Origin of the sequence: Deinococcus rubellus (genome assembly GCF_025244745.1) — a bacterium.
GTDB lineage: Bacteria > Deinococcota > Deinococci > Deinococcales > Deinococcaceae > Deinococcus > Deinococcus rubellus.
This window is the reverse complement of the sequence record NZ_CP104213.1, coordinates 57672-112042: the sequence shown is the minus strand read 5'-3', so window position 1 is coordinate 112042 and position 54371 is coordinate 57672. Positions and strand designations below refer to the sequence as shown.

Sequence of the window (54371 nt, the reverse complement as noted above, 5' to 3'; positions counted from 1 at the left end):
CACGCCGTCCAGCAGGCTGTGTTGTTCCATGTTGAGTCCTCACGGGTGGCTCCAGGGTGGTTGCAGGCCGCGCACCTTGACGTGGTAGGGTTTGCCGCTCAATGCCTGCCAACTCGCCAGCCACCACCAGGGCACGCCGGGATAGGTGACTGGCTCGCCAGGGAAGATCTCGCGCCAGGGGTAGACGCGGCCCGACTCGACCCGCACGAAGGCGCGGCCATCCGGCGGGCAGGGCAGATCGGGGCGAATGATGATGGTCACGTCGTAAATACCGGGCAAATACGTGGGCGCGGCCTCGGCCTGCACCCGGCAAAGGAACGGCGGACTGGGTGACGGCTGACTCAGCAATAGGGTGCCGAGCAGCAGCGGAGGTAACTTCATGATTCTCCTGGCAAGCAACAGCCCCCGCGTGTGCGGGGGCCTGGGTGGGCATGGATTAGGTCAGGTGGCGGGCGCTGAAGCACTGCACCGAGCCGACGCGGTGTTCTGATTGGATCGGATTAAGTGACTTTTCGGACGCTGAGGCTTGACGACAAAATCGACATAGTGACGGTCCCGCCTCCGGTGTTCTGGGCGGTGATCTCGAAGTAATCGCCAGCGGCGACCAATAGCTCGGCATACGGGAGATTCAAAGATTGACTTAGAGTCTATTCGGAAAGTATGTAGACTAAGGGCATGACGACGACACAGCCTCACCAAGCGCAGATTGATGAGCAAGAAACCATCTGGGAAGTGCCAGATGCCCTCTGGACACGTCTTGAACCGCTCCTGATCATTGACAAACCGCGCAAGAAGTCTGGGCGTCCCTCACGGGACGCCCGTTCCATTTTCAATGGTTTAATTTGGCTCGCCCGCACCGGCAGTCAATGGAGTCAACTCCCACGGCGCTACTCTCCGGTCTCTACGGCTCACGAGCGCTTCAGCGCTTGGGTGGAACATGGCTGTCTCAGACGGGCGTGGGCGGTGATCCTCGAGGAATATGGCGAGGAACTCGGCATCGATTGGGAGTGGCAAGCCGCAGACGGGAGCATTGTCAAAGCGCCGTTGGGAAAAAGGGGGCCTCCGGTGCCGAGGAAGCCACGGGGAGCAATCCAACTGACCGAGGCAAAGCTGGTTGTAAACGCACTCTCCTGACGGATGCCAAAGGTATTCCGTTAGCGGTCGTGCTGTGTGGGGCCAACCGCCATGACAGTCAGAAACTCAAAGACGTGCTGGAGGCCGTTGTCACCGTTGTTCCTCAACCGCAGATTGAGGAACAACGCCATCTCCTTCTTGACCGTGGATACGACACGCCGACGTGTCGCACCTTAGCCTGCGATGCGGGCTTCGTCGTGCATATTCCGAAAAAAGCGTCAAAGGAAACACCGCTTCCTGCGCCAACAGACCCAGATCGCCATCCGCCAAGACGTTGGGTGGTGGAAGTTGGGCACGCTTGGTTCAATCGGTTCAGACGGCTCCAGACCCGCTGGGAAAAGCGTCAAGCGCTGTATCTGGGATTTGTCGAGTTGGCTGCCTGCCTCATCATCTGGCGAAAACTGGCCCCGCTCGTCACCTGAATAGACTTTCCGAACAGGCTCTTAGCGCCCCCGTATAGAGGTCAGTCGAGCCGTTCTTTCTCAGTCTCCACGTCACGTTCGTGAGGGCAGGACTGCTTAAGCTGAAAACGTAGAGGCCACCCAGCCCAGCCGGGATCGTGATGCGTGAGTTGCTGGTGTTGTGGAAGTCGTCAGTGTCCCATAGTTCCATTGAGTTAGGGATGAGCAGCGCGACAATCGAGCCACTCGTAACGCTCTGGCTTGACGAGTTGTTCGCCATGTACTTGAAACGGTGATCACCTGCGCTCGCGCCGTCTGCGCCTGCCGAGCCGGTTGCGCCAGTTGGACCTGCCGGACCCGTCGCCCCTTGTGGTCCGGCGGGACCGGCGGGTCCGACTACGCCAGTCGTTCCTTGTGGTCCCTGTGGCCCGGCCACGCCAGCGCCCGTTGGCCCGGTGGCTCCTGGTGGACCTGCTGGTCCTTGTGGTCCGACTGGCCCAGCCACGCCAGCGCCAGTCGGACCCGCCTGTCCCTGTGGGCCTGCTGGACCTGTTGTCATTGCCGCAGCGGCAGACAACGCACTGGCGAGCTGGCCCTGTCCCGCTGCAAGCGTCGGCAACAGGGCAGCGGCCGCCAGAGCATCCGGTTTTGCCGCCGTAGCGGCCAAGGCATTCGGTTTTGCTGCTGCCGCCGCCAGCGCGTCCGGTTTGGCGGCCGCAGCAGCCAGGGCGTCAGTCTTTGCCGCCGCCGCGATCAAAGCGTCCGGCTTGGCATTCGCAGCGGCCAGGGCATCCGGCTTGGCCGCTGCGGCAGTGAGCGCGCCGGAAACGTCAAGGGTCTGGAACTGAGTGAGCAATTGCCCACTCAAGACGTGGTCGGCGTCCGCCTGGGCGAGCTTGGCGGTCAAGCTGCCCAGGGCATCGTCGATATTCTGCCGGGTCTGCTGGGTGGTGATCACATCGCCGTCCCCGTTGTCCCCGACGGCGCTCAGATCCCAGTTCCCCGACCCCGCCGCGCCGACTTCATGCGGATGCCCCTTGTAGATCAGCGGCAGGGCGCTCAAAGTCGGGCCACCCGTGAAATTGACTTTCACTGTCACCAGTGGCGGCAGGAGGTCGCCCGGCACGCCGCCGAACGCCTTGAGTGGCCCGCCAGCATTGCTCAGCAGGGGCGAGAAGCCCGTTGTTGCGTCAGCAGCGCCGACCTTGCCGGTGAACATGCCGCCCGCGAGCTGCGCGGCCACCCTGTAGGCGGTGGGATAGATGATCTCCACCGTGCCGCCCGTCGCGCCTTCCGGCATCAGCACCGTCGCGCTGACCGTCAGTAATTTTGCCATGTGGCTCCTAGAAGAAATCCGGCGAGAGGGAAGCCGGGTCGGGGACTTTCGCCGGGGTCAGCGTCAGGGTCACCAGCGCAAACCGGGTGTTGCTCTTGTAGGCGCTGGCCACCAGCGAGCCGCCGATCAGCGCTGTGGGGTTGCGGTGCTCCCGGTCCAGCAGTGTGGCGCTCCGGGCGTCCGCTGCCATCTGGTCCAGCCGCCTGCTCAACTCGGCCTCACTGGCAGCATGGACCAATCCCTTGAGAATGATCGGTACCGGGTCCGGCAGGCCATCCGAGAGGTCGAGCACATCCAGGTAGCCGTAGGCCCGCACCAGCGTGCGCGTGCGGGCTGTGGGGGCAAGGCTGTCAGGCGCCAACGTCCGGGGCAGCGGGCGGCGGCCTGTTGGTGTCGTCAGCCAGTAGCGTTCATCGCTCATCCGGTCCACCGTCCATTGGCGTCCACTGGCGAGCTGCTGTACGGCAGTGGGCCGCACTGAACGTCTGTCCAGATACCCGCCTGAGAAGCATTGATGACCGTGCTGGCGTACTGGTTGACCCCGCCCGGCAGTCCTGTGGCCAGCAGTGGCCCGGCATGAATCCCCGGCAAGCTGAAGTTCCACGCCTCGGCAGTGACCGGCGGCACGTCCAGTCCCACCGGGTTCTGTCCGTAGCTGACGCTGTAGCTGTCCACGTCATACCGGATTGAGCCACCACCGGGAGCAGATGAGCCGCTGGCCGACGAGCTGCTGTTCAACGCTTTCAAGTTCGTAATGAAATAAATCGAAGACATGAGGCCAACATCTGCCGCATTCAATTTCACCTGGATTTTGAAATTGCCAGGCACGGCAAGGTACTGGTTCTCGTAGAGTTCGACGAACCCGCCTACCCGTGCGATGCCCTGGGCGTGCAAGTAAACCTTCACATCGCCCGTCACGCTCCCAATGCTGATGTTGGCAATCACACTCGTGTCCTGGACGCGCCCAGGCGTCACGTCAGGCACAGAGAAGATGAGCGTCACGCCGCCCTCTCCGCCCAGGGGGGCGCTAATATCGCCGCCACCACCACCGCTCAGGGCAGCAGAGAGCGTGGTCACGCTACTGCTCACGCTGCCGCTCACGGCAGCCGTGCGCGTAGGGGCGAACAGGGGTATGGCAGCTGTGCGGTTGCTGTCCACTGCCGCTGGGTTATAGCTCCCCACCCCCTGCGCCCAGCGCCGGATCTTGGTCAGATAGGGCGTCACGTTGCGCCCGGCACTCTGAAGGCTATACGCCCGGCTGTCCACGGTGTAAACGGTGGGCGTCGTGTAGGTGGGCGATCCGGCCGCGAACACCAGATCCGGCCCGACGCAGTATTCGGCCATCGGATCGTTCTGAAGCGCCGATTTCCACCATGTTTCGAAGGTCGTGAGCGGCGTTGAACTGGCCGCTGACCAGCTTCCATAGATCCGGCTTGTCGCTGACAGCGGCGCAATGCCTGCTGGCGTCGGAACGCCGCTGCCACTGACGAACTCCTGCATCCGAAGAGAGTCCGGCGCGATCAGCGGAATCTGCCACTGGCGCGGCCCTGAGGCCTTTGGTACGCCAAGTGCCCCGGTGTAGATGATGATCTCATCGCCGCTGGGCAAGACCGCGATCACCCTCACCAGCCTGTCCATGCCGCCGAAGGTGCAGCGAACAGGTTGGCCGGGCAGGGCGCTGGATGCGAACCCGGCGGGCAACCTGCTGGGCATGGTGACGACCTGCAATTCGCCTTCCAGGCAGCCGCCCAGGCGAGATCTGGGCAGGCGGTAGCTGATGACCTCGGACGTCCAGACCTCGGACGGCGCGGCGCTCGGCCAGGTGGAGTAAAGCTCGACGTAAAGCCTGCTGATCTTCCAGAGTTGTAAGCCTGTTCCTGTTGCGTTCACTGTTCGTGCCATACGTTCACCTCCTCATGACTGCCGGTTGCTGTTGGCCCAGTTCGGCCCACTGGCCTGGCTGAGCAGCCGCCCGATCTGGTTGGCCGCCGCGACATTCATCGCCGCCGCCTGCAAGTTGGCCGCGCCGCCGCTGCGGATGTCGCTGCCGCCGCCCGCGATCTGCGGTCCCACCGTCAGCAGGGTGCTGTTGAGCTGATCGAGGCTGGCGGTGGTTACGCTCACCCCGGCTGCTGTGGCCGGGTTGATCCCCAGTTGCGACTGGGCGCTGGGCAGCGCCGCAACGGCTGTGCTGCTGATCGGCTGGAGATTGGAACCGGGAGCGGGTGCAGGTGTGGCCACAGGTGCCGTTCCGCTGGTACCGAACACGCCCAGACTTGTCGCTGTGGGCACCAGGACGTTCTGGTAAAAGGCCTGAAGCTGTGCGTTGGCCTTCACGGCAGCGTTCTGAATCCCCTCGGCAGCGGCGGCCAGCCCCTTGGCGTCCCCGGCCTTCATGGCCGTGATGTAGGCGTCGAGGAACGGTTGGAGCGCGGCCTGCATCACGGCACCCTTCAGAAAGCCGTCGATCAGCCCTTGCAGGATCTGAGTCCCGAGGGTCTTCTTCAGGTCGATGCCGAGATCGGCGAAACTCATCTTTCCAGCCTTGATCCCGTCGAGCATCCCGGTGCTGATGCCCTGATAGATGGCGTCACCGAGTGATTTGGCAATGTCGATGGCCGTCTGGTCAATGATGCTGCGGCTGAGCTTCTGGAGGCCCAGGAAGCCGCCTCTGTACGTCTCGGTGACGGCGTACTTGCCGAGGTCGAAGAACTTGATGTCCTTGGTGGCGTTTTCAATGTCCTGCTTGGATTTGGCAAGAGACCTCGCCGCGCCCTGGATAATGTTCAGAATGGTGCTGACCACGGTGGCCACAGCGGCGATGGCCGCGCCGACCCAGTCACCTTTCGCGAGTGCCCCGATCACGCCCTGGACGCCCTGTACGAACGCTGTCGTGACCCTATCGACGTTCTCGTCGCCGGTCTTAAACACGTCGCCCAGAGCGCCCACGAAGGCCGAGGCCCCCGCCAGAATGCCTTTGCTGCCGCCTCCGGCCTTGAAGTAGGCACTCAGGCTATCCAAGCTGCCAAGGATGACCGTCCCGACCTGATCCGTGGTCTTTGAAGACAGCAAGGTGCTTACCAGGCTCTCGTGCGCTTGGATGGCCGACAGAGAGGCGTCGCCGAGCTGCTTATCGACCTGTATCTGGGCCTGAACCGCCGCAATGCTGGGGCCGAGGTTGCTCAGGTCAGCCACCAGATTCAGACTGCCCAGGAGCTTAGAGGCCTCATCAAGCGCCCGCGTCAAGGGTGAGTCGTGAACCAGGCCCTCGATCTCTTGCCCGAGCTGGTCGATGGTGCTTTGGATGGCCGCTTTTTCGGCCTGGGTCTGCTCGTCCGTGCCGGTCAGGGCCTTGAGCCGCCCCTGCCAGTAGGCCAGTCCCACCTTGAGTCCCGCCTCGTAGACGGAGGTGCCGTCGCCGCCATTTTTGGTGATGCTGGCCGCGAGTTGTTTGGCTTTCGCCAGCGCCGCCGTCGCCTGCGCGTCGAGCTTGCTCTGGTTGTTTTGAATGGCCGCCTGATCGGCCTTGAACGCCTCGATCTGGGCCTGTGAGTATTCCTTCGTACCCACCTGGAAGCGGGTCAGACGCGAGTGCATGTAGGTCGCGTAGCTCTGGAGGGCCTGCTGGTAGCCCGCGTCGGTGATCAGCCCAGCGGCCTTCTGGCTCTTGGAGAGTTCGAGATTGGCACTTTGCTCGGCGTCCGAGGCGGCGTCGGTAAAGGCCGCAGCGGCCTTGTTCCCAGCGGCCGTCGCCTTGCCGTCGATCTGGGCCAGAAAGCCGGTGAAAAGCGTCACCGTGGCCTCCAGGCCCGCTTTCGTCTTCACCTCGTCGAGCGTGAGCGGGTGGCCCTCGAATTCCTTGAGCTTCAGCGTGATCTCGTCGATGCCGTCCGAGTAGGTCTTCCGCAGCGTGGCAAACGTCGCCACGGCCTGGTCACGGGCTTCCCCGGCTCCATCCGGCGTCCCGATCTTGGCCAGGCCGGTATGCAACTCACCCGTCACCTTCGCTGGATCGGCGATCAGCTTCGCGGCCGCAGCCCGCACCTTGTCGCCGAGCTGATCGACTTGCGTAATGGCCTTGTCGAGCTGCTGAACGGCTGCTTCTCCGGCAGGGCCGATCAGGGCGTAGGTGTCACGCAGGCCCATGAAGGTCTGGCGCAGGGTCTGGCGCTGCTGGCCATCCAGGGTCGAGAGTCCGGCCAGGGCGTCCTGGATGATGGTTTCAACGGCCTGCTTGTTATCGGCGCTCTGCTGCTTGAGGTCGGCAGCGGTCTGTTTGACCGCCTGGGTCTGGGCTGCCAACTCATCCTTGCGGAGCTGGGCGAGGTAATCGGAGAGGGCCTTGCCCTGGAGCTTTTGCCCGTCGCCGTACTCGCGGGAGATGGCCGAGAGGCGCGCCGCGTGGTCTTTTTCGACGATTTCCAGACTCAGGCCCTGTTCGGTAGCGGCCTGTTTTTCATCGGCGTAGGTGGCCTTTTCGGCGTCCAGCTCGGCGGCGCGGGAGGCGTTGATTTCGCTGACCTTGGCGGCGGCCAGCAGGGGCTTGTATTTCTCGATGATGGCCAGCTTGCCCTGAGCGGTCAGATCATCGGCGGTGAGTTCGTCGCGCTGGGCGTTTTCTTGGACCGCTGTGGCGTCCTGGGCGCTCTTGAGGGCTTCCTGTAACTGGAGTCTGCGGCTGGCCCGGTCCTGGGTCGCCAGGGCCTTAACGAGCGTGTCGGCTGCCTGGGCCGCCTGCTTTTTACCAGCAGCCACCGCCTCGTCATCAATTTTTTGCTGGGCGGCGGCGGCCTTCGTGACCGCCGTCTGGGCCGAGGCCAGGTCTTTTTGTTGGGTCAGCAGGTAGGTCGCCAGCACCGCGCCGTCTTTTTTCAGGCCGTCGCCGTACTGATGGTCAATATCGGTCAGGCGGGTCAGATGGTCGGCCTTGACCTTCTCCAGGCTCAGGCCCTGATCGGTGGCCGCCATTGTGGCGTCGGCAAAACTGGCGTTTTCGCTGTCGATCTCAGCCTGACGCTGGGCCAGCACCTGGTCGCGCTTGGCCTGGGCCAGCTTGGGGCCGGAGGCGGTCAGGATGTCGAGTTTTTGCTGGACCGTGAGGTCGGCAACGGCGAGTTGATCTTTCTGGTCGTTTTCGGCCTGGGCAAAGCTGTCTGCCGCCCCTTGCACGGCGTCCTGAAGCAGGAGTTTGCGGTGTGCCCAGTCCTGGGTCAGCACGGCGCTGTCGAAGCTGCGCTGGGCCGATTGGAGGGCCTGATTCTGGGCGGTGGTGTTGGCCTGCTGGGTGTTGCTGTAGCCGGTCTCGATGGCCGCCAGGGCAAACACTTTCTGGGCGCGGAGCTGGGTTTGAAGTTCGGTGTCTCGACTGGCCGCCAGGATGGCCTTATCAAATTCGGCAGCAGTTTTCAGGCTCTGGGCGTCGGCTTCCTTGCGCGCCTGGGCGTTTTTGACGGCCAGCACCTGGGAGCCGTAGTCCTTCTCGATCTGGAGGAGTTGGGCCAGGTTTTGACCGGCCTCCTGCTTTTTCTCGGCGTAGGTGTTGATGGTGCTGTCAGTGCTGGCCTGCTGGGTGGTCGCCTGGCTCTGGCCCAGCAGCGCCTCTCCGGCGTCATGGGCCTGCTGGAGTTTGGCGATCTGTTTGTCGAGCAGGTCGAGCTTGGTTTGATCCGCCCCGTTGCTGACCAATCTGGCGCGGTAGCCCACCAGCTCAGAGAGGGTCAACCCGTCCACTTCTTGTTTCAGGGCCTTGAGGCGGACGGCGTAGGCCGCCTGCTGGACAGCGGTATCGGCAGCGGCCTTGCCGGTTTTCTGGAGCGCGTCACCCTGATCGAGCAGACTCTTGAGACTGCCCTGGAGGGCGGGCGGCAAATCGTTTACCTTGTCGCGCAGCTTGCCCAGTGCCTGCTCAAAGTGCAGCGCGCTCTGTTCGGTGACCTTGTGCTGCTCGGTCTGGAGCTGGAATTTGGCGTTCAGATCAGTGATCTGGGTGTTGAGGTGCTCGGCGGTCTCACCCTGGCGCTTGGCCTCGTCAGCCTGTTTTTTGGCCTCTGCGGCCGCTTTTTTGCTCGCGGCAGCTTGATCGGCCAGGGCCTTGTTCAGCAACTGGTGGATGAGTGTGGAGCGGCCCCGGTCCATGCTGGCCTCGGCATCTGCCAATTTCAGCTTCAGGGTCTCGACGGTGGCACCCTTCAGGGCGTCGCGCAACTTGATCAGCTCTATGCCAGTGGTCTGGTGGACACTGGCGGCCTTGACCTGTCCAGCAGTGCTGTCGGAAATGGCCTTGGCCTGGTCAAAGAGGGCCTGAGTCCCGCCCTGCAACTCACTGGGCAGCTTCTGAAGCTGGGCCTGATAGCGGTCCATCTGCTGGTTAAACGCCAGTTGACTTGCCGCCGTGACCTTGCCCGCGTCCGCCTGGAGCTGAAATGCCGCGATGTGCTGGCGAATGGCCGCCACCAGGGTCGTGCGGGTGGCCGTCTCGCTGGCGAGTTGCGTGGCCAGTTTCTTGCTCTCAGCGGCCTGCTGGCGGGTCAACTCGGCCTCAGCGGTGAGCACGGCCCGCAGCTTGGCTTTGTCGCCGAGGCTGGTCTGGGTGGCCCGCTCGGACTCCAGCTGCTGCATCGTCATGCCCTTGAGGCTGGCCTTGTAATCGTTCAGGGTATTGATGTCAGCAACAGTGATGGGACTGCCGCGCTTGGAGCCGAGGGAATCCAGCGCGGAGGCTGCACCCTCACTCGACTTCCGAAAGGCGTCCAGGGCGTCCTTGGCGTGAATGTAGGCCACGGTACCGGGTTGGGCCTTGTCGAAAGCGTCCTGAAGCTTCTGGGCCTGGACAATCAGGGCCGCGAGCTGCTTATCGCTCAGCTTCTGGGCGGTGCTGCCCAGGGCTGCCAGGGCCGGATCGAGCTGGGTCGCAGCGACCTTGGTGGTCGCAGTCATTTGATCGTTGAGGAGCTTGAATGAGCCCGTGGCTTCCTTGGCCGTTTTGTTCCAGGCGTCGGTGCCGGGCAGATTATCGCCGATCCGGCTGAAGCCCGCACCGATGGTGTTGTTGGCCGTTTGGAGTAGCGGCATGGTGGTGTTGCTATAAGACATGGCGACGGTGGACGCCGCCTGGCCAGCGTGGCCCACAGAGTTGATTCCAGCCTGTCCCGCCACGGCCAGGGACGCCGCCGCGCCGCTGAGGTCGCCGTGCAGGAACTTCGTCCAGGCGTCCCCCAAATCTCCGAGCATGGTTTTGAGGTCGGCCACCATTTGGGCGACCGCCGTTTTGGTTTCCGAGACTGCCGATCTGACTGTGACCACCAGCCCGATAAACGGCGCGGCAATCGTTTCGCCAAAGCCAATGGCGACTTGCCCGATGCCCACGAGCGTCTGCCCGAACAGCACCACGCCTGCCGCGACCTGGCCGATGGCCTCGCGGTTGTTGTGCAGCCAGTTGACCGCCTGTTCCAGCATCGGCAGAAACTGCATCCCGATGGCCTGCGAAGCGGCGTGCAGCGAGTTCTTGAGTTCAGTGGTCTTGTCTTTGTAGTTGTTGGTGGACTCGGCGACCATGTCGTCGAGACGCTTTTTGTCCTCTTCGGCGGTGATGGCGATGGCCAGGGCCTGCGCGAGCGTGCGGTGCCCTGCCGCCATCTCGGTGACGGTCTGGATCAGACGCTTGCCCTTGGCGTCGATGCTTTCGAGCAGCACCGGCAGCGGCACGCCCGCCTTGATGGCCCCGTCGATGCGCTGGGAGAGCAGCAAGATGGCCTGCTCTGGGCTGTGGTGAACCATGTCGTCAAACTTGCTGACGGTGACGCCCAGCAGTTTCGACCAGTTCCCGGCTGCCTTGCCGCCCTCGTCTGCGGCTTTCTGCATGTGCAGGTCGAGATCGACGATGGCGTGGCCCGCCGCCTGCGCTTTCGCACCGGTGCCGATCAGGGCCGCTGAGATGGCCAGAATCCCCGCTTCCGTGAAGTGGGTTTCCTTGGCGAACGAGGCGAAGTAACTCGCCATGTTCAGGATCTCGGGGATCGTCGAACCCACCGAGGTCTTGAGGGCCACCAGCGTCCGCACCGTTTCGTTCAGCCGCTGATTGAACGGCTTCACGCCATCGGTGTCCGTGGCCCTCAGGAACTTGACCAGCTCCTGAGAGGTCTCGGTCAGGTTGGTCATGGCACCGGACGGCTCGCGCATGATGACGGCCATCTGCGCCATGGCCTTCGTGAACTGAACGAGGTCGGTCTGGCCGTGAACGCCAAGGCGGGCCGCGCCGAGGGCAATTTCGTTGAGCTGGTCTTTGGTGATTGGCAGGGTGCTGGACAGCGCCGTCATGGCCTGGTCGAAGCCCATCACCTGGTCATGGGTGAGGTGCGCCGTGGTGCCGACCATGGCGAGCTGCTGCTCCAGGTCAGCAGCATTGTGAATGCCGTCGGCGATTGCCTTGCCGACGCCCAGCACTGCCGCCCCTACGGCGACCAACGGCGCGGCGATCAGCAGGACCGGGCCGAGGCGGGCCATCAACCCTTCAGCCGCACCACCCGCTGCGCCCAGACTGCCCGACAGGGTGGTGAAGCCGAGCGAGATCATGCCCAGCGGACCGGGAATCAGGGAGAGCAGCGGCGCGAGGCCGCCCAGACTCTTCAGGGCGTTCTGGAGGTTGCCCGAGATGCCCAGCGTATTGACTTTCCCTTCCAAGGTGGCTTGCTCACGGGCAATCCGGGCTTGCAGGGCACTGAGCCGGGTCAGTTCCTTCTCGGTGAGTCCGGCGCGCTGGGTGACCCGGTCCAGCTCCGCCTCGACGCCCTTCATTCCGGCCTGGTACTGGATGGCCGCGTCGCGCTGCTGGGTCCAGCCGCTGGCCTGGGCAAACGCCTTGTCGGCGGCAGTGCGGACCCGCTGGTAGGCCAGTGCCACACCGTCGAGGGCTTGCCTGTTCGCCAGGGTCTGGGCATCCAGCGCGGCCTTCTCCTCAGCAGCCGCCTGAACGAAGGCGCTGGCGCTGCGCTTGGCACTCAGGGCGCTCTCCTCGCTGCTCAGTCGCACAGCGGCCTGAATGCGGACCTGCATGGCCGTGACAGTCTCGGCCTGCTCACGGGCATAGGTCTCAGCGGCGGTAGCCCCTTCACGGGCTGCCTGGACTTGTGCCGTGGCAGCCAGCTTCGCCGCAGCCGCTGCTTCCCTGCTGGCCACCTGGGCCGCCTGGGCCGCTTCACGGGCAGCAGTTCCCTGAACAGCAGCAGTCGTCTTCGCTTCAGCTGCCTGCTCTTTCAGAGCCATGCTCCACCACTGGGCGCTGGCCGCAGCGCTGGTTTTCGCCTCAGCGCTCAGGCCCGTGAACAGCCCGCCGATCTGGGCTTGTACGGCACTGACGCCTGCCGCCTGCACCGGCACCACAACGGGACGGCTCAGCGTCTTCAGCGTGGCGCTGGTCTCGGTCGCCAGGCGCTCCAGGTTGACCAGTGGCGTGCTGGCGATCTGGAGGTTGACTGGCGTGCTGAGCAGCTTCAGCTCAGCCTCAATCTTCGGCAGGCTGCCTTCCAGCTTAGCCAGAGCGGCTGAGTTGACCTTGACATCAATCGGCATGCCCAGAGGCTTGAGGATGGCCAGACCTTCAGTCGCCAGAATCTTGAGCGCTGTGAGGGCTTTGGCAGTGCTGGCGGTGATGTCTAGGAATGCTGAGCCGACTGAGCTGGGAATGAGCATCACCTCCGAGGGAGTGCAAAAAAGCCGCGTGAGGGCGGCTGAGTCTGGGAAGCCGGACTTACTCCAGCTCCCCGTTTTGTGCTTCTAAAAATGCTGCGCCCGTCTCGCGTACCCGGTCGAGGCTGTCCTCGATGTCGATGGCCTGAATGACCCACGAAGAGTTCTTCAGCCAGCCGGATTCCAGCGCGTGAACGAGGGCGGCGCAGTGGTGCGGCGAGAGCATCGGTGCAGGCGGCTCGAACCCCTCTGGACGGGCATACCAGGGCAGCAGCTCCAGCGGCTCGAACAGCTTGCGCCGGTCGACCTTCTTACCGCCCTCAGCCTTGCCCCCGTTGACGTTGCCGAACATGGCCGCCAGGTGCGCCATCGGCCAGGCGCGGCGCAGATGCTTGGTCGGCAGGTGCTGCCAGGCTGCGGCGCTCACCAGGCTCTCGGTGTCCAGGCACTGCGGCCAGGTCCAGCCCGCTTCGAGCATCAGGTCCCGGAAGATCAGGTTCCAGAGTTCCTCGTCGGTCAGGCCGGAATCGGCTCGGCGACGGGTTCGGCGTTTGGGTCTACTGCCTCCACCGGTACTTCACCCGAGGTCAGGTAGACCGCCAGTTGGTTCAGTTCGCTGAGCTGAAGCTGGGAGAGCAGCCAGTGACCGTCAATCGGCGCGGTGCCTTCGGGCACACGGGCATTCAGCAGCGCGGCGTCCATGTCGGCGATATGGCGCAGGGCCTTGTCGATGTTTTTCACGGTGCCGTCGGCGTTGAGTTCTGGGGCCGCGCCGACCAGCAGGATCTGCTCGCTGTAACTCAGGGCGCGGCTGACGAAATTGATCTCCGCGCCGTCCTCGCCCAACACGATCGGATCGCCCCACGTCGGCAGGTCAAAGGTGACGCCCTCGCCCACGTAACCCTCGGGCCGCACGCCGGTTCTGAAAAACTCCAGCAGCGGCACGGTGTTGCCGTCGCCCAGGTGCGCGAGTGCCCAGTCACGGTCGATGACGATGTCGCCAGCACCCGCGACCTGCCGGGCCTTGAGCAGATCGGCCATGCGCTGGGCCTGCTCGTCGAGCTTCTGCTCATTGGTCAGGTTGGGATCTACAGCCGTTGCCAGAAGCAGCTCTTCCTCCCCGTTCAGGCGCTTGCTCAGGAAGGTCATGGCCCCGAGGATGAACGGCAGGTTCTGATGGTGGCGGCTCGCAAAGACGAGGTTCTTCTTCATCCCTGAGCCTTGGAGACCCGCGACTTGAGTCGTGGGAGGAAAAGGCTCTGCCCCGCAGGGGCAACAAAGACCAAAGCATTACAATCTATTAAACTCATATGGGATAACCTCGTTGTGTGAAGATCATGCTGAGCGCGAAGCTAAAATTGCGGCACACCCCGGAGCAGAAACTTGCTCTGGACGCCGTGACGTTGGCGTACCGCGACGGGTTGAACTTTGCTTCGCAGATGGCCTTTGATCTGGGTAAGACCACTTCCGTTCCCAAGCTCCATAAGGAAACTTACGGAACCTTGCGGGAACGCTTCGGGTTGGGTTCTCAACTCGCCTGCACTGCCGAGCGCCAAGTTGCCGCGTCGTACAAGACGCAGTGGACGAAAGCCAAGCAGAATCAGAAGGCCCGTGAGAAAGGCTTTACCAAGCGCCGCTATAAGGGCCTTGACAACCCCATGAAGTTCGTCAGCCGCACGCTGGAGTACCAGCACGGGCGCGACTACTCGTGGAAAAAGGATGGCAAGGTCAGCGTTGGGACGCTGGACGGACGCCTTGTGCTGGAGTTCGACGGCTACCAGAAGCACCTTGACTACATCGCTCAGGGCGCGGAAACGGGGGCGGCCAAGCTCTACTACCAGAAGTCGAAGAAGCAGTATTACCTGATCGTCGCCCTGAACATCACCCTTCCCGATCCCGTTCCTGCCAATCACAAATCTGTAGTCGGCGTGGACGTGGGGCAGCGTTACCACTTCGTTGCCACCGACATGAATGGGCAGAGCCTGTTTGAGAAGGGGGCGGCGGTCCGGCAGAAAAAAGACCAGTTCGCTCGTACAAAGAAATCCCTCCAGCGTAAAGGCACCCGTTCCGCGACTCGCCGTTTGGTGAGTTTGTCGGGAAGGGAAAGACGGTTCGTCGCTGACAGAAATCACTCGCTTGCCAAGATGCTGTTGACCCGCTTCCCAGGTTCGATTTTCGGCCTGGAAGACTTGACCAACATCCGTGAGCGCACTGAAGGACGCAGTAACCCGAACGCCAGCAGAAAGGCGAGACGGGCCAAACGCCGCCGCAGTCAGTGGAGCTTTCAGGAGTTGCAATTCAATCTTGCCTATAAAGCTCCGCTGTTCGGGAGTCTGGCGGTTAAGGTTGATGCAAATTACACGTCTCAAGCGTGCCCGAAGTGCGGCCATACCTCGAAGGGGAATAGGCCGAACGCGGGGTTGATGTTTGAGTGTGAAGTCTGTGGTCATGCGGGTCACTCCGACAGGGTTGCGAGTGTGAATATTGCTTTACGAACGCTGCTTGTCCGGCAAGACTGGATGAGTACGGGTGCTTTATCAGTGCGCCCTGATGTGTCGGATGTTGAAGTCAAAGCTGCACGCCTTTCGAGGTACGCGGAATTGCGATGGAATCCAGACACAAACTCGTGACTTCAGTCATGGGTCATTGATTTGGATGGCTCCAGTTCGAGGTCCACGCCCACGACGACCAGCGGGGTCTCGACAGTCAAATAGGTTTCCGGCAGGCGCAGGGTGAAGCTCGCGCCGAAGGGATCGGTGAGCGTGACGGGCAGCCCAGGCAGCTCGCTGTTGATCATCAGGACAGCGTCCACCAGCACGCCGTCCTGAACGTCGTCGTAGGCGAACACGACGACCTGCGGCGTGTCGTCCCAGCGATCACGCCACAGGACGGTCATCAGGCCTGGGTGCCGGGCTGGGGCTTGCCGTAGACGCTGACGGTGTGATCGACGGTGATGACGCCCTTGTCGGGGATTTTCATGTCCCACTTCTCGACCCAGATGGGCAGGTCGTAGATGGGCTTGGTGGTGCCGATGCCGAGCGGGCAGACTTCCACCCACACGTCAAAACCGGTGTCGGTGCCCAGGGTGTTCTGCGCGGCGGCTTCCATGATCTGGAGCGCGAGGTCACCTTCGGTCCAGTTGGCGGTGCCGATGGTCATTTCGCCCATGCTGGTGCCGTCCGGGATGTCGATGGTGTTGCCGTTGGTGCAGAAGTTCTCCAGGCTGATCTTGCCGTTGGTCAGGCCGATGCTGACGTCCTTGACCAGGCACAGAACCTTGAAGCTAGCAGCGAGGGGCTTGGTGCCGTCGGCCATGCCGGGCGCAACGCGGACAACAGCATTCTTGCCGAAACGGTACTGGGTTCCAGCGGGTTTGGTGGGATTGGCCATGGTGGGTCTCCTTAGACGGGGTCAGCCGTCAGCTTGAGGAACAGTTGCTCGGGGTCGTCGGGGCTGGCAGGCAGAATCTTCGGGTCGTCGGCCAGCGGATGAAACACAGCAGCGATGGCGTTGGCGGCGTCTTCGAGGTCGGCGTTGTCCCAGTTGATGAACTTCACTGGCCACTCCTCGACGAAGCCCAGGAATTCGAAGCCGCTGAGAATCTTGCGGTCCGGGTTCCGGGCGATCAGCACTTCCAGGCCGCTGGCTTCGGTGCCCGCTTCCGGGTCGCCGACGCTGATGGCCGCGCTTGTCTGGCCGCCCGGATGGGTGTAGGTGCCGACGCTGACACCGCCAGCGGCCAGCGCCAGTTCGATCTGATCTCGGATGTCTGCCGCTGTGGGCAGGTTCATAGCTCGAAATACCGGATAAACACCTCCGCGAAGTTGAATTTGTCAGCCACCTGCTGCGGCAGGTTGCGCCCCGGCAGGCTGTAGGCGCGCTTGCGGTCGGTCGCGCCCAGGAACACGGCGGCGGCATACGGCGCGTCCCAGGTGATGCGGGCGGTGAGGCCGGTGATCTGCGGTTCCTGCTGGCTGTCCCTCAGCTCACCGGTGTCCACGAGGTTGCGCGGACTTCCGGCGACCTCACCGTTCTTGCGGCGGGTGGTGCCAGCCCACTGCCAGGACTCATCCTCGAAGGCGGCGTTTGCCTTGTCGGCGTACCCATGCACCGCCGCCGCGAAGCCGACTTCAGCTTTGGTCTGGAGCTGGAGCAGGTTGAGCGTCAGGGTTACCGGCATCGGTCACCTCGGGAGCGGGCGCAGGGTCAGGGGCCGGAGTCTGGGCCGGAGCGGAGTCAGAGGCGGACGGCGCAGCTTGGACGGGATCAGGCGTGACCACCGTCACAGGGTCCGCTACTGGCGCAGGCGGCGCTGGAATTTCAGGTGCCCCGTTCGACACCGGCGGCCCGGCATGCACCAGTTGCTCCAGCTCAAACTCGGCGCGGCTGATGGCCTGATCGAACTGGAGCTGCTCAGCGTCGTAGGTGCCGTACTTGCGGGTCATGGTGCGGTTGTAGCGCCGCAGCCCTTCCAGCACGCTGGCCACTGCCCCGCGTACCTGATACCCGGCCAGGGCGTCCGTGCTGACCAGGTTGGGGTTGACGGTCACGTGGGCAATGTCAGCTCCGCTGGTGGCGTCAACGAAGATGCTCGCCGCTTCGTCCTGATTGGGGTCTTCGGCGACTTTCACGCGGTCTAAAGCGTCAGATTTGGTCATGTCTTTTTCACCCTCCAGATGCCCACCCAGCGGGCACCAAATTGCTGTTCGGTCTTGAGGTCTTCGTCCGGCCAGGCCAGCATGATGGTGAGCGTGCCGGGCTGGCCGTCCACGTCGAGCGGGCACTGGCTGCCGTCATTGAGTCCGGGCGGCGTGAGGGTCGGGTGCTCCAGCGTGCCCCAGCGCCCGATGATGGCGGTGCTGGCGCTGTCGGCCCCGACGAGCTGCACGACGTGGGGATCATTGCTGTGGGTCAGGCGGGCGGTCACGGTCAGTGACCCGGCTGAGCTGCTGACCATGTTTCCAGTCCCCGGCTGACGGACCAGCGCACCCGGCAGCGTGAACGTCAGGGACTGGAGGCGCGTGCGCTCAGCAGCTGGATTGAGCCGAACCACCAGCGCGACGCCCTGCCCGCCAGGGTCTTCCGGATCACCATCAGGCGTGAACGTGCGGCCCTGGGCGTCGATCACCGTGTAGCCCGCCTCTTGGATCGGGGCATCCCGTTGGAACATCCCTCGCCAGGACGGCGTCTTGAACTCGGGATCATGAATCTTCAGACCACGCGCTGAAGGATCATGCTTCTGGAACAGAATGGCGTCCGCTTGGACGTCTGCCTGTCCTGGCCTACGGATCGTGACGGGCTTGAGGTGCCTGGTTGGAAGTTGCATCAAGCTCCCAGATAGGTCCAGGGAGCGAGGAGTGCCTGCGCTTCCTCCTGGAGAGCGCCTGTTTGCGTCTCGTAGGTTTGTGCCCAGTCAGCAAGCTTCTCGCTCACCACCCCTTCCGGTCTGGCCAGCAGGTTGCGCCCAGTCAGGAGGATGGCCTGCTGGATGCTGACCGGCAAGCTGTTGCCGTCCGGCCAGCCGGTCTTGAAGATCGCCACCACCAGACTCAGCGGCGCGAACTCCAGACTGAGAGCGTCCCGGCGGATGCTGAACGTATCGAAGGTGCAGTCACCTGTGATGTCGGTGCCGTCCTGCGTCACGCTGACCAGCGCAGTGATCGGCCAGTAGTGCAGCACTTCCGGCCCGAGCCTCCGCTTCCCGTACAGCGGCAGGCCGTAAGCGCGGCCATCGTTGCGCATCCGGTACTCGCAGACCCAGGTGCGTTCGCTCAGGTCGGGCAGACCGGGGCAGATGGCGGCGGCGATGTTGGCCTCGGCCCGGCTGAGGGCCTGCGCCGGGGTCAGCTCGCCGCTCAGGTCCGAAGCCGAGAGCAGCGCCACGGGTTACTCCGCGACGCCCAGGGCCTTCAGGCGATCAGCCTCGGCCCCGCTGAAAACCGCCGACTCGCCCGTGTTGTAGATGTGGTAGGACCGCAGGAACGTCACTGCCTCCATGTCCTCACCGTCCGGGATGCCGGGGTTGGTCAGGTCGCCCGTCGTCACGCCCTGGCGGGGGTCGGGCTCGTTGGGCCGCAGCACCGGGAGGTCTTCACCTGCCAGGGACTTATCGGCGCTGCTACCTGTACGCCGGTCAGTCTCGGTGCCGTCTTCGAGCTGGCGCACGATGCCGCCGGTGGGAACAACTCCAGCGGCGTCGTCGGTGGTCTTCTTGTTGTTGGCGGCTTCGCGCTTGGCGCGGCCCGCTTTCGCGGCAGCCTGCGCGTCCACTGCGCCGTTCCCAGCATCGGCGGCCTTGGCCACGTCCGTGCCGGCGGTGTCAGCGGGAGTGGTGGGCACCGTGCCAGTCAGCTCAGTGGTCTGGGCCTTGTTGAGCGCGTCGCCCGGCTGGGTGAGCGGACCGCTGGGCACGTTGGGGTCATTGCTGACCGGCGTTTTCGTTTCGTCTGCCATGGTGGTGGCCTCCTGAAGGCGTGAAGGTGGGGTGATTGCCCGCGCTGGGCGGTTTAGCGGGCGGTAACGGTGGTGAGGTCGACGCGGCCCACGGCCACTGCTCTGGTGTGCCGCAGAGCCAGGTCGTGGCGGGTGATGGCGCGGAAGAGCGTCTGGTCAGTGCCGAAGGCGTTCACGTTGGCCGTGCCGTTGAAGTAGCTGCCTTCGCGGCTGGTTTCCATCTGCAAGGCCAACGCCTCGCCGATCATCACTTCGCTCCAGTCGGCGAAGTAGATCTCGGTGCCCGCCGTACCGCCTGCGGTGGTGAGGTTGCTGGGGATCTGGTTGCTGATCCGGAAGGGGAAGCCGAGCAGCTTGCCGTTGTCCATCTCGTCGCGGTAGATGTACTCGCCGGTGGTGCTCAGCACGTTGTAGTACTGGGCTTCCACGTCACTGTTGAAGATCCAGCCCACCGAGCGCATCGGTAGGTTCGCGCCGCGCAACTTGGCCCGCACGCCCGCGATGGCACTGGCCAGGGTGGTGTACGTGGCGATGTTTCCCGCTGCCGCCTGGTTGAGCACACCGATTGGGCTGAGGCCGCTGTCGCCCGTACCGCGCAGAAACGCAAGGTCCTCACGCAAGGACAGGCCCTGGCCGATGTCAGCCACGATCAGCTCGTTCACGCGTCCGCTGGTGTCATGCAGGAGTTCATTGCTGACCGGCACGATGACCGACAGCTTCTTGGCCTGCATGGTCACGGTATCGGTGGTGGGCTGCTGAGCGGGGATGTTTTGCAGTTCGCCCGCGTACGCGCCGCTGACGCCGCTGGCCTGCCGGTGAATGGTGAGGTTGCCGTTCGGCAGCGGAATCACGCGCGCCCCGCTCTGCCGCACGACGGCCATGGCGTAGAGCAGCTCGATCATGTCGCCCGCGTACTGGGTTTCCACCAGGTTGCCGCCGTCACCGGCCACGCCTTCAGACAGCGCGCGGGTCAGGGCATCTGCCGTGCCTTTGTCGCCGTAGCGCTTCTCGACGAACTCAGCGGCGCTCCGGAGGTCACCGCGTGCGGCGGCCAGACCACGGGTGAAGTTGCCGATGCGCTGAATGACGTGCTGACGGCGGTCTTCTTTGGTTTCGACGCTGCGGACGGTGGCGTGGCCTTCGCTGCCGTAGAGCGCGGGGCGGCGGCTCTGGGCCTCGGCGGCGCTGCGGGCGTCCTCGGCGGTCTTGAGCTGGGCGCGCAGGTCGTCGGCTTCCTTCTTGTGGGAGGTCTTGAGCGTGTCGACTTCCTCGGTGATCGCGGCGCGCATCTGCGCCAGTTCTTCTTTGGTCAATGGCATGGGTGGCCCTCCTGTAGGGCATCAAAAAAGCCGCACTGGGCGGCGGGCGAGGTTGGGCGCTTGGAGTTGGTTGCGGAACGGCGAGGGTCAGCCCGCCGGAGCGCCCACGGTTTCGGAGATGACGCCGCGAATGACTGCGCGGACGTCGTCGAGGGTGGCTTCTTCGGGATCTGGCGTGGGTGGAGGGTCGGCGCTGATGAGGCCGCGCAGCTCGGCGAGGCCGTCTTCCAGCGGAACCTCCTCTTCGCCTTCAGGCTCAGGCTCGGGCTGCGGCTCAGGCGCAGGTGCGGCTCGGAGCTGGCAGACGATCTCCTTGAGGTCATCTGCGTGTAACCGGGCCGCGCGGGTCTGGGGCGGCTTGCTGCGCTCGGCAGTCTCTTCCTCAGCCGCGCCCACCACCGTCCAGGTCGGCAGCACTTCAGCCAGGTCGCCTGCAAGCGTGACGGCCCCAGCGGCGTCGACACTGTAGCCTTCGCGGTAGAAACTGCTTTCGCCGTACTCGGTCCAGACGAGGTAATCGTCATAGACGGCCACCACGTAAGCGCTTGACCAGTCGTCGTCGTCGCCACGCTGTTCGTTGACGGCCTCGGCCAAACGCTGCATCAGCAGCACCAGGTTCAGCGGGCCAGCAGCGCGGGTGTTGGGTGCGCGCAGGTCAGCGGGCCGTTGCTCAGCGCTCAGGAGTTCGCCTGCGCCGTGTAGATCCACGCCCTTACTCCGCATGGTGATCAGGCTGGAGCGGTTGCTGGGCAGCGAGACGAGGCTCAGCTCGTCCAGCACGTCTGCGTCGATTTGGGTGTAGTCGCCGATGTTGCGCGTCTTGTACTCGTCGAAGCGGATGGAGAAGGCATTGAGCGCCCCGCTCCGCACCAGCTGCTGGATGTCGGTTCCGTTCGGCGTTCTGGTGTCGGGCAGCACCGCCACTTCCACTTCGAGGTTGCTGCCGACGTACCCGATTTCGCGCACCTTGCCGATGGGTTCGGCGACGTCGTGGGCGTAGAGCAGGATGGGGTTGGTCTTGAAGCCGTCGAGTGCCCGCTGGGAGAGGCGAATGCGGGTGCCGAAGGAGTCGGTCTCATCAGCATTGTTGGCCACGCCGCGCAGGATCAGCTCGCCGCTCTGGGCTGTTTCGCTGATCCGGGTTCGCAGGGTCAGGTACTGGCCTGCTTTGAATCGGGTCTGGTTGGTCTGTGTCATGGGGTTCACCTTCCTTCAAGGGGGGTTTGGCGGTGGTGCGTCCGGTTCGGGGCTTGGTGGTGGCGCTGGTCTTCATCTGGCCTCCGCGAGTGCGGACGCCTCAGCCTTGAGGGCCTCATACGCTTTGGCGAGGTCGCCGCCACTGCGGTTCAGGGCTGCGAGGCGCAACTCACCGGCCAGCGTGGCCAGCGATTCACCCTCAGCGGCCCAGCGCTGGGCGAACTCGGCGGGCAGGTGGGGGCGCTCGGTTTCGCTGGCGTGCTTGAGGCGGCGGTACTCGCTCGCCCACAGCGTCCGGTACCGGGCGGCCACAGCTCCCTTGTCTTCGGGTGGGGCCTGCGCCTCGGCAGGGGCGGTTTCACCAGCGACAGGTTCAGCGATGTCTTCGGGTGCGAGGCCGTGATAGACCTGCGTGCCGCGCGGCATGGTCCAAACATCCGGCTGCCCGTCCTCCTCGTATCCGGCGGCGGCGCGGTATTCTTTGCGGCTCAGGAGTCCTGCACCGGTCTCGTCGAGGCGGCGCTTCTCCAGTCGGGCCAGGTCGTCGTCGACTGGGCTTTCGATGACCACGCGGCAGCCGGGCCAGCGGGTGGCGAGGCGGTTGAAGAAGCGCTCCAGGCGCTTGCGGTGTGGGTCCAGCGTCTGGCTCTGGTAGACGGACCTGGCAGCGCTGAAGGTGTCCGCGCCGAGTGCGCCGGTGTCGGTGTAGCCCAGCACCGGCCCCGGCACGCCGAAGTGCATCAGGATGTCCTGCCGCGTCGCTCTCGTGATCTCCGGGAAGGCCAGGTCCTTGAAAGCAGGCGCGATGCTCTTGAGCTTCAGGCCACCCCACAGCGGCGCGAGTTTGCCCGCGTTGTAAACGCCCTGATACTGCTCGTTCCAGCTGTCCTTCTGGGCCTGCGCCGCGACCGGGCCGGGGTAGGCCTGGTCGGACTCCAGCACCGCGCCTGGTACGGCGTTGTTGGCGAAGTAGAAGCGGGCGTAAGCGCGAATCTCACTGTCGAGCGTGATGGAGTTGCTGCCTGCCTGCACGGCGCTGTTGCCGCCGTAAGGGTTGGTCGGCTCGGGGATTCGCACTTCCAGCACGCTGAGGCCGGACGGGTCGGGTTTGGTCGTGAAGGCCGGGAAGTACTGCTGCATGCCGCCCAGGCCCTGGTAGCGGTACTGGCTGATGAAGTTCACCGGGTCGGGCAGGGCGTCGAGGCGCTGCGGGTAGAGCAGGTGCAGCTCGCGGGGCTGGCCGTGTGTGCCGTCGACGACCAGCACGGCGGCGCGTCCCAGCAGGCACAGGTGCTGCTGGAGCACATGCCGGAGTTCGGTACCCTCGGCCCAGGGGACAGGCTGGGTCAAGAGCTGCTGGAGCGGGTGTTGCGGGTCAGCCACCCAGCGCCCGCCGCGCTTGCTGATCTCCACCGTGACCTTGAGGCTGGAGACGTCCTCAGCGATCCGCAGAACGGCAGTGTGAACCACGCCCACGTTATTCTGAAGCCGCTCGGATTCGTTGAGTTGCACCTGGCCAGTGGCGCGGTTGCCGATGCCGCTGAAGGAAAAGAGGGTGCCCCAGCCGCCACTTCCAGCTGGGGCATAGATGCCACCCGCGTTGCCTTTGCGGCGCAGGGCGCTGCTGACGGTCTGAACGGCTCTACTAAACATGCTCAATTGATGTTCACCTCCTTCACCAGCCAAAGTGCTCACCGATGACTGCCTTGAAGATTTCTTCTGGAGCAAGCGCCAGCGCCGCGCCGTCCCCATCGTCGGGTGAACGGGTCGGCTTGACACGACTCTTGAATTCGTCCTTGCTTTCGAGCCTGCGAACGATGCGCCGGTTCCCGCCTTCATTGCGGGCCACGAACTTGGCGCGACGTTCGGTGAAGTCCGTCTGGAGGTGCTCGGGTGGGTTCGGGACGCTGGCGATCTTGAGCATCTCTGCGGCTTCGCCGTACATCTCGGTGGCCAGGTCGGCGTAGCGCTCGCCGTCATGAGGGACACGGTTGAACTGGACCTCGTGGAAGATCAGTGTGCATCCGGCGAGGGTGGCCGCTTCGAGCAGCGCCGCGTCGGCCTTGCTGATGTCGATCTTGCCGGAGCCGTAGCCGCCGGTGCCGTCAATGCGGAAGCTGATGAGTTCTGCCCCAGCGGCGATGGCCTTCAGAGCAGCGGCGCGGATGGCTTCGACATACCGGAAGTCGTCCACCTGGCGCAGCTCGGCTTCGCGGGTCAGGGTCAGCTCCTGGTAGAGCCAGACGTTCCCGGCGTCGTTGCCGTAGCGGGCGCAGTCCACGCCGATCTGTGCCACCCGGAAGTCGGCGTGTTCGGGCCGGGGCCGGTTGATGGCCGCCTCGAAGCGCCCAGTGCTGATCAGGGCGTCACCAGCATTCGAGGCGGGGGCCACGCCCAGCGCCCGGAACTGAAATTCGGCATTCGGGGCGAAGATCGTGCCGGGCGGGTAGACCGCGCCGTCCCCTTCCACCTGAATCTCCCAGGCCACCTCGAAGGTCAGCAGGTCCTCGTCATGCTGGAGCACCGGCTCGCAGTGCTTTCCGATCATCTGATCGAGCCAGGTGCGCGTCGTGCCCCCCGGCACCACGTCCACACCCTCGACGACGTTCGGGAAGTCGAGCAGGCTGAACACGTAGTTCTGGACGCCGGGCTGCTTCCCGAGCTTGTGGAAGGCGCTGGTACGGGTCATGGGGTTGGCGATCAGCAGCCAGATCAGGACCACGCCGCCGGTCATCATGGCGTTGATGGCGTCGTACTGGTAGGCGGGCACGCCCTCGGCCTCGTCGACCACGAAGAACATGTACTTGGCGTGCTGACCCTGGGCGCGGGCGGTGCCCTGCCCTCCGGCGTCGCTGGTGGTCCGCCCGATGGCCCAGTGGTTCTCACTCTTGACCATGCGGGGCGAGCCGGGCAGCACCCGACCGGGGAGCTGCTTGCCTTTGCGCTGGCTCTTGATGTCCTTCCACAGCAGCAGCTCCACCTGATCGGCGCTCGGCGCGGTGCTGATGGTGGTGCTGGGCGTGAAGGCGTCGAAGAACCAGTTCACCAGCCCGGCAGCAATGAATGTCTTGCCGACACCGTGGGCGGAGTCCACCCGGAAGATCTTCGGGGCGGCCTTATCCCCGGCGAGCTGGCGGCGCACGCTCGCCCCGATGTCCTGCACCAGTTCGAGTTGCCCGCGCTTGCCGTTGCGTCCGGCCCACGGGTGAATGTTGAGCACCTCGCGCAGGTAATCCAGCGGGCGGGTCTGGTACTGGTTGAAACGTTCAGCCTTCGCCCGCTCCGTTCTGAGTGCTGCGGCTGGCGAGTTCCGCGAGGCTGATGGTGGACCACTTCTCTTCCACGGAGGCGTGAAGCTGGCTTCTGAGTGGGTCATCTTCAATCACCTCCAACATTGCCTGGGTCAGGTGCGCGGACATGGCGGTCCACAGCAGGTCAATGGTGTTCATGCTGAACGTCTCGACTGAGCGGGCCTTGCGAATGCGCTCGACCATGGTGCCGATCTTGTCGATCAAGCTGCTCACTTTAGTGATGTCGGACATCCGCAGCGGCTTGCTGGGCAGGTACGTCATCGGGTCAGGCATGGCCACAAGCAGTTCTTCACTGAGGTCGCCTTCACACTCCAGGGCGTCGGCTCGGAGTTCGTTCCACCAGGCGGACCAGTCGCTCTGGAATGCTTTTTCAAAGCTGAGGTTCCAGCGGGTCAGCATCTGGTCCTGCTCGTCGAAGCGATCAATGAAGTCCTGCACCAGCGCCCGCAGCAGCATCGCCTCCGGTAGCAAGTTCAGCGGGTCAGGATCATCCTGAAATTCGATGAGCAGTTCCTTGATGCGCGCCCGACGGATCGAGGTATACCGGCCCTTCGGCGCAGGCGTCAGCCCACCATGAAGCCAGCAGCGCCCACTTCCTGAGTGATCCGTGCGGAAGCCAGCAGGGTGACGGCAGGGCTTGCCATTGCGCCTGCCTTTCGCCCCGCAGATTTCCTCCTGCTCCCTGGGCTTGCGCTCAGATTCTGCCTGGGGTTGTGCCGCCGGGAGATTCTGCATGGGGTTCCCGTTCGTGGGCCGCACCTTGACCTTCTGTTTGGCGGACCAGGCGGCTGCCCGAGGCGAGGGCGACCCGCTTTTGCTGGACGGCTTCTTCTCTGGCGCAGGCTTTTTGGGTGTGGCCATCTTCGTGTTTCACCTCCTCTTCGCACGTCAAAGCCCCAGCCTCGCTGTTGCGGGTGCTGGGGACTGGCCTAAACTGCCTCAATGGGGTTCTTTCTGATCGCGGTGGGAGTCGTGCTTCAAGTGCTGGCCATTCGTGCTGGCGGGCAGAAAGCCATTTGGCTAGCAGGCTTCGGTATCGCGGCGCTGGCGCTGGGCGTAGCCGCGTGGCGTGGCGGCGATTGAGTCTTCCTCCCTTTCCTTTATATTTCTACTTCGTTTTGGTGGCAGGGCCGGTATCGAAACCGGAAGCCCAGGGAGACGTACGTTCCACGGTGGCCTCAACCTGGGGACGCCCACGCGAACCCCACCAAATGCAGCGCACGTCCGCACCGTCGCCCGTGCCCCGGCTGCTGCGGGGTGGGGTCTACCTTCAAAGAAAGCTCCCCAGCAGGGGCTCCGGCTGGGGGCGGGTGGGGCACCGACAACACACGGCCGGTTTGAATTGGTGGTTTCCCCATTCCCTTAACTGCTCTTGCTGGGACGATTGTCTAAATGAAAAAAGCACCAACCTTTCGGCGGCGCTGGTGTTTTGACTTTTGTGGAACTCTACAAAAACAGTAGCACAAACTTCGGATTTTCACCTTGGGTCTGGATGGACGTGCCTCTGTCAGCTTTCACTGATACTGGCCCCCGGTAATCGCAACGAAAAAAACCTCTTGGACTGAGGGCTTTTACTCCGGGAACTGGTGGTTACTTGGTCTTGCGGGGCGTCTTCGCTGCGGCTTTCGGAGCAGCTTTCGGTGCGGCCTTGCGCGCGGCGCGGCTGCTGCCCAACTGCTGGCCCTTCTCAAAGCTGGACTGCATTTTCTGGCGCGTCTCAGCGGCCAACGCCTTGAAATCCACCAGGCCCGCGCTGATGTTCTCGACACTGGTCTTGATCTTGCCGCCGGTGCGGTTCGCAGCGAGGCTCCGGTTGACCTCGTCAAACCAGGTGTCGAATTCAGGGCTGGCTTCAAAGATCATCTCGCGCACGCTGCGGCTGTACGTCTCATCGCTGCTCCGGCGGCTGAACTCTTTGGGCAGCTGAAACCGCTCGGTGTTCATATAGGCCGCTTCGAACTGGCCCTCTCTCACCGCCTCCTTGAAGACTTTGACGAAGCTATCACTGCGTTGGGGATTGGCGAGTTTGGCGACCTGCTCACTGAGTTTCGTATAAGCCATAAGCGTAAACATAGCAAGCGGACACTTCGGACCGCAAGTTCAAGAGACCAGCTTCAGAAAGTAGAAATTGAAGAACCCCTTCTGTGTTCAGCTTGACCCAGTCTTGCTCAGCGTCGATACTTCAAGGGTGGACCCCTCACTCGCCCTGTTTTACAGCTGGATTATTCGCACCCGCGAGGAACTCTTCGCGTACACGGCGTCTCTCCCATCCGAGATCTACACCCGTGAACATCCTGATTTCGCTTACGGAAGTGTGCGAAACATTCAGGCCCATGTCGCAAATTGTTATCTTGTGTGGGTGGGCCAACGCGGCCTGGGGATGGAAAGAGACCAGATCGCTTTTGAGGCAGCCAGCGTGCCCGACGCCGAGGCCATGCGGATCAAATTTGCTCAAGTGGACCGCATTGTCGAAAAGGCTTGCCGTGTCTTTGAGCAGCCGGATGTTTCGTTTGAGCTGGTACGTCCAGGCCGTGACCGCTTACAGAAAAGGGTCTGGGCGGAAAGCCCACGGATTTATCCGTGGGCTGGATAGCCCAGCCGCCCGTCAGGGCGGGGTGCTGATGCTACGCGCTGAACCGAAAGCCCCGCCGCGTTGTGGTAGAATGAAAGAGCAAAACCCCGCCGCCTTTCTGGGGAGTCAGGCGCGGGGAACGGCAACACCTTTAGAGGAGGTGACTGCAAATCAAGCCTACCACGTACATGAAAGCCTTTCGCTACCGGATGCGCCCCACGAAGGCGCAGGAAGCCGCGCTGACAGAGCAACTCCGGTTGTGCCGCCAGCTCTACAACTGCGCCTTGGAAGAACGCATCGGGGCATACAAGAAGGAAAAGAAGACGGTCAGTGGGTACGACCAGATGAAAGACCTGCCCGAAATCAAGTCCGCACTGCCGGAGTACAAGGGCGTCTACTCGCAGGTCTTGCAAGACGTTCTCAAGCGGCTGGACAAGACGTATCAGAACTTCTTCCGGCGCGTCAAACAGGGTGCAAAGAAGGTGGGCTTTCCGCGTTTCAAGGGAGCAGGCTGGTACGACTCGCTGACCTACCCGCAGCTTGGATTCAGCATGTTGGGCGACGTGGCGTACTTCTCCAAAATCGGCAACATCCGGTTGAGACTCAGCAGGCCGCTGGAAGGCAAGCTGAAGACGGCGACCATCACGCGGGACTGCGGCGAGTGGTACGTGAGCTATGTCTGCGAGGTGGAACCCCAGCCGCTTCCCAAAACGGGAAGTTCGGTGGGGGTGGACGTGGGTACGACATGGTTTGCTATCACCTCCGATGGGGAGTTTGTGGAGAATCCCCGGCACTTCAAAACCGCCATGAAGAAACTCAGGGTGGTGCAGCGCTCGCTCAGCCGCAAGAAACGCGGGTCAAAGCAGCGCCGAAAGGTCAAAGCGCAGGTCGCCAAGCTGCACCGTAAGGTCAGTCGGCAACGGCTGGACTTCCACCACAAGACAGCTATCAAGCTCATCCGAGAGAACGATTTGATAGCACACGAAGACCTGAACGTTTCAGGGATGGGCAAGAGCAATCTGGCCCGGTCAATCCACGATGTCGGATGGTCGCAATTCTTCTCTCTCCTGTCCCAGAAGGCTGCAAGCGCCGCTCGGACAGTTATTCGCGTAGACCCCCGGTACACCTCGCAAGCTTGCCATCAGTGCGGGCATACCTGCAAGGCAAACCGGGTCAGTCAATCGCGCTTTGTGTGCGTCAACTGCGGGCATCAGGACAATGCCGACGTGAACGCAGCACGCAACATCCTGGCTCGGGCAGAGCCTTTAAGCGCCAACGTAGCGGCAGTCAGCGCAAGCGTTGCTTAAGAATCCCACGGATTCATCCGTGGGAGTGTCAAAGGTTACCCAGCGCTGGCTGATCATGCACCCGATCACCCACGAGTTTCATCACAAAGGACAGTTGCTGGCCTTGGGACGGGTGCTCGGCTTTCCGCTGGCGTCCGGTGGGGACACAGACCTCGTTCTGCCTTAGAGGCTGGTGGACAGCCTATCCAAGGATGGGCCTGAGTTTAGTCAGTAACAGAACGCAGGCGGCGACGAAGTGGAAGCCGATCAAGGTCGAGGACAGCCGTTCCAGATCACGCCCCAATCGACGAAAGCGCGACAACCACGCCAGCGAACGTTCCACCACCCATCGTTTCGGCAGCAAGACAAATCCCCGTGAAGCGTCCGGACGCTTCACGACGATCAACTCAATATTGCTTTTGCGCGCCGCATTCTGCGCTTGTTCTCCGGTGTAGCCCTGATCGGCAAATACGACCTCCAGCATCCCACCTGTGAGCTCCTGGGCGCTGTGACACAGCGCCTCTACCTGCGCGCGATCCTGTTCGTTGGCCGGCGACGTGGTCAAGGTCAACAGGTGACCCAGCGTATCCACCGCCAGATGGACCTTGGTACCCTTGCGCTTCTTCGCTCCATCGAACCCGGCACGGTGACCACTTTCCGGGGTGCTTTGCAACGTGCGGCTGTCGATGATGATCGCCGTCGGCTCGCCGGCACGTTGCTGTTGAACGCGACTGAGCATCCGTCAGTCGTGTACGGCGTTCTCAAAGCACCCCGCTTCGAACCACCGCTTCGCCTGACTGCGGACCACTTCTGCTGGTGGAAGATCGTGCGGCAGAAATGCCCATTGCGCCCCCGTTCGACTCATCCACAACAACGCATTCAAGACCTCTCGCAGCGGAAATTTCCGCTGCGGGGCATCCTCAGGGGTTAAGGCCAGGTACGGCAATAAAAAGTGGTACGTCTCGTCATCTACATCACTTGGGTACGCACGGCGATCCATCCGTCCAGTTTGCCAGCGACAAAATCATCCCGTCAAACTTCGATTCCCTCTCAACCAGCCTCTAGTGGAACAGGGTTTTGCACTGGCCGTGATGATGTGGGTCAGTGCAGGAGCGGCACTGAACGCCGGGTGGGGAAAACGGTCAAGCGAAGATCAGGTGAGAACATTGGCCAACCAGATTTCCAGCGCTGCCCGGTCTCCGCGTTGGCTGGTCCCACCCATCAGACGTCGCCAGAGCCAGGTATCGCCGCGACGCTGCACCGTGCCCACGCGCTGGTCACTGAGCAGGACGTGGTAGAGCTGCCCGTCCTCAACTTCATCGAGACTCGCGAGAGGTTGGCCGGGGAGAAAGGAAGACCGCATCACTGCTCCTGCTCCGGTCATGGGTAGAGATCAAACCCGTTGGCGTCCAGAATCTGTTCCAAGCGCTTCTTTGCGGCGTGAATATCGTTCATGCTCTCAGCTTCGAAATAAATCTTGATGGGTCGCCCGGACCGGACCTTTGCGGTTTCCCAGGTGACATCCGAAAGGCTCTCCTCAGCCCGAAGTTCCTTAAGTGCAGCGTTCACGGCTTTTTCTGGAATGCCTGCGTGAATGGCCATATCGTCTTTAATCACGCCCAAGCTTAACAGTGTGTGTACGTCATCAAAACACCACCTGAGCCTTGCTGGGCAGGCCGCGCCAGATCGCGCAAACGACCGATCAGGAGGAAGTTGAGGCCACCCGCCGCACCACTTCAAGGTGGTGCTGTGCCTGACCGTCTCCCAGCTCCGCTGCCAGGGTCAGCAATGCTGCCGCGCAGGTCAGGGCCATCTCTCGGTCACTGCGCCAGCCGCCCCGGTCATCAATCAGCGTACTCGGCCCCCCGCCCTTTCGGAGCCGCTCCAGGCATGGCTGCTTGCTGCGCGTGATGGTTTCGCCCACAGCCCGCTCGCTGAGCCAGCCGATCGGAGTGCTGAGCTTCTGGAGGACGAACGCACCGCCGGGTGGCCCGCCGTAACTGCCGATGCCGACCACCTGCATCCGCCCGATATTGCTGCGGGCTGGGCCGTCGCCAACCACAATGGCCTGACTGCTCTTGACGTGCCATTCGCGGATGCTTTGGAGCCAGGCTTCGGCATGCGCCCTGGCTTCGCTACCGGGTGTGGGTGCAGCGGGGCCGACGCGGGGACGCCGCTCGCGCTTGGGCTTGATTCCGGTTTCCAGCTGGGTTTGCGGGGCGTTGTGAGGGTTGGCCGGTTGCTGAGCCGCTACAGGGCTTGTGGTGAGCTTCGTTAACAGTTGGTCGAGTTTCGTCATGTGTAAACCTCGCTGAGCTGCCGCCCGATCAGGAACCGCAGCGGGTAAAGGCTCTCGGTGAAGTCGCGCCACGGGTCAAAGCGGATGACCGGTGGGAGCAGCGCGGCAGGCGGGCGGGCCATCAGCACGCCGAGGCTCGGACTGAACACGATCTCGCAGATGGGGCGCGGCTGCTGGGCCTGGAGGACCAGGGCACGGCGGAGCTTGTGGGTGCGGTAGCTCACGGCTTGCTCGCGCGTTCGACCACATCAGTCAGGAACTCGCTCAGGGTCTGCCAGTACGGGAGACGGTAGTCAGTCGGCAGGACGCGAATCCACCACGTTGACTGCCCATTCCAGCGGTGGGCCAGTACCGGCAGCTTCGCGGGTCCCGCGTCGCGTCTGGCCTGCGCCGCCCACTCCCTGATCTGGGCAGGGCTGAACATCTTGCAGTCGGCCAGGCGCTTCACTTCAAAGTGGATCCAGGCCAGGGCCTCGCAGCGCACATCCGGCGAGTCTGCGCCGCCCGCGTGCTGCTGGCCGCGAGTGGCCGGGAACCCAGCGTCGGCGAGGGCATGGGCGAACTCGCGCTCCCCGTCCGCACCTTTGCGACGCGAGTTGACAGGCTTCTTCCCGGGAGTAGACTCGCCTCTGCCTCCGCTTGAGTGTCCGCCGACACTCGCGGAGGCGATTTGCTGCCGGGTCACGGCGCACCCACGATGTCTGCTGCGTTGCGCCCATTCAGGCCCCGCACGGCTCGAATCATGGCCGAGCGGGCTTCCATCGTGGCATCCTCGGCCCTCACCATGGCATCGTGCAGCCGGCGAACTTCCGGCGCTGGCGTGCCGGGTGCCCGCTGGGTGAGTTTGTAGGCTTTTCGGGCAGTGGACTCAGCCCGCATGGCAGCGGCGTAGACGTGGGCAGCAGTGAGGGTGGCGGACTCGGCTGAGGTCATGACGCAGCCGCCTTGAGGGGGCAGCGGTGCTCTTTAGGAATCCAGATGGCGATCTCGCGGCCCCTGGGACTGGCGTGGGTGTAGAGCCTGGGCTCAGCGCCGCAGTGCGCGCACACGGCGGCCTTGCAGGCGTTGAGTTCCAGCCCCTCGCCTTCGCGCACGCCGAGGGCTTCACCGAACGTTACCGGGCGGCCTGAGCGGACAGGCCCGGTAGGTGCCGTTCTGTCCAAGAAGCGGGGCGCGTCAGTTGGCAGAAACATGGGTCAGCTCCTTGTTGGTGATGCTGGGTAGCACGGCGGGCGTGCGCTGCTGGGCTTCGGTGGCGAGCTGGGCGGCGTAGCGCTTGATGAACTCCCGCTTGATCCAGTCCAGGCGGTCTGCCGCGACGCTTCCGAGGGGCGTGCCGTTGGTGGCGCTGTTCATGACGATTCGGGCGCTGGTGTTGGGCAGGGTCGCCATCTCGCCGCTGCGGGCACGGATCAGGCAGGTGTCCCACTCGGCGAGGGCCAGCGCTTCGAAGTCCTTGCCGGTGGCGAGGTCGATCAGCTTCTGGGGGCTGGGGAAGTACGTCTCAAAGCGGAACGCGGCGCGGCAGGCGGTCTGGAACGCGGTGTCAGTCAGTTCGGCGCTCAGAATCTCGCGGTAAATCTTGGTGGTCTGGGTGGTAAAAGCGCGACCAAAGCGGTCTTGAAGCACCGTCCAGCCAGCGGCGAACACGTGGTCAGAAAGCAAGTTTCTCATCCTCCTGGAGTGCGGCGTACACGGCCTGGGCGGTGGTCAGCGCGCGGGCGTCGGCGGCTTCAGTGGTCTGCGGGCGGCTCGGGAACTTCAGGTTCCTCGGCTTTTCGGCCCGAAAGAGGCCCTGATGGCCGCACTCGATGCTGTTTCGGATCACCTCCGCTGGGTCGTCGCCCTCGGCGGCGAAGCGCTGGAGACGGTTCGCCATGCCGGTGGCCGTCAGGGGTGGGGTCGGCAGGCGGCGCTGGCGGCGGTACTCGAACCACTGCGCCCAGGCTTCCGGCATGCCTGGCAGCGCCGCCAGGTCGGCGGGCAGCTCGGGCAACGCCGGGGCCGCGCTGCGCGGAACTTTTGGCGTGCTGGTGGCTTTTTTCGGCTTGGGTTCTGGGGAGCTTTGGGCAGAATCCAGTGAGGCAGCAGGGTGCTGTGCTGGAACCTCAACGATCTCGAAGCCTTCAGTCTGAATCGGCGCGGCGCGGTCCCGCGCTTCCCCCTCGGGGGTAGGGGGGAATCTTTTCTCTGTTCTTCTTTATCTTCTGATTCCTTCTGATTCCTTCTGATTGTGCAATCTATTGCCGAATAACTTTCCTGGGTTTCTTCGTCCTGGCGCGGATTCTTCGGCATTTCGTAGCGCACACTTTTGCACGTTGCTGGTGCAAGGGGCGTGCAAGCCCCGCGCAAGACGTACACGTCGCTTGCACCGAGGGCGTGCCCTTCCTGCAGCAGATAAGCGAGCGCCTGCTGAATTGAGCGCACCTTGTAGGGCAGCACATCGAGCAGTTGGCCGACCGTCAGGGTCTGGCGTTTGTAGTTGGTTTGGGCGTCTAGCTTGAGCAGAACCCAGCCCGCACAGCCGGGAAGGCTGGGGGCGAGGTCGTCTACCCAGTTGCTGTGAATGGTGTAGCTTCCACGCTGACGGCTCATCCCATCGCCTCTCGCGTGGGCAGCCACCTGTTCCCGCCCAGGGCCATGCAATGCGTTTGTGGCGCGAGCAGGGGCAACGGCACGCCGGGGTGGGAGCTGACGGGGCGTTCATGGCCTTCCCAGCCGAGGGTGCAGGTGACCAGATCCCAGTCCGGCTCCCCGTGCCTGCACAAACCGCATACCGCGCCCTGAAGCACCAGGCGGCTATTCACGGTCACCTCTTGCCCGGCCATCTCGCTGAGCAGTGCCGCACGGGCCTCAGCGTCGAGGGTGCTGGGCATCGGCCCGGCCACCGTGATGCGGGCATACACCGCCTCGCTGACCCCGTGCCCGTTGGACAGGAAGGTGCTGTGCTTGGCCCGTTTCTTGTGCATCACCGAGGCGTTGGTCCCGCAACGATCACAGGTCCGCGAGGTGCCGCTTTCCGTGCGCCCACTCAGGAATATCACTCCGTCCCACTCGTGGGTGCAGAGGTGCTGCCAGTCGGCCAGATCGCGGACGTGGAAGCCGTCTTTGCCCTCGCTCGTCCAGGGCTGGAACTTCGGCTCGACGAACCCGGCGTCACGCGCCACCCCGTCCCACTCCTTCTTGCTGGGCAGGCCAGCCTTGCGCCAGATCAGCAACTCGCGGCGGCCACTCTCCCGCACCGAGGCTTTCAGGTGCAGGCCGCGTGCCACGGCCCGGCGGGCAGGCGGGCCACCCGCTGCTTCGGCGAACATCTCCGCGAGCAGCTCGGTCAGGGCAGATACTTCATCAGCCTTCATAGCAAGTCGTCCCAGATCGCCACCGGATTGGGATCAGCTCCATACGGTCCCCAGTCGGCCACCGGGTCCGGCTCGTAGCTCTCCCAGTTATCCGGCTCGTCGAAGGGGCAGGCGCTGCCTCTGTGGCAGGCGTGGGCCGAGCGGGAAGAGGTGAAGGTGCCGAAGCAGGACATGCACGTGTGGGTGCGCTCGGCTTGCAGATCTTCAGGCATGGCTGGCCACCGGGTGCAGACTTTGTAGCGCGGCCTCTGGGAAAGGAGCCTGAAGGCGCTTGGAGACATCACTCAGTTTCATGGTCGACCTCGGTGGGGGAGGGGTTGAGCAGGGCGCAGATGATGGTCAGCATCAGCACGGCTTGGAGCACCGAGACGGCGACGGCCTGTTCGGGCGTCAGCAGGCCGCACCAACGCCGGAACAGCAGCAGGCCCAGCAGGTAGACGGCGAGCAGCACGACCCACCTCACAGCCGCCACCGTTCAAGCTGCATGGCGCTGGGCTGGCTGGGAGTGGGCCGGGGATAGCGCTCGGCCGGCAGCGCCAGGGCGCGGCGGCGGATGCTCGCCGCATCAAGCAGCTCGCGCAGGGTCACGCCGCCCCCCCGATCTCACCGATGGGTTGCCGCCACTGGGCGTAGACCGCGTCCTTCTCAGCTTGGTTGGCGTTCCGCGCTTCCTGCGCCGCGCCAGTGCGCCAGAGGGAGACGCCCTCGCGGGCCAGCTCGAAGTACCGGGCGGAGGCAGCGTCAATGGCCTGGCGGACCTCGCTGAGTGGGTGGGACGGAATGGTGGCGATCATCAGCCTTGACGCGCCATGAGATCTTCGAAAGTCATGGGTTCGCTGAGTGCGTCTTCAACGGCCTGCGCCGCTTCGATCAAATGGACGGCCAGCAGCCGGGCCCCGCAGGCCGTCAGGACCTTGGTGACGGTCACCAGCCCCAAATCCTCCGGAGCGCTATCGAGTGAGGTATGCGGCAGGCTCAGGCGGATGGGCAGCTCGCAGGCGTTCACCGAAATCTGGGCGATCTCGAAGTCGCCCCACCCGTCGCTGCGAAGGTTGGCGGCGTAAAGGGGGTCGCTCACGCCATGGCTCCATTCCGGTAAGCCGCCGTCAGGACATTGGCCTCGTCGATCAACCCGCGCCCGGTCAGGAACTCCAGCTGGCCTTTGAACCGGGAAATGCCCCACTTGTGAACCGGCTCGGTGGGAACGTAAGGGGCGGCCTCGTCGCGCTCAGCGGCGGCGAGCTTGAGGCGAGTCTCAAACTCGGCGCGCACCTGCTCCCAGGTCTCGATCATGGCGTCGCCGCGCCGCGTCACCCGGCGGCTGCCGATTTCCAGCCACAGCACGCGCGTGCTCAGGTTGACGTTTTTCTGCACCTCGAAGCCGATCTGGCGCAGGGTGGCGCAGATGCCGCTCGCCAGGCGCTGACTGCCCATATCGTCGATGTCGAACTGGAGCATTTCCACGTCGGCCACCAGCGCGAGCAGCGAGCCGAACTTGTGGCGGCACTCGGGGCCGACCACGCCGACGAAGGGAATGACGCTGCCGGGGTGGGTCAGGGCGCGGCCACAGTGGGTGCAGCGCTCAGCGTGGGCTTTGAGGAGGTGGGGCTTGGTTTGTGTGGGAATCGGCTGTAACATGTTGGGGTCTCCTTTGCCCCCCACTGAGTCGCTTCGATGGCTGAACTCGTGGGGGTTTTTCGTGCTTACCGGCTGGCTTGAACCTTGACGGGCGCTGGCTGCGGTACTGGCGGCAACGCCTGAACGATCTCGGCGAGTACCTCGTGCAGCGCCCTGAGACGGGCCGGGTCGTGGCTGTACGTGGTGGTGTTCGTGGGGATTAGGGCAGGGGGGACCTCCTGGGTGGAATTGCTCTGCCCGCTCACGCGGACGCCTGGGTTTCGGGATCGGGGCGGACTGCGGTGGGGGCAGCCTCCTGTACTTGGAGATCAGTAGATAGCCCATGTACTAAGTCAGAGACCGAAAAATCGAGAGCCTGTGCGAAACGCCGCAAGCTCTCAAGGGTCAAGTTGGTATTTGATCCATTCTCGATCTGGCTGATCGTGCTGATACTTTTTTGGTTCCAGCCGAGCCGTTTACAAAGCTCGGTCTGGGTCAGCCCCAGCACAGTGCGGCGGGCTTTTATAGCCTCCCCAACGTGCTCAATCTTCGTATTCTCGGGCATATCTTAAACTTAGTACATATCCCAAGTAGTAGTCAAGATAGCTGTTAGCCTATCTAGAGTTAACTTGGCTTGAAATCTAACTTAGGATATGACATAAGTAGGGGCATGGCCATGCAGGTGCTAAATCCCATGTCCTTCTTAGGGGGTGAATATGGCTGTCGAAGAGCCGCTGAACAAATTTGAGGCCGGGCAACTTATTCGCGCTCGTCGAGAAGCGCTGGGGTATACGCAGACCGAAGTGGTAGAAAATACGACCATAACGGTCGAAACGTACGTCTCAGAGCTGGAAAATGGGAAAGTGAGCGTAGGGCGAAGCAAGCACTTTCCAAGCCTCGCTCGCTTCCTCAAGCTTTCAGAAGACGAGATACGCTCCATAAGCCCCAGCGCTGTTTTTTCGTTGCCCGACGCACCCACTTCCGCCCCTCGGCGCGGCCCGCCGATCCCGCCGGTGGTCGGTCCAATTGAAGTCACTTTAGACATTCCGAACGAACTTCAAGAGCTGATTGACCAGTACTCGGACAAAGCAGGCTTTGAGGCTCTGAGGAATCCCAAGAGTGTGCAAATGCTGGCCCTCCGCCGGGCTTACATGGGCGAAGAAGACGAACTTCAAACCGTTGATCAGTGGTTGGACTACTTCATGGACATGCGGCGATGGTTGCCCAAATGAGTGACCAGTACGACCTGGAGCGACTGCCCATCGATTTCATGCAGTACATCAGAGACCTCCACGCCTACGCCAATCATGAGCCGCACAGTTGTAAGCTGGCCCGCGCCCTGCAAATCCGGGTGCGGGTCGCTCTGCATAACTCCGCCCTGCCGGACGCCGACCCTGACCCGGTGATTTTCCTTCAGCCCTGGTGGTACAGCGGCAACAACGATGTGACGCGCCACGAGATCGCTCACGTCATGCTCTGGTGGAGCGGCCTGGAAGCACGCATCTTGAAGGAATACGACGTAGACACCGCTAAACGGATCATTGAGGGGCTGTGCAATCAGGCGATTGCCTTTCTGCGGATTCCTCAGCCGATGGCGGACGCCGCTGTGAAGCGCTACGGCGTGTCGGCCCAGGCGGTCGCCGCTTTGATGCGCCAGACCCGCGCGCCGTACCAAATGGCAATGGACCGCCTCACCTTCGACAAGCCCTGCGAATCCCGCGCGGCGTTCCTGACCAGCGGGAAGCATATTGTCGGTGTTTCAGTCTGCAACTTCCGGTTGCCGTTCTGGGTTTCTGACCGCGTGCCAGAGCCGCACATCCTTGTACCTCAAGCTTCCCTGCTGCGGCGACCTCACGGCACTGGCCTTCTGGGTGTTCTAACAGGTGGTCATACCGACGATTGGTACTGGGATGGCGCGTAAGCAACCCCAGGCCTAAAGGCCGGGGCTTTTAAGGCCCCACTTGCTTACCCGACGACCCGTAAGGGTAAACGATGTTCAAGCCATCACACCCAAGAATGCCTCGCCAGTTTTTGGCTCTGTGTCTACAAACAAAGAAAGCCGGGAAGTGAAGATGAACGCACCAGCTTCGAACCCAATAGCGATCTTGTGTAGGTGGATGCAGCCAAGCCCCAGCAGATCAGGAGCTGATCATTGCTCTCCCAGGCATCCAGAGCATGGGTGCAGCTCGTCGAGCAACCCTTCCCCTTCAGGCGTGAGGGCATACAGCTGGACATTCCCATCCAGTTGCCCCTGATGACGCTCCAGAAACCCGTGGTTGGCCAGCATTTTGAGCGCCATCGTGATACTGACCTTGTCGCACAGGCGCATCCCTCGGCGAGTCGCCAGTTCTTCCAGCTCGAACCAGTGGCGCGGTGTTGCTGAGGCCACCGCCAGGAGTCGGTGCGACACTGAGTCAGGCAGAATCCTGCGTCTCCCTTTTACTCGAAGTCCTTGAGGTTCATCTTCCATTCCTTACCACCCCCTTGCTAGCGAGACTCAAGCTCCTCCCTGAAGCGTCCCCCAGCTGGCGTGATGATATATAGCTGCCCGTCCCGCGCCTTTCCAGCTTGTGCGACAAGGCCCTCAGCGAGAAGAGCATGCAGCGCGTTGCGCGAACTCCTGCTGCCGGAGAGAAATAATTGTTGCTTAGACGCCAGGAATTCCAGCCGTCTACCACTGCAGGGGACATCGGACGCGACCACGAGCAGTCTCAAAGCCAACGCCCACACTTCAGGAAAACGGTGGGGGACTTCTGCACCAGACCCTCGACCTTTATCTCCCACACATCCCCAACCCCCGGCAAGCGGTGGGCCGTTCGTTGCTCTCCCACATTTCATAGCCGTCCGGGTGCTCGACTTCTTTGGTCCGGCGCAGCACGTGGGCGAAAAGGCCGCCAGGGTTGCCACTGATGGTGTGTTGCGCCAGGTTCTTCATGTCACGCAAGCGCCGGATCATTGGGTTGATAGTACTGCCTTGTTTCGCGCTTGCTTTGATGGCCGTCGTCGGGTTGGCTTGGTCCACCGCTACGATGTGGTGTGGCTCCTCCGACAAAAACTCCAGTGGCGACGCCAGCACGGCGATCAAATGATGGGAGACCGTAACCAATGATCCCCTACCAAACTGCTTCTCTCTCCATCCTCGATCCCCGAATCTCTGTCGTTGGCGGCATCCGCGTCAGCACCGATCAGCAGGCCGACCAGTACGGTCCTGACCGGCAGCGCGCCGACGTGGAGCGCGACGCCGAACGAAACGGGTTGAGTATCGTTCACTGGGTGGAGGAGTCGATCAGCGGCGCAAACCACGACCGCGCTGCTGAGAACGAGTACTACGCCCTGGCGCGGCGCTTCCACGGCCTGAATTTCATGTTCAGCCATCCCAACCGGGTCGGTCGGCACGTCGAGGTGATCGTGGGCATCGCCCGCCAGATCCACCAGCTCGGCGGAACGGTCTGGATCGCGGGCCTGGGCAACCTGCGCGACGGCAGGAACTGGCGCTACTTCCTCAGGAACGCGGCGGAGGCCGAGACGGATTACCTGAATGTGGTGGACCAGCTCTACCGTGGCAAGCGCGGCAAGGCGCTGCGGGGCAAGTGGCCGCACGGCGCGCCGCCCTGGGGGTACGTGCTGGAGCGTGACGAGAAGGGCCGCAGCACCCGGCCCGTGCCCAATCCGGTGACGGCCCCGGTGGTCAAGCGCGTGGCAGACCTGGCTGAGACGGTGGGCGGCGAAAGCAAGAGCCTGGCCGTCATCCTCGAAGAGGGCTGCCCCGCGCCCACAGCGGCAGGCTGGAGTATCCGCAGCATCCACAACATCCTCAAGAACGAGCGCTACACGGGCCGCGCGGTGTTCGGTGGGATCGAGCTGCTGTTCGAGCCGATCATTCCCCGCGAGCAGTTCGAGCGTATTCAGAAACTCCGGGCCGCCCGGCGGCGCGAGAGTGGCCCCAAGGACACTGGGATGCTGCTGGCGGGGTTCACGCGCTGCGCCGAGTGCGGGGCGGCCATCGGGCGGGGGAGTAGCCTGACGCCCTACGCCCGCTACCTCTATTACTGCTGCTGGAAGTCCAAGCGGCCCCGCGTGGCCCGCAAGGACGGCGGCTGCACCAACACCAAGAACTGGCAGCCGCCGGTGCTGGACGGGCTGTGCTGGGACGCCCTGGTGCGTCACCTGACGCGGCCCGCCTAACTGCGGCAGATCATCGCGCCCGCGCCGTCCCCCGTGGACGGCCCGCCGCCTGCCCGCGTCGCTGAACTCGAGGAAGCGGTCGCGCGGGCCTGGGAGCCGTTCGCGGCAGGCAAGTACAGCATGCAGATGGCCGAGCGCCTCGCCGCCCCCTTCCAGGCCCAGCTCGACACCCTGAGAGCCGAATACGCCCCCGCCAGAACCGCGCCGGTCGCGCCGGACCTGAGCGCCCACGCCGCCCACTTCGCCCTGGCGCTGAGCGCCGAGCTGGACATGAGCCAGAAGCGGCGGCTGATGACCGCCGTGAACGCCCGGTTCTACATCGGCCCAGACGGACTTGAGCGGCTGACAGTCGACCTGCCGACGCTGGGCTAGGTCGTTTGCGGGAGTGAGCTGGGCATTCCGATACTCAGGCTGGACATGCTTGCTTCTCCTTACGCGCCCTTGGGCGCAACCGCAGCAGTTTAGCGCACCGCCGCAGGTGGGTTTCGGCTCATGAGCGCGGAGCGCCAATTCAAGAGAAATGGTCGGCGGTCAGGGAGGCCACACCAGCCGGACACCGAAGAGCGCCCCCGCAGGAGCGCCCTCCGTTCACCAGAAGTTCAGCGGTTGACGATGTGAATGGCCTGCTTGTGCACCGCTTCGGCCGCCTCCAGCACGCTCTCGCCCAGGGTGGGGTGGGCGTGGATGGTCAGGGCGATGTCCCCGGCGGTGGCGGCCATCTCCAGTCCCAGGCTGGCCTCGCCGAGCATGTCGGAAGCGTGTGGTCCCACGATGTGTACGCCCAGCACCAGATCGGTGCCTTCCTCGGTAATCATCTTCACGAAGCCGTCGGTGGACTGCAAGGTCATGGCGCGGCCCGAGGCGGCAAACGGAAACTGTCCGGTCTTGATCTTGTAACCCTTGGCGACGGCTTCCTCTTCGGTCAGGCCCACCCAGGCCAGTTCGGGCGAGGTATACACGACGCCGGGAATCGCCACCGGGTCCATCTCGGCGGGTTCGCCCGCGATGACCTCGGCGGCCACCAGTCCTTCCTTCATGGCCTTGTGGGCCAGCATCGGGTTGCCCGCCACGTCGCCGATGGCGTAGATGTGCGGAATGTTCGTCTGCATCTTGCTGTTGACGGTGACAAAGCCGCGCTCGGTGGCGATGCCCAGCCCTTCCAGATTCAGCCCCGCGCTGCGCGGACGGCGGCCCACCGCGACCAGCACCCGGTCGTAGGTTTCCGTGCGCTTCTCGCCGGTCTTCACGTCTTCCAGTTCCACCTTCAGCGTGCCGTCGGGCTGCTTCTCGGCCTTGTTGGCCTTTGTCTGGGTCTGCACCTCGATGCCCTGCTTTTCCATCGACTTGCGAAAGGCCGCGACCGCGCCTCTGTCGGCCCCCGGAATCACGTCCGGCAGGAACTCGATGATCTTGACCTGGCTGCCCATGTTGTTGTAAATGTGCGAGAACTCGAAGCCGATGACGCCGCCGCCGACGCACAGCATCCGCGCCGGAACCGGGTCGGGAATGACGAGCGCCCCGGTACTGTCCACGATGCTCTGCTGATCCACCTCCAGGCCCGGCAGTTTGGCCGGTTCCGAGCCGGTGGCGATGATGAAGTTACTGGCGGTGTAGGTCCTGTCGCCCACCTTGATGCTGTGGGCGTCCACGAAGACGGCCTCGCCGACCAGATGCGTGACCTTGTTGGCCTTGAACAGCCCGCCGACGCCGCCGGTCAGCTTGGTGACGATGCCGTCTTTCCATTTATTCAGCTTGCCAATATCCAGTTTGGTGTCCGAGAAGGTCAGGCCGAACTCGGCGGCGTGCTTGCTGGCGGCCAGTTCGTCGCCCGCGTGCAGCAGTGCCTTGGTAGGAATGCAGCCGACATTGAGGCACACTCCACCCAGATATTCCTTTTCCACGCAGGCCACCTTGAGGCCGAGCTGCGCGGCGCGGATGGCCGCGTGGTACCCGCCGGGGCCAGCGCCGATGATCAGGATGTCAAAGTCCATGTTGTTGGTCATGGGTCCAGTCTAACGCGGCAATGGCAGGCAGGAAGTGACGCATTTGAGAAGTCAGTGGCTGTGAATTGACACTTTGGAAGCGTGAATTTCTGAGCGGGGGGATTGCGTCACTGGGGCCCAGACTCCCGTCACCTTGCCCACCGAGTCGGGAGCGGTGGTGGGCCGCCAGGACATGGCCCGCACCTTTCTGGGCATTCTTTGTTCAGTTGTCCGGCGCTGAACGTCGATAAAGCCCTTTCGCAGTACGCCCCCGTTGACGCCTTCGGGTTCGCCGATCTGCAGGCGGCCACCTCGGTCAAGGTGCCCGGCGATCTCCGGCCTCGGCTCGGTGCATTCCAGCAGCCTCATCTACGCCTTCCAGACGCCGATTCCCGGCCTGGGCGACCCGGTGCAGTTCTCGGCAGCCCAGCGCGACTTGTCGGACAGCTTCGGCGGCGTGTGGGCGGCCTTCGTCAAGACAGGGAATCTGAACTGGTCAGCCTTCGACGCCAGCTGCGCCAATGTGCAGGTGTTCATGTCCAGCGGCGTGTAGGAACGTACTGATTTCGCCACCGATCAGCAAGTGCACCTTCTGGACGGGCCTCAATTTGAAGTAAAGGGGGAGTGCGGTAAAAGAGCGGGCCGAACGCTTCTATGACGTTCGGCCCGCTCCGTTTAACTGCTGTCCTCAGTTCACGACTTTGGTCTTGTTGCTCATGTAGTCCATCAAGACATACTGGCCGATGTTCTGCGGCGTGGTGAAGTACGCCTTGCCGCGCGTCATCTCCGAGACGCGGCGCACGAAGCTCACCAGATCGGGGTCGCGGGCCAGCATGAAGGTGTTGACCTGAATGCCGCTGCGGCGGCAGTTGGCGACCTCGCGCAACGTCGCGCCCAGCACGTAGGGGTCAAGGCCGTAGGCATTCTTGTAGATGCGTCCGTCGGGCAAAGTCAGCGCACTGGGCTTGCCGTCGGTGATCATCACGATCTGCTTCATGTCCTTGTTCTCGCGCTTGAGAAGCTGCTGGGCCAGCCGCAGCCCGCCCGCCGTGTTGGTGTGGTACGGCCCGATCTGCGCTTGGGCCAGCTTGGACAGCGGCACTTCCTCAGCGCTGTCGTGAAACAGCACGAATTTTAGGGTGTCGCCGGGGTACTGGGTGCGAATCAGGTGGGCCAGTGCCAGGGCGACCTGCTTGGCGGGCGTGAAGCGGTCCTCGCCGTAGAGGATCATCGAGTGTGAGCAGTCGAGCAGCACCACTGTGGCCGCCGAGGAACTGTACTCGCTCTGGCGCACCACCAGATCTTCCTGCTCGGCGTTTTCCAGCCCCTTGGCGATCACGTTGCTCAGGGTGGCGGTGGTGTCGAGGTTGAGGGTGTCGCCGAACTCGTAGCTCTTGAGTTCGCCCATCATGTCGATGCCCGACGAGTAGTCGCGGGTGTCGTGCGCCCCGGCGCTGCTGCGCCCCATCCCGCCCATCAGATCACGCAGGGACTTGTAGCCCAGGAAGTCGATGCTCTTGTCGGTGAGCTGGAACTTGCTCTCGCCGCTCTGACCCGCACCGCCGCCCTCGCCGTCCTCGTCGAATTCCTTGCGGATAAAGCCGTCTTGCTGGAGCTTGTCCACCATCTTCTGAATCTGCTGGCCGAGCCTCGAGTCCTGAATCTCGCCCTCGCCCTGCATGGCCTCGGCCAGCATGTCCTCGGGAATCAGGTTGCGTTCGGCCAGCGCGTTGAGAATGGCGTCGAACAGGTCGTCCATGCTGGGCCGGGCATTGGGGTCGGGGTCGTAGGGGTCGTTCATGCCCTGGCCCAGCAGCGCTTCCTGAATCATCTGCATCAGTTCGCTGCTTTCCAGTTCGTCGAGTTCGCTTTCAAATTTGCTGTAACGGGTGATGCGGGCGTGTGCGGTCATGTTCGGGCCTCCAGACGAGGAAAGCAGATGAGAGAAACAGTCGAAAGAAAGCGCAATCGGGAAACACAGGGGAGGAAATAGGCAGGGCAGAAACAGATGGCGCTGGACTGTCGCCCAGTCTGCGCCCGGAGCGGCGGTGCTGGCTGTCCGGTTCGTTTCAGTTGCGCCCGGAGAACCTCGCCCGCACCGCCGCCTTCTGAACTTCAGCATGGCGCAAGCGTGCCTGGATGTTTGTAACGGCGGCGCTGCGGCATGTCGACATCAGAAAATGTTCGACATTCAACGGTATCCATTCATACGGAAACGCCCGTTGCCCGCCTGGTCAGGTTTCCCCCAGATGGCATCGTGCCCAGAAATGCCGATTTCTTCGCGCGATTTTTGGCATTTCGTAAGGCGCTGGTAAGAACTTCACATTTAAGATCATCCAGTCCTCAGGTTTACCAAGGCAATTTCCTGACAGCTCGATTTGTCAACCACAAGTTTTTAAGGAGAACCTCATGAAACGTTCCACGCCCACTCTTCTGCTTACCCTGCTGCTGGGCACGGCGCTGGCCCAGGCGACCACACCGCTGAAACTGGTGCTGTCACAGTCGCTTGTGCAAACGGTGACCGAGAACGGAAAGAGCACCGAGAAACTGATTCCCGAACCCACGTCGGTGCTGCCCGGCGCGGTGCTCGAAGAGGCCCTGACCGCCACCAACACCCTCGGCAAGAGCATGGCCAACGTCGCCGTGAACCTGCCGGTGCCCGCCGGAACCGTTTACCTCAATAGCCTCAAGCCGGAAGGCAGTGTCAAGACCCTCTTCAGCATCGATAAGGGCAAGACCTTCGCCGCCGCGCCGCTGAAAAAGACCGTGACTGTCACCGAGAACGGTAAGACAGTGCAAAAGGAAGTCGAGGTCAGCCCCAGCGAATACACCAACGTGCGCTGGGTGCTGGGCGAACTCGCCGCCGGGGGCAGCCTCAAGCTCGGCTTCCGGGTGAAGGTGAACTGAGCGCCGGACCACCAGATTTTTTACCCTCATTACGCTGTTGTCGCCCGAGTGGGCTGTATCTAAGGAGAAGATATGAACAGATTCAAGCATCTTGCTCTACTCGTCGGCCTCGCCATGGGATCAGCCCTGGCCGCTGGCACTGCGCCCGGTACCAATATCGCTAACACCGCGACAGCCAGCTATACCGACCCGGACTCTGCTGCGCAGACCACCAGCTCCAATACTGTGACCACCCGGGTATCGCCCAAGGGCGGTTTCTCGATCACACTCGACCAGACCTCACAGACCACCCCGAGCACTGGCAACGACGCTGGGATCGACGGCACTCTCCAGAAACTCGGCTCGGCTGGGCAGACGGTCGTTTATGACTACACCATCACCAACGATGGTAACTACTCCGATACCTACACCCTGAGCACTGCGCTGGCCGCCAACGCTGTAACCGGCCTGACTGCTGGCAACTACACCTACGCTACCGCTCCAGGTCCCGATGGCCTCTACGGCACTGGCGATGACGTGCTGGTGCCTGTGGACGGCATTACCCTGGCTCCCGGTGCATCAACCACCTTCCATATGGTTCTGAAGGTGCCGAATAGCGCTTTGACCACGCAGATCGCCTACGCCGATCCGGTTGGTAAGGCGACGGTGACCAACGTACCCGACAATTCGGGAAACAACGGCGCGGCATTCACCGTTGGCCTGGCTCCCGAATCGAACAACAACTTCCAGTACAACAAGATCACCATCAATCCCAGCGCTGCAATTACTGCGACCAAGACCGCCAAGAACGTCTACACTACCTACACTGTTGGTGCAGCCAACACGCCTGCGGCAACGACCTACAAACCCAAAGTCGGCGACTTCATTGAGTATGAGATCACCGCGACCAACGGTTCAAGCACCAATGCTGCCAGCAGCGTCACCGTAACAGACACGCTGCCTGTCGGAACCACCTACACCACCTCCAGCTTCAAGGCGAGTACAGGCAGCTCTAGCAATACCGGCAGCACCTACACCTTTACCCCAACCGGCGGCACGCTGGCGGCCAGTGGCACCATCACGATCGATGTGGTTGTCCAGGTGACCGCGCTGGCTAGCACAGTTGCCCCCGCCAACATCAATAACCCTGTCGTCAACGTCGCCACAGTGAACTACACCGATCCTGGGCTTGGAGCACAGACACCAGTGCCTGCCACCTCCGGCCCCACCAACGTTGCGGGCGTGGGTATCGGCCCCATCGGGTATCCAACGGGCGCAGCGACCGGCTCGTTTACTGCCACTGAGCCAGCCCCCAATGCCACGAGCCTGCAAGTCACTCGCACTGGCACGGGTATCGCCAATGACGGCACCGGCGGCCCTGGCAACGATCTATCGACCATCAGTAGCGCCATCGTTAATGCCAACACCACTACCACAGACATCATCTTCCCCGGTACAGTCAGTAACATTGGCACGGCTGCCGATACCTTCACCTTCTCCTCGACTGTGGACAAGAACAAGACTGGTGGTACGCCCACCGTCACCTACTACAGCGACTCGGCAGCTACGGTAGCGATCACGGATACTGGCAGCCTGGCTGCTGGCGCAAGCTTTACCTACTACGTCAAGTTGACGCTGCCCGCTGCGACTCCCACATATACCGGCAGCGCCGCTAGCCCGGCTGTGGGCCTGACCGTCACGGCGACCTCGGGCAACAATGCCAGCGTCAAAGACGTGACCACGGACGCGCTGCTCTCCACCGATCGCCGCTCCACCCTGGTGGGTAACAACAACAACACGCCGCTGGACAACAACGGCGCACCCGATCTGACCAAGCTGGTTCAGAATGTGACGCCCACCGGCAGCGCCCAGGAAATCAGCTACCCGATCGACTTGGTGAATACTGGTGCAACTGACGATACGGTGACTCCGGTTGGCAGCTTGAACATTCCTACTGTCGCTACTCCCGGCGGCACCCCTACCAACATCACCTACTATCTGGCCAACAGCGACGGCACCAGAGGTGCACTGATTACCAGCACGGTGAGTGTGCCTGCTGGACAGGAAGTCACCATCCTGGCCGTGGTGACGGTTCCTGCCGACGCCTTGCCGACCGCCACTGACACTGGCGTGGCCCTTAACCAGACGTTCACCTCAACCCAGAACGGGGCCACAGCCTTCAATCCGAACACGACCACCGTCAGCGCTCTGAGCACAGGCGATCTGCTGACCATCGGCACCAACAACAGCTTCACCTTCTCGCCCGACGACTCCTCGCGCATCACGGCAGTCGGCTCACACATCTACTCTCACACCCTGACCAACACCAGCGCCAACACCACCATCAACGGCGGCCTGTTCACCGTGGCGCTTGACAACGCCTACAGGACCAGCACGACCCCGGCGGGTTCGGGCCTGACTGACAGTGGCTCCTCCCTCGATAGTGGCACCCAGAGCGACTTCGTTCTCACCTACTCGTCGACGCTTGGCGGCACCTACACCTCCACCCTCCCAGCCATCTCGACCCTCGCACCGGGAGCCAGCCAGACCCTGTTTGTCAAGGTGGCCAACACCAACTCCAACAATGTCGGCGCGGTCAACGACGTGGTGTTCCAGGCAGCCCCCACCTTCAGCGTGGGTACCGCCACGGTCCAGTTCGTCGAAGACGTGACCCTGGTCAAATCGACTGGCACCAGTACTGATACGCCCCCCGCGACCACCGACTACGCCCTCAAGCCGCTCAAGACTGTCAAGACCTGCGCTGACGCGGCCTGCGCCACCGTCAACGATACGACTGGTGCCACGGCCAAGCCCGGCGATTATCTCCAGTACACCCTGGTCACCACAAACAACCGCCTCACCGCCGCGACCCTCAATAAGGCCTTCATCTCCGATACGGTGCCGACCAACACCACGTTTGTCAGTGTGAGCGCCACCTCCACCCAGACGGGCACTATCCTCTACTCCGCCAATGGTGGCAGCAACTGGTCTGTCACTGCGCCGACGGCTGCGACCCTTCCAGCCGTCACCCAGATCTCCGTCGGCGTCGACACTGCTACCAACAACAGCATTGACACTAACGACGGTCTCGATACGGGCAAAACCATCACCATCATCTTTACTGTTTTAGTGAACTAATTGTTATCGGGCGTGTTTCGAACCGGAAACACGCCCGTTTTCTCGAAAGAATTTTGTACGAATCTTAACATTAGACTGAATTCAAGATTTCCTCTCACTCTTTTCTCTGCATTTTCCCCTCAGTTGAGGGCAGCTGTAATTTGTTCAGGAGACACCGTGCGAACAGCGTTCCAATCTATTCTCCCCCTACTGTGCTTGTGGACTGGGCTGGCCTCTGCCCAGATCCAGCCGCAGCCTGTGCCTGCCGGAACACAGATCGTCAACCAGGCCACTGGCAATTACAAAGACCTGCTGGCCGGTGACCAGATCAGCCAGTCCAACATCGTCAGAACCAGCATCTCACCGGTGTGCAGTGTTTCGGTGGTGGCAGGCGCCCAAGTACTGGGCTATCAGCCGGGCAGCCCGCTGGCCTTTGCCTTCACTGTCAGCAACACCGGCAATGACCCCTACGTCTTCGACCTTCAGGGTAAAACCACCCCAGCACTGGGCGCGGTTCGGCTTTACCGCGACGCTGCACCACTGGGCAGCCGAGGTGCGGGTGACGTTTTGTTACCTGCGCCTGAGCAACTCAGCCTGAATGCCGGTGAAGCCCAATCGCTGCTGCTCGAAGTCGATGTGCCCGCCAATGCCAGCGGCCAGATCAGCGGCCTCCTCAGCGCGGCCTGCCCGAACGGTGGCACGGCAACCACCGGACAGCAAACCGCCCAGCCCAGCGCACAGCTGGAGCTGTCCAAGAGCTTTTCTGCCGCCTCGGTGCAGTCCAACGGCGACGTGACAGTAACCCTGCGGGCTGTGAACACCGGCGAATTTGACGCTCAGAACGTGGTCGTCGAAGACCTCTTCGAGCAGAGTCTCAACGCTGGAAACAAGAACTTTGAGCTGGTGGCAGGCAGCGCCGCTCCCACCCTCGGCTATGAGCAGGTCGCCTCGGGTGTGCGCTGGCGGGTGCCGCTGCTGGCACGTCAGCAGGCCCTGAGCTTCAGCTTTCAGCTGCGTACCTTGCCCGGCGCAAAGGTCGGTCAGCTGATCAACCAGGCCACGGCGCAGGGCCAGGATGCCCAGGGCAATGCGCTTTCCACTGCTCAGGCGCAGGCCACCATCGCCGTGCGTCCACCGGCGCAGATTGCGCTGGGGCCAGCCAAAAACGCCCAGGCGGCTCCCGGCGGCGAGGGCAGCGCCTCAGACCGGCAAAGCCAGAGTGACATCCTGCAAAATCAGCAGGTCTGCTTTGAACATGAACTGCAAAACCTCGGCCCCGACCCCGATAACCTGAGTGTCGTGGCGGACGCGGGCGCACCAAATACCGTGTTTCGTACTCTCGGCGGCGCAGCGCAGGTGTTTCCGGTGCGGTTGGCCTCCAACCAGACCGCCGCGTTCCTGGCCTGCTACAGCCCCGTTGGCAACCAGCCGTTCGAGGCCCGCTTGACGGCGACCAGCACGGCCCAGACTCAGTCCAACTCGACCACCGACGCCGTGCTGAGTTTTGTGATACCGGGCGTGGCCCTCGGCCCGGTGAATGCGCCAGAAGCGCTGGAACTGAGCGGGGACGATACCCAGAGCCAGTCCCAAGCTATCGTGGGCAAGCCAAACTGCTTTGAGCAGACCCTCAAGAACACCGGCACCAATTCAGACAGCTACACCATCAGTACCAGGCAGGTTTGGAACACGGCCACCACCGAGATCAAGGTGCAGCAGCCCCTGAATCTGGCTTCCGGCGCAAGCGTGACCTTTACAGTGTGTTTCACCCCGCTGCAACCCGGTCCACTGGAAGTGCTGCTGATTGCCACCTCGAAGTATGGCCCGTCCAACCTCACCCGTGACCGCATTCTGAATGTGGTGTTGCCGCAAATCGCACTCGGGCCCATTGGGAATCCGCAGGCCAACCCCGGGGGCGAGGGCAGTACCGATGACCTGCAGGTGCGTGACAACGGCCTTCTCAACCAGCGTCTGTGCTTCTCTCAGACCGTCAGCAACCTGGCCGCCGTGCCAGATCAGCTCAGTATCAGCGGCGTGATTAATCTGGGCAGCGCCGAACTGACCCTTGAAAACCTTGACGGCAGCGCCTTGGTTCAGCCTATCGCGCTCGCCGCCGCCGCTCAGCCGGGAGACCACCTCGATTTCCGCGTCTGTGTCACGCCCAGCGCTTCAGCAGAAGGCGCGGCGGCCCTGCAACTGACCTTGAAGGCCACCTCAGAACTGGGCGCAGCGCCCAATGCCACCCGCGATCAGGTGAGCCGCCTTTACAGTGGCCTGCCACGTCTGACCAAAGTGGTGGATCAGGCCAGCGGCACCCCGGTGGCCCAGGGCCACCGGCTGACCTACAGCCTCAAGTCCGAGAATCCCTTCCCCTTCGCGCTCGCGCAGATCACGGTGCAGGACACGCTCAGCGACTACCTCGACCCGGCCACCCTGGAGATCTCTGACGGTGGCCGCTTGGAAGGCAAGACGGTCATCTGGACGCTTGACCACCTCGATCCTCAGAGCGCCCGCACCCTGACGGTCAGTGCCAAAGTCAAACAGGATGCTCCCGACGGCGTGCTGGTGGTCAACCGCTTTGTCTTCAGCAGCAGAGAAGTACAGACGCCGACGCCTTCCAACGATGTGGAGAGCCTGATCTGGAGCGCGACGTTGACCCTCGATAAGCGCTCTGACAGCGCCCAGGTGGACATTGGCGGCGAGCTGGGCTGGACCCTGCACATCCACAACACTTCCAAGAACGCCGCTCTGATTAATCTGATGCTCAACGACACCCTGCCAACTGGCCTGACCTTCGTGCCAGGCAGCGCTAAACTCGACGGTCAGCCACTGGCAGATCCGATGATCCAAAACCAGATGCTGCGCTTCAGCTTGCCGACACCGATCCAGGCGAATGCCACCGTGACCCTGACGTTCCGCACCCGCGTGGGTGTCGACAGCCCCGAGGTCATCATCAACTCGGCCCAGGTTGAGGGTAAAGGCCAGAACACCCTGACCGCCGCTCTGACCGCTGTAGCTTCCAACGTCGCCAAGAGCCAGGCGGTCCGTATCAATCCGCGTGTCTTCGCGCCGCGCGGCGAGTTGCTGGGCCGGGTGTACCTCGACCTCAACGGGGACGCGGCCTTTACGTTCGGAAAGGATCTGCCGCTGGCCAATGCCCGCCTGATCCTGGCGGATGGCCGCAGCGTCCTGACTGACAAAGAGGGGCGCTACCACTTCCAGAGTTTGCCTGAGGGCATGTGGGGGTTGCGTCTCGATCCCAACTCAGTGCCGTTCATTCCGGAGCGCGACGTCAATGATGGAGGCCTGCTGGGCAGCCGCAACATGTCGGTCTTCGCGCTGACGGTTGCCGACTTCCCGCTCGAAAAGCCGCAGGGCGAGATTTATGCCGAGCGCGTCACCACACTGCAGGTCGGGAATGCTGTGCTGGGCAAGTCGATGCTGCAAATTGGCCTCAACATCTTCCAGGTCACCTTGAGCTTGCAAACGCCCCAGGCTCTGAGTCAGCTGCACATCCTCGATCCTCTGCCGACTGGGGCCAGAATGACTGATGGAGCGTCAGACTTGCGTCTTGACGTACCTGCCGGTCAGCAGCAGTGGCGCTACACCTTTGAGTGGTCTGGGAAAGCACTGCCCGCCCTGACCGATCCTCAAATGGACTGGAGATACCCATGAGTTCGCTGCGTGTCCTTTCGCTGCTGATGGCCGGAACCCTGGCGCTGGGAGTTGGCCAGGCCCAGATGCCCGTTCCCGCTGTGAGTCAGCCTGAAGCCCAGCGTCTGGAAGTGAGTGCGCCTTTCCGTACGCTGGTCAATACCTCCACTGACCTCAGATTCACCCTCAGCAATGTGGGTGAGGCTCCGGCTCAGCTCACGCTCCTGCTCGACGCCGACCCGTCCGTGATGCTGGGCAGCAGTAGCCTCAATGTGACGCTGCAACCCCATGAAGTCCGGGTGCTCAGTGTCACGGCGACCCCGTCACAGGTGGGAACCTTCCAGGTGCGGGGCCGCGTGGTCACCCAGGGCACACTGGCAGAAGGGCTGGCCGAAGAGAACGTGCGGGCACAGACCAGCAGTACCCTGGAAGTGTTGCCTGGGCTCAGAGCGGCGCGGGAGTCCGATCTCTCGCTGCCGTTCAGGGTGTCTCAGGAAGCGCTCAGCGTGGTGGTGGCTCAACGCCTGCCGCAGGGCACCGTCTACCGGCCCGGCTCGAGCACGCTGGCTGCAGAGCCGCTGACCGATCCGAAAGTTGGCCAGAACAGCATGCTGTACTGGACTGTCAGCCTGCCGCCTGCCGACCCGACGTTGCCGAAGGGCGCACAGCGTCCCTTTGTGCTCAGCTACAAGGTGTCCCACAGCGGCGATCTTCCGGCCCTGGCTGCTCCGGCGCTGCAAGCCCGCTTTCCCGGCGACACCGATGTGGCCCTCGTCGGGCAGATCGATTCTCAGGATCTGGCCCAGGCCAGTCAGTCTGCGACGGCCAGTGTCAACCCCGGCGTTATCAAGTTGCCGCTGGACGGCGCGGTGTTTCGTGACCGCAGCCGCATCAGTGTGATGCTCGAAGGAAGCGATACCGCCGACCTGAGCGCCACCCTCAACGGTCAGCCGCTGCCGGAAGACGCACTGGGTAAGACCGTCACCGACCCCAAAAACCACAGCGTTCACCTGGAATATTTCGGCCTGCCACTTCAGGAAGGCAAGAATGTGCTGGCAGTCGGCGGCGAACAGGTGACGGTGTTTCTGGCTGGTGCGCCAGTGCGCCTGGAAGCCGAGCCGAAGCAGATGGTGGCTGACGGCTTCACGCCGCTGGAGATCAGGCTCAGCGCAGTGGACAAGAACGGCATCACCGGGCGCGACGGTTTCATCACAGTGGACAGCAATCTCGAAGTCCTCGACCCAGATGCCAACCCCACCGAATCCAATTACCAAGTGAAACTGGTCAACGGCGTGGGCATCTTGCATTTGCGCCCCCAGGCCGTGCCGACCCGCCTCAACCTCAAGCTGGCCATCGGTGAACTGCGCCGCGACGTGAGCTTTGATGTGCGGCCCAACGCCACTCAGGTGGGCATCGGCACCCTCAGCGCCACAGTGGGCCTTCAGCCCTTTTCGGTGGGCATCACTGGGCGCGGCTACTACGAGGGACCGCTGGCTGGCGGCAAGCTCTACGTGGCCGGGGCTGCCGAATACCAGGGCCGCTCCGCTGCTGGCGGCTGGCAGACCCCCACCTCTGGAGGCCGCTTACCCGTCAACGAGACGACGGTGGACGGTTACACGGTCTACGGCGACTCTTCCAGCGCCTCGGTGCCGCTGCAAGGTATCGATCCGCTGGCGCTGCGCTACGAGCATCCCCGCTTTCAGGTGAGTTACGGTCAGGTGGCTCTGCCCATCACGACCCTGGCGGCGGGCGGCGGCTACACAGCCCTGACTGCTGAGACCAAGGGAGACGTGCAGTTCTCCGGTTTCGTGGCTGCTGTGCCTTCGAGCACTGTCCAGAGAACCCTGACGCCGGACGGTACCCGTCTGCTCAAGATTGGCGAGGCCGTCGAGTATGGCTCAGAACATCTGGAGCTGGTTCTCACCGACCGCATGACCGGAGTGGAACTCTCCCGCAAGCCACTGACCTGGCTGGTGGATTACACCCTCGACGCCGATTCGGGCGTTCTGGAATTTGTGCGCCCACTAACCTCTACCGACGAGCAGCTCAATCCCCAGTCGCTGGAGCTGACCTACCGTACGCCCGACCCGCTGGGCCACCGCTACGTTATCGGCGGCGCACAGGTCAAGACCACCCAGGGGCCGTTCAGCGCTTCGGCAGCCATTGTCTCGCTACGCCAGGACGGTGACCAGAACACCGTCACCTTCGGCACGCGGCTGAGCTACACCCAGGGCACCAACAGCGCCGAGGTGTATCTGGCCTATGCCCACGGTATGCAGGCGACGCTGAGCGCTCAAACCCAGACCCAGGCGCTGTCGGTCAGCGCCCGTGCCCGCACCCAGTCGGAAGGTTATGACGGCGTCGGCAAGGGCAGCGTCGGCACAGACGTCGCGGTGGACGCCAGTTATAAAGTGACGCCGCAGTTCAGCGTGCAGGCTTCGGGACTCTACGGTCGGGCGGCCTCGGGCAGCAGCGCGTTGCTCTCGGCGTCAGCCAACTACACATTTTCCTCCTTCACGCTGGGGGCTGGATTGCGCCAGCAACTGCTGTCCAATCCCGCTACTTTCGTGACAGCCAAGGCC

General features: G+C 63.1%; 58 protein-coding genes and 2 pseudogenes (2 of these 60 cut by a window edge). 16 read left to right on the top strand and 44 right to left on the bottom strand.

Features of this window, described 5'->3' with window-relative positions; genetic code table 11:
• Nucleotides 1-30, bottom strand: partial view of a hypothetical protein gene (locus N0D28_RS00570; protein WP_260560481.1) — the start only. Its footprint begins 399 nt before the window's first position; 30 of the gene's 429 nt are visible here — the first part of the coding sequence; its start codon is at nt 28-30; its stop codon lies off the left edge, out of view.
• 9 nt (nt 31-39) lie between these two features.
• Nucleotides 40-381: a hypothetical protein gene (locus N0D28_RS00565; protein WP_260560480.1), complete on the bottom strand. Its 342-nt coding sequence runs from the start codon at nt 379-381 to the stop codon at nt 40-42.
• Between the two features lie 294 nt (nt 382-675).
• On the opposite strand from N0D28_RS00565, the pseudogene N0D28_RS00560 reads away from it, so the two are divergent.
• Together N0D28_RS00560 and N0D28_RS00555 are read left to right on the top strand one after the other, a co-directional pair.
• Nucleotides 676-897: pseudogene (locus N0D28_RS00560) on the top strand (transposase); the annotation flags it as partial.
• On the top strand, nt 867-1556 hold the full coding sequence (locus tag N0D28_RS00555; RefSeq protein WP_260560479.1) for an IS5 family transposase: 690 nt from the start codon (nt 867-869) through the stop codon (nt 1554-1556). The pseudogene N0D28_RS00560 and the gene N0D28_RS00555, both read left to right, overlap by 31 nt.
• Here the strand turns inward: N0D28_RS00555 and N0D28_RS15545 are convergent.
• The 6 genes from N0D28_RS15545 to N0D28_RS00525 are packed head-to-tail and all read right to left on the bottom strand — an operon-like array spanning nt 1549 to nt 13767.
• Complete coding sequence (locus tag N0D28_RS15545; protein WP_312846422.1) at nt 1549-2871, bottom strand: hypothetical protein; 1323 nt, start codon at nt 2869-2871, stop codon at nt 1549-1551. The genes N0D28_RS00555 and N0D28_RS15545 overlap by 8 nt on opposite strands.
• A gap of 7 nt (nt 2872-2878) precedes the next feature.
• A complete protein-coding gene (locus N0D28_RS00545) occupies nt 2879-3292 on the bottom strand; it encodes a hypothetical protein (RefSeq protein ID WP_260560478.1) in 414 nt (137 codons plus the stop codon).
• Complete coding sequence (locus tag N0D28_RS00540; RefSeq protein ID WP_260560477.1) at nt 3289-4773, bottom strand: hypothetical protein; 1485 nt, start codon at nt 4771-4773, stop codon at nt 3289-3291. Before N0D28_RS00540 ends, N0D28_RS00545 begins: the two co-directional genes overlap by 4 nt.
• Nucleotides 4774-4785: 12 nt before the next feature.
• Nucleotides 4786-12558: a hypothetical protein gene (locus tag N0D28_RS00535; protein WP_260560476.1), complete on the bottom strand. Its 7773-nt coding sequence runs from the start codon at nt 12556-12558 to the stop codon at nt 4786-4788.
• Between the two features lie 58 nt (nt 12559-12616).
• A complete protein-coding gene (locus N0D28_RS00530) occupies nt 12617-13033 on the bottom strand; it encodes a hypothetical protein (protein WP_260560475.1) in 417 nt (138 codons plus the stop codon).
• A gap of 38 nt (nt 13034-13071) precedes the next feature.
• Nucleotides 13072-13767 carry a hypothetical protein gene (locus tag N0D28_RS00525; RefSeq protein WP_260560474.1) on the bottom strand — a complete coding sequence of 232 codons (696 nt, stop codon included), beginning with the start codon at nt 13765-13767 and terminating at the stop codon, nt 13072-13074.
• Nucleotides 13768-13892: 125 nt separating this feature from the next.
• Here N0D28_RS00525 and N0D28_RS00520 point away from each other — a divergent pair, with 125 nt between their 5' ends.
• A complete protein-coding gene (locus N0D28_RS00520; protein ID WP_260561943.1) occupies nt 13893-15185 on the top strand; it encodes an RNA-guided endonuclease InsQ/TnpB family protein in 1293 nt (430 codons plus the stop codon).
• A 2-nt stretch (nt 15186-15187) separates the two neighbouring features.
• Here the strand turns inward: N0D28_RS00520 and N0D28_RS00515 are convergent, their stop codons facing one another.
• From N0D28_RS00515 to N0D28_RS00455, 13 genes are all read right to left on the bottom strand, one after another.
• On the bottom strand, nt 15188-15451 hold the full coding sequence (locus tag N0D28_RS00515) for a hypothetical protein (RefSeq protein WP_260560473.1): 264 nt from the start codon (nt 15449-15451) through the stop codon (nt 15188-15190).
• Entirely contained in the window at nt 15451-15945 is a 495-nt protein-coding gene (locus tag N0D28_RS00510; RefSeq protein WP_260560472.1) for a hypothetical protein, read from the bottom strand. Before N0D28_RS00510 ends, N0D28_RS00515 begins: the two co-directional genes overlap by 1 nt.
• A gap of 11 nt (nt 15946-15956) precedes the next feature.
• A complete protein-coding gene (locus N0D28_RS00505) occupies nt 15957-16346 on the bottom strand; it encodes a hypothetical protein (protein WP_260560471.1) in 390 nt (129 codons plus the stop codon).
• The gene (locus N0D28_RS00500) at nt 16343-16735 is read right to left on the bottom strand and encodes a hypothetical protein (RefSeq protein WP_260560470.1); all 393 of its coding nucleotides are present in this window, start codon (nt 16733-16735) and stop codon (nt 16343-16345) included. The genes N0D28_RS00505 and N0D28_RS00500 overlap by 4 nt, the downstream gene beginning before the upstream one ends.
• A complete protein-coding gene (locus N0D28_RS00495; protein WP_260560469.1) occupies nt 16686-17213 on the bottom strand; it encodes a hypothetical protein in 528 nt (175 codons plus the stop codon). The genes N0D28_RS00500 and N0D28_RS00495 overlap by 50 nt, the downstream gene beginning before the upstream one ends.
• Complete coding sequence (locus tag N0D28_RS00490; protein ID WP_260560468.1) at nt 17210-17725, bottom strand: hypothetical protein; 516 nt, start codon at nt 17723-17725, stop codon at nt 17210-17212. The genes N0D28_RS00495 and N0D28_RS00490 overlap by 4 nt, the downstream gene beginning before the upstream one ends.
• Nucleotides 17726-17880: 155 nt before the next feature.
• Nucleotides 17881-18438: a hypothetical protein gene (locus N0D28_RS00485; RefSeq protein WP_260560467.1), complete on the bottom strand. Its 558-nt coding sequence runs from the start codon at nt 18436-18438 to the stop codon at nt 17881-17883.
• A gap of 3 nt (nt 18439-18441) precedes the next feature.
• Nucleotides 18442-19008, bottom strand: a complete 567-nt coding sequence (locus tag N0D28_RS00480; RefSeq protein WP_260560466.1) for a hypothetical protein — start codon at nt 19006-19008, stop codon at nt 18442-18444.
• 53 nt (nt 19009-19061) lie between these two features.
• A complete protein-coding gene (locus N0D28_RS00475) occupies nt 19062-20327 on the bottom strand; it encodes a phage major capsid protein (RefSeq protein ID WP_260560465.1) in 1266 nt (421 codons plus the stop codon).
• Nucleotides 20328-20414: 87 nt separating this feature from the next.
• Nucleotides 20415-21524, bottom strand: a complete 1110-nt coding sequence (locus tag N0D28_RS00470) for an HK97 family phage prohead protease (protein ID WP_260560464.1) — start codon at nt 21522-21524, stop codon at nt 20415-20417.
• Nucleotides 21525-21596: 72 nt separating this feature from the next.
• On the bottom strand, nt 21597-23177 hold the full coding sequence (locus N0D28_RS00465) for a phage portal protein (protein WP_260560463.1): 1581 nt from the start codon (nt 23175-23177) through the stop codon (nt 21597-21599).
• 22 nt (nt 23178-23199) lie between these two features.
• Complete coding sequence (locus N0D28_RS00460) at nt 23200-24744, bottom strand: hypothetical protein (protein ID WP_260560462.1); 1545 nt, start codon at nt 24742-24744, stop codon at nt 23200-23202.
• A gap of 46 nt (nt 24745-24790) precedes the next feature.
• A complete protein-coding gene (locus N0D28_RS00455) occupies nt 24791-25570 on the bottom strand; it encodes a putative phage terminase small subunit (RefSeq protein ID WP_260560461.1) in 780 nt (259 codons plus the stop codon).
• A gap of 207 nt (nt 25571-25777) precedes the next feature.
• On the opposite strand from N0D28_RS00455, the gene N0D28_RS00450 reads away from it, so the two are divergent.
• Nucleotides 25778-25918, top strand: a complete 141-nt coding sequence (locus N0D28_RS00450; protein WP_260560460.1) for a hypothetical protein — start codon at nt 25778-25780, stop codon at nt 25916-25918.
• 507 nt (nt 25919-26425) lie between these two features.
• On the opposite strand, the gene N0D28_RS00445 is transcribed toward N0D28_RS00450, so the two are convergent.
• Nucleotides 26426-26896, bottom strand: a complete 471-nt coding sequence (locus N0D28_RS00445) for a hypothetical protein (protein WP_260560459.1) — start codon at nt 26894-26896, stop codon at nt 26426-26428.
• Between the two features lie 127 nt (nt 26897-27023).
• Between N0D28_RS00445 and N0D28_RS00440 the strand changes: the two genes are divergently transcribed.
• The 3 genes from N0D28_RS00440 (at nt 27024) to N0D28_RS15600 (ending at nt 28880) form a co-directional block, all read left to right on the top strand.
• Nucleotides 27024-27428, top strand: coding sequence for a hypothetical protein (locus N0D28_RS00440; RefSeq protein ID WP_260560458.1), 405 nt, complete (start codon nt 27024-27026; stop codon nt 27426-27428).
• 167 nt (nt 27429-27595) lie between these two features.
• Entirely contained in the window at nt 27596-28714 is a 1119-nt protein-coding gene (locus N0D28_RS00435) for an RNA-guided endonuclease InsQ/TnpB family protein (RefSeq protein ID WP_260560457.1), read from the top strand.
• 55 nt (nt 28715-28769) lie between these two features.
• The gene (locus tag N0D28_RS15600; protein WP_376777678.1) at nt 28770-28880 is read left to right on the top strand and encodes a DinB family protein; all 111 of its coding nucleotides are present in this window, start codon (nt 28770-28772) and stop codon (nt 28878-28880) included.
• A gap of 15 nt (nt 28881-28895) precedes the next feature.
• Here N0D28_RS15600 and N0D28_RS00430 read toward each other — a convergent pair.
• The 18 genes and pseudogenes from N0D28_RS00430 to N0D28_RS00345 all read right to left on the bottom strand — a co-directional run bounded on the left by N0D28_RS00430 (nt 28896) and on the right by N0D28_RS00345 (nt 36533).
• Nucleotides 28896-29693: pseudogene (locus tag N0D28_RS00430) on the bottom strand (IS5 family transposase).
• 153 nt (nt 29694-29846) lie between these two features.
• Nucleotides 29847-30056 carry a hypothetical protein gene (locus N0D28_RS00425; RefSeq protein WP_260560456.1) on the bottom strand — a complete coding sequence of 70 codons (210 nt, stop codon included), beginning with the start codon at nt 30054-30056 and terminating at the stop codon, nt 29847-29849.
• 17 nt (nt 30057-30073) lie between these two features.
• Nucleotides 30074-30310 (bottom strand): hypothetical protein, encoded by a 237-nt coding sequence (locus N0D28_RS00420; RefSeq protein ID WP_260561941.1) that lies wholly within the window; start codon nt 30308-30310, stop codon nt 30074-30076.
• Nucleotides 30311-30395: 85 nt separating this feature from the next.
• On the bottom strand, nt 30396-30992 hold the full coding sequence (locus tag N0D28_RS00415) for a hypothetical protein (RefSeq protein ID WP_260560455.1): 597 nt from the start codon (nt 30990-30992) through the stop codon (nt 30396-30398).
• A complete protein-coding gene (locus N0D28_RS00410) occupies nt 30989-31216 on the bottom strand; it encodes a hypothetical protein (protein WP_260560454.1) in 228 nt (75 codons plus the stop codon). Before N0D28_RS00410 ends, N0D28_RS00415 begins: the two co-directional genes overlap by 4 nt.
• Nucleotides 31213-31677, bottom strand: a complete 465-nt coding sequence (locus tag N0D28_RS00405) for a hypothetical protein (protein WP_260560453.1) — start codon at nt 31675-31677, stop codon at nt 31213-31215. The genes N0D28_RS00410 and N0D28_RS00405 overlap by 4 nt, the downstream gene beginning before the upstream one ends.
• Nucleotides 31674-31925 carry a hypothetical protein gene (locus tag N0D28_RS00400; RefSeq protein WP_260560452.1) on the bottom strand — a complete coding sequence of 84 codons (252 nt, stop codon included), beginning with the start codon at nt 31923-31925 and terminating at the stop codon, nt 31674-31676. The genes N0D28_RS00405 and N0D28_RS00400 overlap by 4 nt, the downstream gene beginning before the upstream one ends.
• Complete coding sequence (locus N0D28_RS00395; RefSeq protein ID WP_260560451.1) at nt 31922-32185, bottom strand: hypothetical protein; 264 nt, start codon at nt 32183-32185, stop codon at nt 31922-31924. The genes N0D28_RS00400 and N0D28_RS00395 overlap by 4 nt, the downstream gene beginning before the upstream one ends.
• Nucleotides 32169-32657, bottom strand: coding sequence for an HAD family hydrolase (locus N0D28_RS00390; RefSeq protein WP_260560450.1), 489 nt, complete (start codon nt 32655-32657; stop codon nt 32169-32171). Before N0D28_RS00390 ends, N0D28_RS00395 begins: the two co-directional genes overlap by 17 nt.
• Nucleotides 32647-32988 (bottom strand): phage replication initiator YdaU family protein, encoded by a 342-nt coding sequence (locus N0D28_RS00385; protein WP_260560449.1) that lies wholly within the window; start codon nt 32986-32988, stop codon nt 32647-32649. The genes N0D28_RS00390 and N0D28_RS00385 overlap by 11 nt, the downstream gene beginning before the upstream one ends.
• A gap of 595 nt (nt 32989-33583) precedes the next feature.
• Nucleotides 33584-34351 (bottom strand): hypothetical protein, encoded by a 768-nt coding sequence (locus N0D28_RS00380; RefSeq protein ID WP_260560448.1) that lies wholly within the window; start codon nt 34349-34351, stop codon nt 33584-33586.
• The gene (locus N0D28_RS00375; protein WP_260560447.1) at nt 34348-34563 is read right to left on the bottom strand and encodes a hypothetical protein; all 216 of its coding nucleotides are present in this window, start codon (nt 34561-34563) and stop codon (nt 34348-34350) included. The genes N0D28_RS00380 and N0D28_RS00375 overlap by 4 nt, the downstream gene beginning before the upstream one ends.
• A 68-nt stretch (nt 34564-34631) precedes the next feature.
• A complete protein-coding gene (locus tag N0D28_RS00370) occupies nt 34632-34802 on the bottom strand; it encodes a hypothetical protein (RefSeq protein WP_260560446.1) in 171 nt (56 codons plus the stop codon).
• Nucleotides 34803-34810: 8 nt separating this feature from the next.
• Nucleotides 34811-34939 carry a hypothetical protein gene (locus N0D28_RS00365; RefSeq protein ID WP_260560445.1) on the bottom strand — a complete coding sequence of 43 codons (129 nt, stop codon included), beginning with the start codon at nt 34937-34939 and terminating at the stop codon, nt 34811-34813.
• A complete protein-coding gene (locus tag N0D28_RS00360) occupies nt 34936-35145 on the bottom strand; it encodes a hypothetical protein (RefSeq protein WP_260560444.1) in 210 nt (69 codons plus the stop codon). Before N0D28_RS00360 ends, N0D28_RS00365 begins: the two co-directional genes overlap by 4 nt.
• Nucleotides 35145-35429, bottom strand: coding sequence for a hypothetical protein (locus N0D28_RS00355; protein WP_260560443.1), 285 nt, complete (start codon nt 35427-35429; stop codon nt 35145-35147). The genes N0D28_RS00360 and N0D28_RS00355 overlap by 1 nt, the downstream gene beginning before the upstream one ends.
• The gene (locus N0D28_RS00350) at nt 35426-35989 is read right to left on the bottom strand and encodes a hypothetical protein (protein ID WP_260560442.1); all 564 of its coding nucleotides are present in this window, start codon (nt 35987-35989) and stop codon (nt 35426-35428) included. The genes N0D28_RS00355 and N0D28_RS00350 overlap by 4 nt, the downstream gene beginning before the upstream one ends.
• A 241-nt stretch (nt 35990-36230) precedes the next feature.
• Nucleotides 36231-36533 (bottom strand): helix-turn-helix domain-containing protein, encoded by a 303-nt coding sequence (locus tag N0D28_RS00345; protein ID WP_260560441.1) that lies wholly within the window; start codon nt 36531-36533, stop codon nt 36231-36233.
• 151 nt (nt 36534-36684) lie between these two features.
• Between N0D28_RS00345 and N0D28_RS00340 the strand changes: the two genes are divergently transcribed.
• Together N0D28_RS00340 and N0D28_RS00335 are read left to right on the top strand one after the other, a co-directional pair.
• Complete coding sequence (locus tag N0D28_RS00340; RefSeq protein WP_260560440.1) at nt 36685-37200, top strand: helix-turn-helix domain-containing protein; 516 nt, start codon at nt 36685-36687, stop codon at nt 37198-37200.
• The gene (locus N0D28_RS00335) at nt 37197-37889 is read left to right on the top strand and encodes a hypothetical protein (protein WP_260560439.1); all 693 of its coding nucleotides are present in this window, start codon (nt 37197-37199) and stop codon (nt 37887-37889) included. The genes N0D28_RS00340 and N0D28_RS00335 overlap by 4 nt, the downstream gene beginning before the upstream one ends.
• 228 nt (nt 37890-38117) lie before the next feature.
• On the opposite strand, the gene N0D28_RS00330 is transcribed toward N0D28_RS00335, so the two are convergent.
• On the bottom strand, nt 38118-38438 hold the full coding sequence (locus tag N0D28_RS00330; protein WP_260560438.1) for a winged helix DNA-binding protein: 321 nt from the start codon (nt 38436-38438) through the stop codon (nt 38118-38120).
• A 303-nt stretch (nt 38439-38741) separates the two neighbouring features.
• Nucleotides 38742-39053 carry a hypothetical protein gene (locus N0D28_RS00325; protein WP_260560437.1) on the bottom strand — a complete coding sequence of 104 codons (312 nt, stop codon included), beginning with the start codon at nt 39051-39053 and terminating at the stop codon, nt 38742-38744.
• 20 nt (nt 39054-39073) lie between these two features.
• On the opposite strand from N0D28_RS00325, the gene N0D28_RS00320 reads away from it, so the two are divergent.
• Complete coding sequence (locus N0D28_RS00320) at nt 39074-40153, top strand: recombinase family protein (RefSeq protein ID WP_260560436.1); 1080 nt, start codon at nt 39074-39076, stop codon at nt 40151-40153.
• Between the two features lie 33 nt (nt 40154-40186).
• Complete coding sequence (locus tag N0D28_RS00315; protein WP_260560435.1) at nt 40187-40525, top strand: hypothetical protein; 339 nt, start codon at nt 40187-40189, stop codon at nt 40523-40525.
• A gap of 227 nt (nt 40526-40752) precedes the next feature.
• Here N0D28_RS00315 and lpdA read toward each other — a convergent pair whose 3' ends face one another.
• Entirely contained in the window at nt 40753-42156 is a 1404-nt protein-coding gene (gene lpdA, locus N0D28_RS00310) for a dihydrolipoyl dehydrogenase (protein ID WP_260560434.1), read from the bottom strand.
• A gap of 328 nt (nt 42157-42484) precedes the next feature.
• Here lpdA and N0D28_RS00305 point away from each other — a divergent pair, with 328 nt between their 5' ends.
• Nucleotides 42485-42688, top strand: coding sequence for a carboxylesterase family protein (locus N0D28_RS00305; protein WP_260560433.1), 204 nt, complete (start codon nt 42485-42487; stop codon nt 42686-42688).
• Nucleotides 42689-42823: 135 nt separating this feature from the next.
• Here N0D28_RS00305 and N0D28_RS00300 read toward each other — a convergent pair whose 3' ends face one another.
• Nucleotides 42824-44047 carry a vWA domain-containing protein gene (locus N0D28_RS00300; protein WP_260560432.1) on the bottom strand — a complete coding sequence of 408 codons (1224 nt, stop codon included), beginning with the start codon at nt 44045-44047 and terminating at the stop codon, nt 42824-42826.
• Nucleotides 44048-44544: 497 nt separating this feature from the next.
• Here N0D28_RS00300 and N0D28_RS00295 point away from each other — a divergent pair, with 497 nt between their 5' ends.
• From N0D28_RS00295 to N0D28_RS00280, 4 genes are all read left to right on the top strand, one after another.
• Entirely contained in the window at nt 44545-45042 is a 498-nt protein-coding gene (locus tag N0D28_RS00295; protein WP_260560431.1) for a hypothetical protein, read from the top strand.
• Between the two features lie 72 nt (nt 45043-45114).
• Nucleotides 45115-48159, top strand: coding sequence for a beta strand repeat-containing protein (locus N0D28_RS00290; RefSeq protein WP_260560430.1), 3045 nt, complete (start codon nt 45115-45117; stop codon nt 48157-48159).
• A gap of 237 nt (nt 48160-48396) precedes the next feature.
• Nucleotides 48397-51810, top strand: a complete 3414-nt coding sequence (locus N0D28_RS00285) for a DUF7927 domain-containing protein (RefSeq protein ID WP_260560429.1) — start codon at nt 48397-48399, stop codon at nt 51808-51810.
• Nucleotides 51807-54371 carry the 5' portion of a hypothetical protein gene (locus tag N0D28_RS00280; protein WP_260560428.1) on the top strand. The gene runs 984 nt beyond the window's last position, so the window shows 2565 of its 3549 coding nt (coding positions 1-2565); its start codon is at nt 51807-51809; its stop codon lies beyond the right edge, outside the window. The genes N0D28_RS00285 and N0D28_RS00280 overlap by 4 nt, the downstream gene beginning before the upstream one ends.

Excerpts from the sequence above, each read along its gene's own strand:
- N0D28_RS00565 (WP_260560480.1), bottom strand. The coding sequence starts at position 381 with ATGAAGTTACCTCCGCTGCTGCTCGGCACCCTATTGCTGAGTCAGCCG.
- N0D28_RS00555 (WP_260560479.1), top strand. The coding sequence starts at position 867 with ATGGAGTCAACTCCCACGGCGCTACTCTCCGGTCTCTACGGCTCACGA.
- N0D28_RS15545 (WP_312846422.1), bottom strand. The coding sequence starts at position 2,871 with ATGGCAAAATTACTGACGGTCAGCGCGACGGTGCTGATGCCGGAAGGC.
- N0D28_RS00545 (WP_260560478.1), bottom strand. The coding sequence starts at position 3,292 with ATGAGCGATGAACGCTACTGGCTGACGACACCAACAGGCCGCCGCCCG.
- N0D28_RS00540 (WP_260560477.1), bottom strand. The coding sequence starts at position 4,773 with ATGGCACGAACAGTGAACGCAACAGGAACAGGCTTACAACTCTGGAAG.
- N0D28_RS00535 (WP_260560476.1), bottom strand. The coding sequence starts at position 12,558 with ATGCTCATTCCCAGCTCAGTCGGCTCAGCATTCCTAGACATCACCGCC.
- N0D28_RS00530 (WP_260560475.1), bottom strand. The coding sequence starts at position 13,033 with ATGCTCGAAGCGGGCTGGACCTGGCCGCAGTGCCTGGACACCGAGAGC.
- N0D28_RS00525 (WP_260560474.1), bottom strand. The coding sequence starts at position 13,767 with ATGAAGAAGAACCTCGTCTTTGCGAGCCGCCACCATCAGAACCTGCCG.
- N0D28_RS00520 (WP_260561943.1), top strand. The coding sequence starts at position 13,893 with ATGCTGAGCGCGAAGCTAAAATTGCGGCACACCCCGGAGCAGAAACTT.
- N0D28_RS00515 (WP_260560473.1), bottom strand. The coding sequence starts at position 15,451 with ATGACCGTCCTGTGGCGTGATCGCTGGGACGACACGCCGCAGGTCGTC.
- N0D28_RS00510 (WP_260560472.1), bottom strand. The coding sequence starts at position 15,945 with ATGGCCAATCCCACCAAACCCGCTGGAACCCAGTACCGTTTCGGCAAG.
- N0D28_RS00505 (WP_260560471.1), bottom strand. The coding sequence starts at position 16,346 with ATGAACCTGCCCACAGCGGCAGACATCCGAGATCAGATCGAACTGGCG.
- N0D28_RS00500 (WP_260560470.1), bottom strand. The coding sequence starts at position 16,735 with ATGCCGGTAACCCTGACGCTCAACCTGCTCCAGCTCCAGACCAAAGCT.
- N0D28_RS00495 (WP_260560469.1), bottom strand. The coding sequence starts at position 17,213 with ATGACCAAATCTGACGCTTTAGACCGCGTGAAAGTCGCCGAAGACCCC.
- N0D28_RS00490 (WP_260560468.1), bottom strand. The coding sequence starts at position 17,725 with ATGTTCCAACGGGATGCCCCGATCCAAGAGGCGGGCTACACGGTGATC.
- N0D28_RS00480 (WP_260560466.1), bottom strand. The coding sequence starts at position 19,008 with ATGGCAGACGAAACGAAAACGCCGGTCAGCAATGACCCCAACGTGCCC.
- N0D28_RS00475 (WP_260560465.1), bottom strand. The coding sequence starts at position 20,327 with ATGCCATTGACCAAAGAAGAACTGGCGCAGATGCGCGCCGCGATCACC.
- N0D28_RS00470 (WP_260560464.1), bottom strand. The coding sequence starts at position 21,524 with ATGACACAGACCAACCAGACCCGATTCAAAGCAGGCCAGTACCTGACC.
- N0D28_RS00465 (WP_260560463.1), bottom strand. The coding sequence starts at position 23,177 with ATGTTTAGTAGAGCCGTTCAGACCGTCAGCAGCGCCCTGCGCCGCAAA.
- N0D28_RS00455 (WP_260560461.1), bottom strand. The coding sequence starts at position 25,570 with ATGCAGAATCTCCCGGCGGCACAACCCCAGGCAGAATCTGAGCGCAAG.
- N0D28_RS00450 (WP_260560460.1), top strand. The coding sequence starts at position 25,778 with ATGGGGTTCTTTCTGATCGCGGTGGGAGTCGTGCTTCAAGTGCTGGCC.
- N0D28_RS00445 (WP_260560459.1), bottom strand. The coding sequence starts at position 26,896 with ATGGCTTATACGAAACTCAGTGAGCAGGTCGCCAAACTCGCCAATCCC.
- N0D28_RS00435 (WP_260560457.1), top strand. The coding sequence starts at position 27,596 with ATGAAAGCCTTTCGCTACCGGATGCGCCCCACGAAGGCGCAGGAAGCC.
- N0D28_RS15600 (WP_376777678.1), top strand. The coding sequence starts at position 28,770 with ATGCACCCGATCACCCACGAGTTTCATCACAAAGGACAGTTGCTGGCC.
- N0D28_RS00425 (WP_260560456.1), bottom strand. The coding sequence starts at position 30,056 with ATGCGGTCTTCCTTTCTCCCCGGCCAACCTCTCGCGAGTCTCGATGAA.
- N0D28_RS00415 (WP_260560455.1), bottom strand. The coding sequence starts at position 30,992 with ATGACGAAACTCGACCAACTGTTAACGAAGCTCACCACAAGCCCTGTA.
- N0D28_RS00400 (WP_260560452.1), bottom strand. The coding sequence starts at position 31,925 with ATGACCTCAGCCGAGTCCGCCACCCTCACTGCTGCCCACGTCTACGCC.
- N0D28_RS00395 (WP_260560451.1), bottom strand. The coding sequence starts at position 32,185 with ATGTTTCTGCCAACTGACGCGCCCCGCTTCTTGGACAGAACGGCACCT.
- N0D28_RS00380 (WP_260560448.1), bottom strand. The coding sequence starts at position 34,351 with ATGAAGGCTGATGAAGTATCTGCCCTGACCGAGCTGCTCGCGGAGATG.
- N0D28_RS00375 (WP_260560447.1), bottom strand. The coding sequence starts at position 34,563 with ATGCCTGAAGATCTGCAAGCCGAGCGCACCCACACGTGCATGTCCTGC.
- N0D28_RS00360 (WP_260560444.1), bottom strand. The coding sequence starts at position 35,145 with ATGATCGCCACCATTCCGTCCCACCCACTCAGCGAGGTCCGCCAGGCC.
- N0D28_RS00350 (WP_260560442.1), bottom strand. The coding sequence starts at position 35,989 with ATGTTACAGCCGATTCCCACACAAACCAAGCCCCACCTCCTCAAAGCC.
- N0D28_RS00345 (WP_260560441.1), bottom strand. The coding sequence starts at position 36,533 with ATGCCCGAGAATACGAAGATTGAGCACGTTGGGGAGGCTATAAAAGCC.
- N0D28_RS00340 (WP_260560440.1), top strand. The coding sequence starts at position 36,685 with ATGGCTGTCGAAGAGCCGCTGAACAAATTTGAGGCCGGGCAACTTATT.
- N0D28_RS00335 (WP_260560439.1), top strand. The coding sequence starts at position 37,197 with ATGAGTGACCAGTACGACCTGGAGCGACTGCCCATCGATTTCATGCAG.
- N0D28_RS00330 (WP_260560438.1), bottom strand. The coding sequence starts at position 38,438 with ATGGAAGATGAACCTCAAGGACTTCGAGTAAAAGGGAGACGCAGGATT.
- N0D28_RS00320 (WP_260560436.1), top strand. The coding sequence starts at position 39,074 with ATGATCCCCTACCAAACTGCTTCTCTCTCCATCCTCGATCCCCGAATC.
- lpdA (WP_260560434.1), bottom strand. The coding sequence starts at position 42,156 with ATGACCAACAACATGGACTTTGACATCCTGATCATCGGCGCTGGCCCC.
- N0D28_RS00300 (WP_260560432.1), bottom strand. The coding sequence starts at position 44,047 with ATGACCGCACACGCCCGCATCACCCGTTACAGCAAATTTGAAAGCGAA.
- N0D28_RS00295 (WP_260560431.1), top strand. The coding sequence starts at position 44,545 with ATGAAACGTTCCACGCCCACTCTTCTGCTTACCCTGCTGCTGGGCACG.
- N0D28_RS00290 (WP_260560430.1), top strand. The coding sequence starts at position 45,115 with ATGAACAGATTCAAGCATCTTGCTCTACTCGTCGGCCTCGCCATGGGA.